At 48.1% G+C, this 57,465-nt stretch carries 56 protein-coding genes and 1 pseudogene (1 of these 57 running past the window's edge); 32 read left to right on the forward strand and 25 right to left on the reverse strand.

Annotation, left to right across the window (positions count from 1 at the left end; genetic code table 11):
* Window positions 1-271 precede the first annotated feature (271 nt).
* The gene (locus OS145_RS02545) at window positions 272-2,404 is read left to right on the forward strand and encodes a TonB-dependent receptor family protein (protein ID WP_006954468.1); all 2,133 of its coding nucleotides are present in this window, start codon (window positions 272-274) and stop codon (window positions 2,402-2,404) included.
* Between the two features lie 46 nt (window positions 2,405-2,450).
* Here the strand turns inward: OS145_RS02545 and OS145_RS02550 are convergent, their stop codons facing one another.
* On the reverse strand, window positions 2,451-3,350 hold the full coding sequence (locus OS145_RS02550) for an ATP-grasp domain-containing protein (RefSeq protein ID WP_006954470.1): 900 nt from the start codon (window positions 3,348-3,350) through the stop codon (window positions 2,451-2,453).
* A gap of 44 nt (window positions 3,351-3,394) precedes the next feature.
* Between OS145_RS02550 and OS145_RS02555 the strand changes: the two genes are divergently transcribed.
* The 6 genes from OS145_RS02555 to pgsW all read left to right on the forward strand — a co-directional run bounded on the left by OS145_RS02555 (window position 3,395) and on the right by pgsW (window position 9,531).
* Window positions 3,395-4,759: an SLC13 family permease gene (locus tag OS145_RS02555; RefSeq protein ID WP_040487600.1), complete on the forward strand. Its 1,365-nt coding sequence runs from the start codon at window positions 3,395-3,397 to the stop codon at window positions 4,757-4,759.
* Window positions 4,760-4,821: 62 nt separating this feature from the next.
* The gene (locus OS145_RS02560) at window positions 4,822-5,157 is read left to right on the forward strand and encodes a zinc ribbon domain-containing protein YjdM (RefSeq protein ID WP_006954474.1); all 336 of its coding nucleotides are present in this window, start codon (window positions 4,822-4,824) and stop codon (window positions 5,155-5,157) included.
* 23 nt (window positions 5,158-5,180) lie between these two features.
* The gene (locus OS145_RS02565; protein ID WP_006954477.1) at window positions 5,181-6,401 is read left to right on the forward strand and encodes an alkaline phosphatase family protein; all 1,221 of its coding nucleotides are present in this window, start codon (window positions 5,181-5,183) and stop codon (window positions 6,399-6,401) included.
* 140 nt (window positions 6,402-6,541) lie between these two features.
* Window positions 6,542-7,795 carry a poly-gamma-glutamate synthase PgsB gene (pgsB, locus tag OS145_RS02570; protein ID WP_006954479.1) on the forward strand — a complete coding sequence of 418 codons (1,254 nt, stop codon included), beginning with the start codon at window positions 6,542-6,544 and terminating at the stop codon, window positions 7,793-7,795.
* Entirely contained in the window at window positions 7,792-8,367 is a 576-nt protein-coding gene (gene pgsC, locus OS145_RS02575; protein ID WP_006954481.1) for a poly-gamma-glutamate biosynthesis protein PgsC, read from the forward strand. Before pgsB ends, pgsC begins: the two co-directional genes overlap by 4 nt.
* A gap of 12 nt (window positions 8,368-8,379) precedes the next feature.
* Window positions 8,380-9,531, forward strand: a complete 1,152-nt coding sequence (gene pgsW, locus OS145_RS02580) for a poly-gamma-glutamate system protein (protein WP_006954483.1) — start codon at window positions 8,380-8,382, stop codon at window positions 9,529-9,531.
* A 44-nt stretch (window positions 9,532-9,575) separates the two neighbouring features.
* Here the strand turns inward: pgsW and OS145_RS02585 are convergent, their stop codons facing one another.
* The 3 genes from OS145_RS02585 to OS145_RS02595 are packed head-to-tail and all read right to left on the reverse strand — an operon-like array spanning window position 9,576 to window position 12,107.
* A complete protein-coding gene (locus tag OS145_RS02585; protein ID WP_006954485.1) occupies window positions 9,576-10,703 on the reverse strand; it encodes a DSD1 family PLP-dependent enzyme in 1,128 nt (375 codons plus the stop codon).
* Window positions 10,704-11,594 carry an LOG family protein gene (locus OS145_RS02590; RefSeq protein ID WP_006954487.1) on the reverse strand — a complete coding sequence of 297 codons (891 nt, stop codon included), beginning with the start codon at window positions 11,592-11,594 and terminating at the stop codon, window positions 10,704-10,706. It abuts the gene before it with no gap.
* A gap of 9 nt (window positions 11,595-11,603) precedes the next feature.
* On the reverse strand, window positions 11,604-12,107 hold the full coding sequence (locus tag OS145_RS02595) for a DUF1543 domain-containing protein (protein ID WP_040487653.1): 504 nt from the start codon (window positions 12,105-12,107) through the stop codon (window positions 11,604-11,606).
* A gap of 289 nt (window positions 12,108-12,396) precedes the next feature.
* On the opposite strand from OS145_RS02595, the gene OS145_RS02600 reads away from it, so the two are divergent.
* Together OS145_RS02600 and OS145_RS02605 are read left to right on the forward strand one after the other, a co-directional pair.
* Window positions 12,397-13,251 (forward strand): type 1 glutamine amidotransferase domain-containing protein, encoded by an 855-nt coding sequence (locus tag OS145_RS02600; RefSeq protein ID WP_006954491.1) that lies wholly within the window; start codon window positions 12,397-12,399, stop codon window positions 13,249-13,251.
* A gap of 19 nt (window positions 13,252-13,270) precedes the next feature.
* Entirely contained in the window at window positions 13,271-14,359 is a 1,089-nt protein-coding gene (locus OS145_RS02605) for an NADH:flavin oxidoreductase/NADH oxidase (RefSeq protein ID WP_006954493.1), read from the forward strand.
* A gap of 15 nt (window positions 14,360-14,374) precedes the next feature.
* On the opposite strand, the gene OS145_RS02610 is transcribed toward OS145_RS02605, so the two are convergent.
* Both OS145_RS02610 and OS145_RS02615 read right to left on the reverse strand, forming a co-directional pair.
* Window positions 14,375-14,797, reverse strand: a complete 423-nt coding sequence (locus OS145_RS02610; protein ID WP_006954495.1) for a secondary thiamine-phosphate synthase enzyme YjbQ — start codon at window positions 14,795-14,797, stop codon at window positions 14,375-14,377.
* A 24-nt stretch (window positions 14,798-14,821) separates the two neighbouring features.
* Window positions 14,822-15,271: a GNAT family N-acetyltransferase gene (locus OS145_RS02615; protein WP_083773213.1), complete on the reverse strand. Its 450-nt coding sequence runs from the start codon at window positions 15,269-15,271 to the stop codon at window positions 14,822-14,824.
* A 231-nt stretch (window positions 15,272-15,502) separates the two neighbouring features.
* Between OS145_RS02615 and OS145_RS02620 the strand changes: the two genes are divergently transcribed.
* Complete coding sequence (locus tag OS145_RS02620; RefSeq protein WP_006954498.1) at window positions 15,503-16,597, forward strand: GGDEF domain-containing protein; 1,095 nt, start codon at window positions 15,503-15,505, stop codon at window positions 16,595-16,597.
* The gene (locus OS145_RS02625; RefSeq protein WP_006954500.1) at window positions 16,555-17,268 is read left to right on the forward strand and encodes an SIMPL domain-containing protein; all 714 of its coding nucleotides are present in this window, start codon (window positions 16,555-16,557) and stop codon (window positions 17,266-17,268) included. The genes OS145_RS02620 and OS145_RS02625 overlap by 43 nt, the downstream gene beginning before the upstream one ends.
* Here the strand turns inward: OS145_RS02625 and OS145_RS02630 are convergent.
* Window positions 17,265-17,879 (reverse strand): hypothetical protein, encoded by a 615-nt coding sequence (locus OS145_RS02630; RefSeq protein ID WP_131382117.1) that lies wholly within the window; start codon window positions 17,877-17,879, stop codon window positions 17,265-17,267. The genes OS145_RS02625 and OS145_RS02630 overlap by 4 nt on opposite strands.
* 174 nt (window positions 17,880-18,053) lie before the next feature.
* Here OS145_RS02630 and trhP point away from each other — a divergent pair, with 174 nt between their 5' ends.
* Genes trhP through upp form a run of 3 tightly spaced genes read left to right on the forward strand, consistent with a single transcriptional unit; the run spans window position 18,054 to window position 20,205 of the window.
* Window positions 18,054-19,343 (forward strand): prephenate-dependent tRNA uridine(34) hydroxylase TrhP, encoded by a 1,290-nt coding sequence (gene trhP, locus OS145_RS02635; RefSeq protein ID WP_006954504.1) that lies wholly within the window; start codon window positions 18,054-18,056, stop codon window positions 19,341-19,343.
* Window positions 19,330-19,518, forward strand: coding sequence for a 4Fe-4S dicluster domain-containing protein (locus tag OS145_RS02640; protein WP_006954506.1), 189 nt, complete (start codon window positions 19,330-19,332; stop codon window positions 19,516-19,518). Before trhP ends, OS145_RS02640 begins: the two co-directional genes overlap by 14 nt.
* A 57-nt stretch (window positions 19,519-19,575) precedes the next feature.
* On the forward strand, window positions 19,576-20,205 hold the full coding sequence (gene upp / locus OS145_RS02645; protein WP_006954507.1) for a uracil phosphoribosyltransferase: 630 nt from the start codon (window positions 19,576-19,578) through the stop codon (window positions 20,203-20,205).
* A gap of 47 nt (window positions 20,206-20,252) precedes the next feature.
* Here upp and OS145_RS02650 read toward each other — a convergent pair whose 3' ends face one another.
* Complete coding sequence (locus tag OS145_RS02650; protein WP_006954508.1) at window positions 20,253-20,726, reverse strand: helix-turn-helix transcriptional regulator; 474 nt, start codon at window positions 20,724-20,726, stop codon at window positions 20,253-20,255.
* Window positions 20,727-20,820: 94 nt separating this feature from the next.
* On the opposite strand from OS145_RS02650, the gene OS145_RS02655 reads away from it, so the two are divergent.
* The 6 genes from OS145_RS02655 to ppiC are packed head-to-tail and all read left to right on the forward strand — an operon-like array spanning window position 20,821 to window position 27,094.
* A complete protein-coding gene (locus OS145_RS02655; RefSeq protein WP_165477436.1) occupies window positions 20,821-21,993 on the forward strand; it encodes a TolC family protein in 1,173 nt (390 codons plus the stop codon).
* Window positions 21,990-23,006: an efflux RND transporter periplasmic adaptor subunit gene (locus tag OS145_RS02660; protein ID WP_006954510.1), complete on the forward strand. Its 1,017-nt coding sequence runs from the start codon at window positions 21,990-21,992 to the stop codon at window positions 23,004-23,006. The genes OS145_RS02655 and OS145_RS02660 overlap by 4 nt, the downstream gene beginning before the upstream one ends.
* Window positions 23,003-26,071, forward strand: a complete 3,069-nt coding sequence (locus OS145_RS02665) for an efflux RND transporter permease subunit (RefSeq protein WP_006954511.1) — start codon at window positions 23,003-23,005, stop codon at window positions 26,069-26,071. Before OS145_RS02660 ends, OS145_RS02665 begins: the two co-directional genes overlap by 4 nt.
* Window positions 26,061-26,363 carry a DUF3240 family protein gene (locus OS145_RS02670; protein ID WP_006954512.1) on the forward strand — a complete coding sequence of 101 codons (303 nt, stop codon included), beginning with the start codon at window positions 26,061-26,063 and terminating at the stop codon, window positions 26,361-26,363. Before OS145_RS02665 ends, OS145_RS02670 begins: the two co-directional genes overlap by 11 nt.
* Before the next feature lie 53 nt (window positions 26,364-26,416).
* Complete coding sequence (locus OS145_RS02675) at window positions 26,417-26,764, forward strand: VOC family protein (RefSeq protein WP_006954513.1); 348 nt, start codon at window positions 26,417-26,419, stop codon at window positions 26,762-26,764.
* Between the two features lie 51 nt (window positions 26,765-26,815).
* Entirely contained in the window at window positions 26,816-27,094 is a 279-nt protein-coding gene (gene ppiC / locus OS145_RS02680; RefSeq protein WP_006954514.1) for a peptidylprolyl isomerase PpiC, read from the forward strand.
* Window positions 27,095-27,112: 18 nt separating this feature from the next.
* On the opposite strand, the gene OS145_RS02685 is transcribed toward ppiC, so the two are convergent.
* Window positions 27,113-28,339 (reverse strand): NnrS family protein, encoded by a 1,227-nt coding sequence (locus OS145_RS02685; RefSeq protein WP_006954515.1) that lies wholly within the window; start codon window positions 28,337-28,339, stop codon window positions 27,113-27,115.
* Window positions 28,340-28,419: 80 nt separating this feature from the next.
* Window positions 28,420-28,869 carry a YaiI/YqxD family protein gene (locus OS145_RS02690; protein WP_006954516.1) on the reverse strand — a complete coding sequence of 150 codons (450 nt, stop codon included), beginning with the start codon at window positions 28,867-28,869 and terminating at the stop codon, window positions 28,420-28,422.
* A gap of 107 nt (window positions 28,870-28,976) precedes the next feature.
* Here OS145_RS02690 and OS145_RS02695 point away from each other — a divergent pair, with 107 nt between their 5' ends.
* A complete protein-coding gene (locus tag OS145_RS02695) occupies window positions 28,977-29,879 on the forward strand; it encodes a sensor domain-containing diguanylate cyclase (RefSeq protein ID WP_006954517.1) in 903 nt (300 codons plus the stop codon).
* Here OS145_RS02695 and OS145_RS02700 read toward each other — a convergent pair.
* Window positions 29,876-30,172, reverse strand: a complete 297-nt coding sequence (locus OS145_RS02700; RefSeq protein ID WP_006954518.1) for a hypothetical protein — start codon at window positions 30,170-30,172, stop codon at window positions 29,876-29,878. The genes OS145_RS02695 and OS145_RS02700 overlap by 4 nt on opposite strands.
* Window positions 30,173-30,279: 107 nt before the next feature.
* Here OS145_RS02700 and OS145_RS02705 point away from each other — a divergent pair, with 107 nt between their 5' ends.
* Window positions 30,280-33,423, forward strand: a complete 3,144-nt coding sequence (locus OS145_RS02705; protein ID WP_006954519.1) for a DUF3427 domain-containing protein — start codon at window positions 30,280-30,282, stop codon at window positions 33,421-33,423.
* 48 nt (window positions 33,424-33,471) lie between these two features.
* Here the strand turns inward: OS145_RS02705 and OS145_RS02710 are convergent, their stop codons facing one another.
* From OS145_RS02710 to OS145_RS02735, 6 genes are all read right to left on the reverse strand, one after another.
* On the reverse strand, window positions 33,472-34,158 hold the full coding sequence (locus OS145_RS02710) for a hypothetical protein (protein ID WP_006954520.1): 687 nt from the start codon (window positions 34,156-34,158) through the stop codon (window positions 33,472-33,474).
* Between the two features lie 347 nt (window positions 34,159-34,505).
* The gene (locus OS145_RS02715; RefSeq protein ID WP_006954521.1) at window positions 34,506-34,760 is read right to left on the reverse strand and encodes a hypothetical protein; all 255 of its coding nucleotides are present in this window, start codon (window positions 34,758-34,760) and stop codon (window positions 34,506-34,508) included.
* Complete coding sequence (locus OS145_RS02720; protein WP_006954522.1) at window positions 34,757-35,476, reverse strand: YjaZ family protein; 720 nt, start codon at window positions 35,474-35,476, stop codon at window positions 34,757-34,759. The genes OS145_RS02715 and OS145_RS02720 overlap by 4 nt, the downstream gene beginning before the upstream one ends.
* A 42-nt stretch (window positions 35,477-35,518) precedes the next feature.
* Window positions 35,519-35,797: a site-specific integrase gene (locus OS145_RS02725; RefSeq protein ID WP_006954523.1), complete on the reverse strand. Its 279-nt coding sequence runs from the start codon at window positions 35,795-35,797 to the stop codon at window positions 35,519-35,521.
* A 208-nt stretch (window positions 35,798-36,005) separates the two neighbouring features.
* Entirely contained in the window at window positions 36,006-37,115 is a 1,110-nt protein-coding gene (locus tag OS145_RS02730; RefSeq protein ID WP_006954524.1) for a hypothetical protein, read from the reverse strand.
* Window positions 37,116-37,144: 29 nt separating this feature from the next.
* Entirely contained in the window at window positions 37,145-37,387 is a 243-nt protein-coding gene (locus OS145_RS02735) for a helix-turn-helix domain-containing protein (RefSeq protein ID WP_006954525.1), read from the reverse strand.
* A gap of 72 nt (window positions 37,388-37,459) precedes the next feature.
* Here OS145_RS02735 and OS145_RS02740 point away from each other — a divergent pair, with 72 nt between their 5' ends.
* The 8 genes and pseudogenes from OS145_RS02740 to OS145_RS02770 all read left to right on the forward strand — a co-directional run bounded on the left by OS145_RS02740 (window position 37,460) and on the right by OS145_RS02770 (window position 48,510).
* Window positions 37,460-38,263, forward strand: a complete 804-nt coding sequence (locus tag OS145_RS02740) for a hypothetical protein (RefSeq protein WP_006954526.1) — start codon at window positions 37,460-37,462, stop codon at window positions 38,261-38,263.
* 86 nt (window positions 38,264-38,349) lie between these two features.
* Window positions 38,350-38,907, forward strand: coding sequence for a hypothetical protein (locus tag OS145_RS02745; RefSeq protein ID WP_006954527.1), 558 nt, complete (start codon window positions 38,350-38,352; stop codon window positions 38,905-38,907).
* Window positions 38,879-40,933, forward strand: coding sequence for an McrB family protein (locus OS145_RS13525; protein WP_242603642.1), 2,055 nt, complete (start codon window positions 38,879-38,881; stop codon window positions 40,931-40,933). Before OS145_RS02745 ends, OS145_RS13525 begins: the two co-directional genes overlap by 29 nt.
* Window positions 40,933-42,234, forward strand: coding sequence for an McrC family protein (locus OS145_RS02755; protein WP_006954529.1), 1,302 nt, complete (start codon window positions 40,933-40,935; stop codon window positions 42,232-42,234). The genes OS145_RS13525 and OS145_RS02755 overlap by 1 nt, the downstream gene beginning before the upstream one ends.
* 218 nt (window positions 42,235-42,452) lie before the next feature.
* Window positions 42,453-44,015 carry a type I restriction-modification system subunit M gene (locus tag OS145_RS02760; protein WP_006954530.1) on the forward strand — a complete coding sequence of 521 codons (1,563 nt, stop codon included), beginning with the start codon at window positions 42,453-42,455 and terminating at the stop codon, window positions 44,013-44,015.
* Window positions 44,015-44,563 (forward strand): annotated as a pseudogene (locus OS145_RS13695) (restriction endonuclease subunit S); the annotation flags it as partial. The gene OS145_RS02760 and the pseudogene OS145_RS13695, both read left to right, overlap by 1 nt.
* A 15-nt stretch (window positions 44,564-44,578) precedes the next feature.
* The gene (locus tag OS145_RS13530) at window positions 44,579-45,295 is read left to right on the forward strand and encodes a restriction endonuclease subunit S (protein WP_242603643.1); all 717 of its coding nucleotides are present in this window, start codon (window positions 44,579-44,581) and stop codon (window positions 45,293-45,295) included.
* A complete protein-coding gene (locus OS145_RS02770) occupies window positions 45,292-48,510 on the forward strand; it encodes a type I restriction endonuclease subunit R (protein ID WP_006954532.1) in 3,219 nt (1,072 codons plus the stop codon). The genes OS145_RS13530 and OS145_RS02770 overlap by 4 nt, the downstream gene beginning before the upstream one ends.
* A 121-nt stretch (window positions 48,511-48,631) precedes the next feature.
* On the opposite strand, the gene OS145_RS02775 is transcribed toward OS145_RS02770, so the two are convergent.
* The 7 genes from OS145_RS02775 to OS145_RS02805 all read right to left on the reverse strand — a co-directional run bounded on the left by OS145_RS02775 (window position 48,632) and on the right by OS145_RS02805 (window position 54,978).
* Window positions 48,632-49,873, reverse strand: coding sequence for a hypothetical protein (locus OS145_RS02775; RefSeq protein ID WP_131382119.1), 1,242 nt, complete (start codon window positions 49,871-49,873; stop codon window positions 48,632-48,634).
* Window positions 49,874-49,933: 60 nt separating this feature from the next.
* Window positions 49,934-50,170 (reverse strand): hypothetical protein, encoded by a 237-nt coding sequence (locus tag OS145_RS02780; protein WP_006954538.1) that lies wholly within the window; start codon window positions 50,168-50,170, stop codon window positions 49,934-49,936.
* Window positions 50,171-50,336: 166 nt separating this feature from the next.
* A complete protein-coding gene (locus OS145_RS02785) occupies window positions 50,337-51,059 on the reverse strand; it encodes a hypothetical protein (protein WP_006954541.1) in 723 nt (240 codons plus the stop codon).
* A gap of 780 nt (window positions 51,060-51,839) precedes the next feature.
* Complete coding sequence (locus tag OS145_RS02790) at window positions 51,840-52,070, reverse strand: helix-turn-helix transcriptional regulator (protein WP_006954543.1); 231 nt, start codon at window positions 52,068-52,070, stop codon at window positions 51,840-51,842.
* A 103-nt stretch (window positions 52,071-52,173) separates the two neighbouring features.
* Window positions 52,174-52,713, reverse strand: a complete 540-nt coding sequence (locus tag OS145_RS02795) for a hypothetical protein (RefSeq protein WP_006954546.1) — start codon at window positions 52,711-52,713, stop codon at window positions 52,174-52,176.
* Complete coding sequence (locus OS145_RS02800; RefSeq protein ID WP_006954548.1) at window positions 52,700-53,935, reverse strand: tyrosine-type recombinase/integrase; 1,236 nt, start codon at window positions 53,933-53,935, stop codon at window positions 52,700-52,702. Before OS145_RS02800 ends, OS145_RS02795 begins: the two co-directional genes overlap by 14 nt.
* A 179-nt stretch (window positions 53,936-54,114) precedes the next feature.
* Window positions 54,115-54,978: a YicC/YloC family endoribonuclease gene (locus tag OS145_RS02805; protein ID WP_006954550.1), complete on the reverse strand. Its 864-nt coding sequence runs from the start codon at window positions 54,976-54,978 to the stop codon at window positions 54,115-54,117.
* A gap of 197 nt (window positions 54,979-55,175) precedes the next feature.
* Here OS145_RS02805 and OS145_RS02810 point away from each other — a divergent pair, with 197 nt between their 5' ends.
* Together OS145_RS02810 and OS145_RS02815 are read left to right on the forward strand one after the other, a co-directional pair.
* Window positions 55,176-56,075 (forward strand): alpha/beta fold hydrolase, encoded by a 900-nt coding sequence (locus OS145_RS02810; RefSeq protein WP_006954553.1) that lies wholly within the window; start codon window positions 55,176-55,178, stop codon window positions 56,073-56,075.
* A complete protein-coding gene (locus OS145_RS02815) occupies window positions 56,068-57,147 on the forward strand; it encodes a sigma-70 family RNA polymerase sigma factor (RefSeq protein ID WP_006954554.1) in 1,080 nt (359 codons plus the stop codon). The genes OS145_RS02810 and OS145_RS02815 overlap by 8 nt, the downstream gene beginning before the upstream one ends.
* A gap of 18 nt (window positions 57,148-57,165) precedes the next feature.
* Here OS145_RS02815 and smrA read toward each other — a convergent pair whose 3' ends face one another.
* Window positions 57,166-57,465, reverse strand: partial view of a DNA endonuclease SmrA gene (gene smrA / locus OS145_RS02820; RefSeq protein ID WP_006954555.1) — the 3' portion only. Its footprint extends 288 nt past the window's final position; 300 of the gene's 588 nt are visible here — the last part of the coding sequence; its start codon lies off the right edge, out of view; the stop codon is at window positions 57,166-57,168.

Genomic DNA, 57,465 nt, shown 5'->3' on the forward strand with positions numbered 1-57,465 from the left:
CTCGTTGCGAAGAAGACGAGCACCCCGCGACAATGACACTAGTCAGAAAAATAACGACTGCAAACCGCAACATAATCAACCCAATAAAATTAATATAAAACGTTGATCGTCAGCATACCGCGCCAGGTTAAAAGCTCAAGCAATTAACTGCGTGTTTACATTAAATGCACCTTTGCTAAATAAAGAGTTAATAAATTCTTAATTTTTAATTGCGAATTATTCGTATTTTAATTACTATCTGCCGCATCAAAATAACGTGTGGAGATAAACCATGAATAAAGCCCCGATCGCATTAGCTATCGCAAGCTTGCTAAGTAGCCCGCTGGTAATCGCGGAAGAGAATACTGAGATCGAAACAATAAAAATTATTGGCTCAACCGAACAAGCGCGTCAGATCGCAGGCTCATCAGCCGTGATAGATGAAGAACAAATGCGCGTTGAAGTACCCACCGATATTAACCAGTTAATGAAAACCCTTCCGGGCGTTTACGTGTTAGAGGAAGACGGCTTCGGGCTACGTCCAAACATCGGTATTCGCGCGGCAAATGCGGGTCGGGTAAGCAAAGTCACGCTATTAGAAGATGGTGTGATGATGGCACCAGCCCCTTATTCAAACCCAGCAGCGTATTATTTTCCAACCACCATGCGCATGGCCTCTGTTGAAGTACTGAAAGGGGCACCGTTACTGCGTTACGGCCCTCAAACAACGGGCGGCGTGCTTAACCTGGTATCTACCCCCATTCCTGAGCAAGCTATTTCAGGTCAAGTATTAGCACAATGGGGTGAGTTCAGCAGTAACGATATTCATGCTTATGTCGGCGGAACGCAAGGCGCTTGGGGCTTCTTACTTGAGACAGTGCAACGCGAGAGTAACGGTTTTAAAGCCATTGATCGCAGTCATGGCGACAGCGGCTATGATATTCAAGACTACACCGCAAAGCTGAGCTTTGATCAAGGACCACACCACCTGCTTTTCAAGGCGCAGTACTCAGAAGAAATCTCTAACGAGACCTATCTTGGTCTAACCGATGCCGATTTCGCTGAGACACCAAACCGTCGTTACGGCATCTCATCGATTGACCAAATGGACAACAGCCATAAAGGCTTTAACTTGGCTTACGGCTTTGATGTAAACAGTGATGTTACGCTCAATGCTGTCGCATATCGTAACGAATTCAAACGTGACTGGTTTAAGCTCAACGGTGGTGGGTCGTATGTTAGTGCCGCGAACCAAGGCGACATGCTAGCACAAGGTATTCTTGACGGTACCGAAGATGCCTTCGACCTTGAATACAAACATAATAACCGCGCTTATGAAAGCTATGGCATTGAGCTCAATGCACAGTGGCAACTTGGCGCGCATGCACTTGAAGTCGGTGGGCGCGACCACACGGATGAAATGGATCGCTTTCAACCTGTGGAGATCTTCGACCAAATCAACGGCAGCTTAGTCTATCAATCCACGGTCAGCCCTTCCGGTAGCAATAACCGTATTGAAGGTGCCGATGCAACCAGCCTCTGGGTGACCGATAGTTGGCAAGTTAACCAAGCGCTAAAAGTTAATTTAGCCTTGCGTTACGAAGATGTATCATCATTCCGTAACCAGTACGATGAGGCTGCACGTACTACTGCGCCAGCATTCCGTTCCAACTCAAGCGATGAGTGGCTACCCGGCGCATCGTTTACCTACGACTTAAGCGACTCATGGCAGGTGCTTGCGGGCATCCACAAAGGCTTTTCACCACTCGGTGGCGGTGCAACAGAAAACCAAGAGCCAGAAACGAGTATCAACTACGAAGCCGGCCTACGCTATCAACAACAAAATACTTTTGTCGAAGCCATTGCATTCTATAGCGACTTTAGCGACACCACCCAGTTGTGCTCTATCGCTACACCATGTGATAACGGTGCTGAATCAGGTACTTATGTACTTGGCGAATCGGTTGTGCAAGGTTTAGAGTTCCAAGCGCAACACACCTTTGCTGCGGGCAAGTTTTTGATTCCGGTTGATATTGCTTACACCTACACTCAAGGTGAGATCAGTAAAGATAATGCAGTCTCGGGGCTGATGGACGGCGATCGGCTAAACGACATTCCAGAGCACACGGCAAACGTTCGTATTAGCCTTGATAACAATACCGGTTGGGTTAACTACCTCAACTTTAAATATATTGATTCTATGTGTGTCAGCGTAGGCTGTAACAACAGCACTGCGGCGTTTAACGAAACAGAGTCTCTATTCGTTACCGATGCAGTCAGCCGCTACGAACTTAACACGCAGACATCCGTCTATGTAAAAGTCGAAAATATCTTCGATCAGCAAGCGATCGTTGCACGTACACCTGATGGTGCTCGCCCGAACAAACCACAGACCGTTTGGATGGGTATCGACTATAAATTTTAGTGGTAAAGAACAAGCGACCGGGCTCATCAAGAGCTCGGTCATTTTTCTATCCGGCTAATGCGATTAAATAATCCGCCAACGCACCCATGCCAGTTTTAGCAACGTGCGCACGCTGCTCGGCGTCTTGGTTATAATTTGTATTGGTATTGACATCATAAACAAACAGCTCACCCTGACTGTTTTCAATAAACTCAATGCCTGCTACGTCAATGTCATTACTACGTAAGAACGTTTCCAATTGGTGAATAACCGAATGCTCATTAAAACGTGTGGTAATTTTGAATTTTTCAGCAATCTCACAAGCATCCGCTGGGCACAATTCGAAACCCTGTTCAGTATTAACCTGCACCGCGTAAACGAACTTCTGACCGACGAATTCAGCCCGCGTAATAACCGGTGATTTAGCTTTTATGTATTGTTGCACTAACCAGGTGCCATCGAGCGGCTCCTCATAGTCGGCACTCTCTATATGAGCAACCAACTCATCAAGCTGATTGAACTTTTGTACGCCGAGCCCTTTCCCCCCGCGGTTAGGCTTAACGATTAACGGCCAGTCATTAAATTGCTTCGCAGCTTCCACCAGTTGTGCTTTACCTACCGCTGCAAAAGTACGCGGTACCGACAAGCCTGAACGTTGCAATGCAGCATACTGTGAAAGTTTACACACCTCTAGCGCTAACACTTGCGAACCATTAACGACGGTACGATTCTGGCTTTCTAACCAAGTTAACACCAATTTTGTCAGCTCGGGGGCGAAGCGATGTCCCCGCGTATGTGACGACGCACTCATTCGATTGTAGTAAACCGCATCGTCAGGCTGATTGTGAAACGGCACAACACCTTCATCTAAAAACCAACTTTTAGGTGTAACGCCACGTTCTTTGAACGCTTCGTATAGAGGCTTCAACCATTCTTCATTTTCGTGCAAGATTACGATATCGCGCATGCTACACTTCCTTACAATAAAAAGAACACGCCTACAGGTCGCTCATGTCCCATAAAATTATCGGCCCTATTGCCGCCCTATTAAGTGTCATAGTAACACGAAGTTTAGACATGCCGCTTGATGCGGCGCTGACCCTAGCAATCGTCATATGGGTGGCTTGGTGGTGGGTTTCTGAATGTATTCCACTGGCGATAACAGCGTTGCTACCTTTTATTTTACTACCCGTTATTGGTGTTCTCGACCCTAAAGAGGCGGCGACAGCCTTAGGCGATAACATTATTCTGCTATTCATGGCGGCGTTCATGATGGCAAAAGCCATTGAAGCCAGCGGTGTACATAAGCGTCTCGCACTGTCATTAATTGCGCTCATTGGACCCGACAGTGGCCGTCGCATCGTCGTTGCATTTATGTGTGCAACCGCCTTCCTTTCGATGTGGATCTCTAACACCGCGAGTGTATTAGCTTTGCTCCCCGTGGCATTGGCACTTGCAGATGCCACCGACAACAAGCCATTCCAAAAAGCCCTATTATTAGGTCTTGCCTATTCAGGGTCGGTGGGCGGCATTGCCACGTTAGTCGGTACCCCACCTAATCTTATTTTTGCCTCAATATATGAAAATATCTCAGGACAAAGCTTCGACTTCACGCGTTGGCTAGGTATTGGCATACCCATGATGGTTATCAGCATCCCATTAATGGCTTGGTATCTCACTCGTAACATTCATTTGAGCATGCCATTACAATTACCCAAACAAGATAAAATGTCAGCTTATGAGAGACGCGTGCTGACTGTGTTTGGTGTCGTGGTATTACTGTGGGTGATGCGCACCACCCCGTTTGGCGGCTGGACAGGTCTGTTGGGGCTACCCGCACTGAACGATGCGACTGTCGCTTTAGCGGGTGCGTTAGCCATGTTCATTATTCCAACGGGAGAAAAGCAACAACCCACCTTACTCGATTGGTCGCTAGCGAAAGATATCCCATGGGGTATTTTATTATTATTCGCGGGCGGCATTTGTCTCGCTAAAGGCGTCATGGCAAGTGGTCTCGGTACGTTAATGGGCGAATCATTAACAGTACTAGGAGAATGGCCACTGTGGTTGTTGATACTGGTGCTCACGCTGGCGGTTTCATTGATGACCGAGTTTACCTCTAACACAGCCACAGCAACGCTATTAATGCCCATTTTAGCGGCAACCGCACAGGCCATTAATCAGCCTATCGAGATACTCATGATTCCAGCGGTTATTGCTTGCAGCTGCGCGTTTTGCATGCCCGTGGCAACGCCACCTAACTCAATTGTATTTGCGTCTAATCGCATCAGCATCCGCGATATGGCACGCACAGGCATTGTGTTGAACATTCTTTTAGCCTTTGTAACGACCGCAATTGTCATGGTTTTGGTCTAAATCAAATGTTCTATTAAGCAAACTCAGGTAAACTGAGCGCTTTTTTAAGATGGAGTCTCTCGATGGATCAATTGCCTGCTTGCCCACAATGCGCTTCTGAATACGCATACGAAGACGGTAACGTATTAGTCTGCCCGGAATGCGGACACGAATGGTCACCGCATGACGAGAGCAATGAAGACAGTAAAGTGATTCGTGATGCCAATGGCAATGAGCTTAATGATGGCGACACCGTCACCGTTATTAAAGACCTTAAAGTCAAAGGTTCATCATTAGTTGTTAAGGTTGGCACCAAGGTTAAAAACATTCGTTTGGTCGATGGCGATCATGATATCGATTGCAAGATTGACGGTGTAGGTGCAATGAAATTGAAATCTGAGTTTGTTAAAAAGGTTTAATAGACCGAATCAGGGAATCTGCCATGCAACGTTTTCTTACCTCACTACTGTTGGTTTGTAGTAGTTTATTGGCCGCAACGTCAGCCTTTGCAAAAACTGACCAACAGACTATTGTGCTTATTTCTATTGATGGCTTTCGCTATAACTATATCGAGCAACATCACGCCGAGCATCTTAGTCATTTAGCCGAGCAAGGTGTTCGCGCCAAGGGGCTCATGCCGGTTTATCCATCTAAGACGTTTCCAAACCATCTTTCCATAGTCACCGGTCAGTATCCATCACACCACGGTATCGTTGATAATAATTTTTATGATACTGAGCGCAAACAACGCTACAAAATGGCCGACGGTGCAAAGGATGGTACTTGGTTACATACCGTACCAATTTGGAATTTGGCTGAGTTCCAAGGCGTGAAATCAGCGACTTTTTTCTGGCCTGAATCGGGCGCTCGTATCAACGGACGCACACCCACTTATTACTATCCCTACAGCAATTTCACGCCTAACCAGCAGCGAGTTGATCAAATCATTCAATGGTTACAACTGCCCGAACAAAGCCGCCCTCGGATGATTACAGGCTACTTTTCAATCGTTGATTCGATGGGTCACAAGTTCGGTCCCGACTCGAAGCAAACGAAAGGCGCAGTTCAAGCAGTCGATAAGCTGATAGGACAACTGTGGCAGCGTATTCAGAACGAAACCGAAGGTTCAGTTAACTTAATTGTGGTTTCCGATCACGGCATGGCGCCGATCAAAGCAGATGCCATGATCGACCCAGATGACTTAGCTATTGATGAAGAAAAGTTTACCACCGTCAATTCGCAAACACGCTATCTCATTTATGCTAACGAAGACACCAGCGCTGATGATATTGCGGCACTTCGAGCACAACTAGAGGACAGTAGCGATCTTGGCTATCGCGTTGAAACCGATAACAAGCTTAAACAATTACATGTCAGTGATGGCCCACGTAAACCCGCCATTGTACTTTCAACTGATGCACCTGTGAGTTTCGCAACTCGACCTGTCGAAGAGCGCTCTGACGGTGGCACGCATGGTTATTACAACAATCGTGACATGGATGGCTTATTTGTCGCAGTGGGTCCAGCGTTTAAAAACGGGGTGACTATCGATCGGTTTGAAAATATTCACATATATCCATTAATGGCGGATATTTTAGACCTTAAATTAATGACCCAAATTGATGGCGAAATAGCTGTTTTAAAACCTATTTTAAATAATTAATTCGCCTTCGAGTGATCTGTTTTAAATAGCCGAGCGAATTGTAAAGATTACTAAAATACTTGGTATTTTTCTTTGCAGTTCGCTAAATATATACATGCACGTTCGTATGTATATTCATAACCTAAAAGGCTATTTAAATTATGGCAGAGACACTCTCGTCACAGTATTGGGCCGAGGGATATTGGATGAACGATATTCCCACCCTGCTCGGAATTGTCGCTGCGATCTGGCTTTTACTGGTTATTGCTGCGGCGTTTGAAGCGTTCCGGCACAAATTACTGGTCGATAAAATTCCAGTACGAGTGCATGTTAATGGAACCCGCGGCAAAACCAGTGTCACCCGGCTTATCGCAGCGGGCTTAAGATCAGGTGGCAAGCGTATTTGCGCTAAAACCACCGGCTCTGCAGCCGCTATCACTGACCCTCAAGGAAGAGAGTTTCCCATCTACCGCATTAGCGGTGCCAACATTATTGAGCAAATGCGTACGCTCAAACGCATGGCCTCACTTAAACCCGAAATTGTAGTGATGGAATGTATGGCACTGCAGCCGCATTACCAATCGCTCAGCGAACTGCGTATGGTGCGCTCCAACGTGGGCGTCATCACCAATGCGCGCGCCGACCACCTTGATGTCATGGGTCCGGGCGAAGAGGACGTTGCCTTAGCATTAGCGGGCAGCACACCCGTCAAAGGTAATCTCTTTACGGCAGAGCGCGATCTATTAGGTGTTTTCGAGCACTCGACTAAAGACCGCAACAGCCAGCTACACGGCGTCACTGAACAAGAGGTCGACGCCATCGGCGACGATATTCTCAAGCAATTTAAATATTCCGAACATGCTGAGAATGTGGCGTTGGCATTAAAAGTCTGCGAGCACCTCGGTGTTGAGCGAGAGCAGGCATTGCAAGGCATGATTGGACTCGAACCCGAAGCCGGCGCTATGCAAGTACTTCACGTAAATTATTTCCGCCGCGAAATTGTTTTCGTTAATGCATTTGCTGCAAACGATCCCGAGTCGACCGGTAAGATTTGGGAAAACATGTTAGAAAAACACGGCAAGGAGCGCAAACGCATTGTATTGATCAACTGCCGAGCCGACCGTCCGCACCGTTCTCAGCAAATGGCTGAGGCTGCTGTTGAGTGGACCCAAGCGGATCGCTATATCCTGATGGGTTCAGGCACCTTTATTTTTGTTCGCGCCGCAGTGAAATACGGACTCGACCCAGAAAAAATTCTCGTAATGGAGAACGCTGCCATTACTGATATTACCGAAACCTTGCTGGAAGAAGCTGGCAACAGTGCACTCGTTGTCGGCATGTGTAACATTCATGGTGGCGGCGAAGAAGTCGCTCGGTTCTTCCAAAACCGTTCCTTGAAGGAGGAAGACCTGTGATCGCATTAAATATTTTAGCCGTTGCCATCGGCATCGGATTATTCTTTACGTTATTGCTCACACAAACGCTCGGACTCGCCGCAGGGGGCCTCGTTGTTCCTGGTTATGTTGCCCTGCAACTGACCGAACCCATGAGTCTGGTAATTACGCTCGTAGCGGCCTTGCTAACGTTCTTGATCGTGCGCGTAATATCTAGTTTTGCCATTATCTACGGCCGTCGACAAACGATCATTATGATCCTCACCGGCTATCTCATCGCAGGCTTGATGGATTTGTTCCTCGGTAGCTTAGTGAACTGGGTCGACTTACAAATGGTCGCGGGTGGTGACGATGCGCAAGCACAAGTCGCGACACTGGAGTCATCCTTTATGATGGCCGTCATGTCGAGCAATATTATCGGCTATATTATTCCCGGTCTGATAGCGATCTGGTTTGAACGCCAAGGTGTTCTGCAGACGCTGTGCGGCCTGGCCGTCACCGCCGTATTAGTGCGCCTAGCACTGATTGTCATCATGCCTGAAGCGTTGCAGATGTATGAAGCAAGCAGCGCCTTCCACATGCCTGGCTGGTAAGGAGAATCCCAAATGAGTAGTTTTACTAAGATTTATTGGCGTTCTTCAGGTGTGCCAGCCTGGGGACTCATCGTATTAATGATCGCGGCATTAATTGCTTTACTCGCCGTCGAAAACGTTAAAGAAACCGATCCAATCGTGGACGAAAACTATGCCACCATGGTAACGGCTGCAAAAATTATGCGCCAAGGAATGGAAGTTATCCGTCCCTTGCGCGCTGAAAAGGAGCCGATTAACCCAGAGTTCGATCCTCAACGCTCGGGCTTTGTCGGTCTCGATAACAGCATCGTCACGACCAACCACGGTGGACGCGAGTCTAAACAGACCACAGTGAACCCCAACTGGGCAGCCGTGGCGGTTAAACTATTAGCTAAAGCAGGCGTTAAAAAAGGTGACTTAGTCGCGGTGACTGTATCTGGCTCTTTCCCTGCTCTAAACCTTGCCGTGTATTCTGCAATCGAAGCCATGGAAGCGGAGCCGGTTATTATCGCTTCGGCATCGTCATCGCAGTGGGGAGCTAACGTACCCGGTTTCTTGTGGTTGGACATGGCACGTGAACTCAACAAAGCCGGCGTGATCTCGTTCGAGCCGAAATATGCCTCGATTGGCGGCATCGAAGACCGCGGCATTGGTATCCCACAAGCCGGTATTCAATCGATTCGTCAAACGATTGAACGCGCTGGCTTGCCGATTATTGAACCGGCGAACTATCAAGAAGCGGTGGCCGACCGTATCGCGATTTTCCGTGAATACTCATCCGATCGTAACTACAAAGCGTTCGTCAACGTCGGCGGTGGTGCGACTATCGTAGGTCCCCCAGGTATCGATGATATGTTTAAATCAGGACTACAGTACGACGCACCGGCTCGCGCGTACGCGGTGGATACGGTGATGGGCTACTTCTTACAAGAAAACATTCCAGGCATTCATTTTATCGGCATTAAGAAAATGGCAGAACGCTACGGACTTCCACTCATGCCCCCTGAGCCTGTGCCCGTCGGTAATGGCGGTATCTATTCCTCAAGCACATACAGTCGGTTACTCGCTTTCGGGCTCGCTGTGGCATTGTTTGGGCTCACTTGGCTCATCGTACGCTCAGCGCGGATCACCAGCCTCTGGCGTCGCGATAGTAGTAGCGGTAAAGGCACTAAACCGATGGTATAAACACCTCGGTCTTATAGAAAAGGAGCCAACTGGCTCCTTTTTTGTTACCAGAAATTAAACCGTGACCATTGTTCGCTCAATTGCCCCTCTGCATCAGCAACATAATACTTATCGAACTGAGAGGCTGTGGCACAAGCATGATTCGGAAGGATGCGTAATTTATCGCCGATCTGAACATCGCTGGGTATTTCGCTCGAGCCTGCACGCTGTTTAATGACCCCATGCTCTTGGCTAGTGCTCTCTACAATCCAGTCGGTAAGCGGTCGTCCGGCACCATCTAGCACCATACCGTAGCCATAATCGACCGCTTGCGATGCTGTACCGCGGTCGCGCGATAACGCCATCCAGCCCGCATCAATGAGGATCCAACCTTTCTCCGGCTTCACCCCTATGACAGTGGTCACCACAGATAACGCGATATCATCTAGTGAGCACACATTGATATTCGCCATCACTAAATCAAAAAATGTATAAACACCGGCACGCACCTCCGTCACGCCCGTGAGATCTTGAGCAAAGTGTGCGGTAGGCGTAGAACCGATACTGACCATCGGACAGTCAATTCCTGCCAATTCAAGCCGCTCCTTCACATAAACCGCAGTGGCACGTTCGTTCTCAGCCGCCGCGACTTTGTCTGAACGTGTCATACAACCGTACGAGCCACCTGCATGCAACAGAATACCCTTAAAAAGTTCGGCTTGCGCTAGGATTTTGCTGACATCCATCAGCGTAGGACTCTCAGCAGTTAATCCTGCACGGCTGCCATCGCAGTCAATTTCAATAAGCACAGGAATAACGATGTCATGCATACGACAAAACTCGACCACCTGAAGCGCCTGTGTCTCACTCTCTAAGATGATTTTTAAATCAACGCCTTGTTCGATCAACCGCTTAACGTGAGGCAGTTTGTTCTGCACAATCCCCACCGCATAAATTTGGTCAAGAAAGCCGTGTTCTGCAAAAAAGTCAGCTTCTTTTAGCGTCGATACGGTAATCGGTCCCGTGCCACCATTAAAGATAGCCTTAACCGCAGGCAGCGATTTGAGCGTTTTTACGTGGGGCCGTAAGGGCGTCTTTAATGCGCTAAGATGGCAGTTCAAACGCTTGATATTGGCATCAAACCGCGGACGATCAACACGTAAATAAGGCGTTTCAAGCGCATCCCATGTCATTTATTTACTCCCCTCACTGAGTTCATAGCATCGGCAGATATGCGCCCACGCTTCTTCCGCCGTATTCACTAACGTAAACAACTTCACGTCATCGGGCGCTATTAAACCTTCTTCAATTAATAAGTCGAAATTAATTAACTTCGACCAAAAACCTTTGCCTATCAGTACAATAGGCACTGGATCGATTTTCTTTGTTTGAATTAAGGTGAGCGTCTCGAACAACTCATCTAAGGTGCCGTAGCCGCCCGGGAGCGCAACCAGAGCGCGTGCCCGCATCAAGAAATGCATTTTTCGAATGGCAAAATAGTGAAATTGGAAGCAAAACTCGGGCGTGATGTAAGGGTTCGGATATTGCTCCTTGGGTAACACAATATTAAGACCGATACTCTCACCACCAGCCTCAGTCGCACCGCGATTAGCCGCCTCCATCACACCTGGACCACCGCCTGAAATTACCACAACCCGATGCTCAGGGTAATTCTGGCTGTGCTCAGTAACTAAATGCGCAAATTTCTGCGACTCCGAGTAATAGCGGCTGTTCTTTAAATCCCGCTTTGCTTTAATCCAGTGTGCTTTAGTGGTCGCATCGTTGGGGGTTTTATCAAGCTCAGCTTGCGCAATATCGAGGTTATATTGCGCCTGTTCCGGTGATAAAAAACGCGCGCTACCAAACACGACTACCGTCGCATCAATCTGATGCTTATCGAGCACGCGCTCAGGCTTTAGGTACTCTAATTGCAATCGAACATGGCGAAGATCGTCTTCCAGTAGAAAGTCGTTATCAGCAAATGCCAGTTTATAGCTGTCATTATTCTGCAGTCGCGCGATGGCTTCTTCCGACTGCTTAGCCGAAGCATGGTGTCGTTGATGCAGGGGGTGTTTGTCCGCCATTCGAAAATCCTACGGTAGAGGGTGGTAGCCCATCCAATCGGGCTTTAACGGCTGTCGCACGCCATCGTATTCAAGTTTAATGGCATAGCCATCGAGTAAATCAATCTTGAGGCAGTCATCGACTTCAAGCAAGTCGTCTTTATGCAGTTGTTCGGCCCCCGCAAGCCCTGTGGCAGAAACGTGCTCTCGCGCCCGTTGTTTAGCATCCGCGGCTGACTTCGCCACCACTACAGTAAAATCATGGAATTCCGCCAAACGACCCGGGAAATAGCCACCAAAATTCACAAAGTATAAGGATACCCCCTGATTGTCGGCGGGCTCTTTGGTGAGTGAAATGCGATAGCCATCGACATGATGTAAGGCAACGTAGCTATCCATATGGAGACCCTTCTGCGAACCGAACCACTGCTGTCGTAATGCCGGAAAAGTGGCTTCAATCACTGGTGCGACGACAAACCGTACATCATGGAGCTCAATATGCGCACTCGGCGCGCTACCGCCGATATAAATCATAAAAAGTTGGTTAACTTCAGTGCTCTCTGCAGACACGTTGGAGTACCTCTTGTATTGTGTTTCTTAACCATCGACGCATCGGATCAGCATCCTCCGTTCATGCCAAATCTGCCACTTTTGGTCCACCAACCCTTTTAAATCGCCGGTTTCCAACTCTTGGCGTGGGAGATGTATAAATTCATTCGCTATTCATTTTTTCGATGGGTCAAATAGATTTTTTCTTGTTATCGAATGATAGTACACACGCTACTATACGCGCATCAAAATTTACGCCTTTATTGGAGGCTTTATGACAACCGGTTTTATCAAGTCACTCTTCCTCACTGCCACTTTAGGTGCAGTATTGCTGTTTTGCCAAGCAGCGGTGGCGAGCAAAGGCAAGGTGCTCGTTTTACTCTCCAGTGAAACACAATTGGAACTTGCTGATGGCAGCCAATATCCAACGGGATACTACCTGAACGAATTTGGTGTACCGGCTGATGCGCTTCAGCAAGCGGGCTACGAGCTCGTTTTGGTCACTCCAAAAGGTAACGCACCGCGGGTCGACCAACGTTCTGTCGATACACAATATTTCGGCGGCGATGAGCAAGAAATGCAGCGCATTCAAAAAGTCATCGCTAACCTTGATGGTATTAACGATACCCACAAACTCGCCGACGTACTCAAAAGTGATTTGAGCCAATTTGATGGTCTATTCATACCTGGCGGTCATGCACCTCTGATTGACTTGGTCGGTAATCCTGAAGTCGGTAAGCTACTGACTTATTTCCACAACCAACAAAAGCCTACCGCCGCAATTTGCCACGGCCCTATTGCGCTGCTGTCACCACAGCAAATGCCGACACAGTTTATTGACCAATTTGCGAAAGGTAGTCAATCACAAGCGCAAGATTGGATCTACGAGGGCTATAACATGACTATCTTCTCGACCCCAGAAGAACAAGTTTTCGAGCGCTCACTTAATGGCAAACAAATCCGTTATTACCCAGCCGCTGCGATGCAAGCCGCAGGCGCGAATCTCAAACAAGCCGAAGCGTGGCAGCCCAACGTCGTTATCGACCGCGAACTGATTACCGGTCAGAACCCTTTTTCCGACAAAGTTCTAGCAGAAGCATTAATTAAGCAACTAGAACAAGCGCAGTAATCAACAAGGAGTACTTAGCGTGTCAGCTTTATTTCAACCATTTGAGTTAAAAGATGTTCGTTTGCGTAACCGTATTGCCGTACCTCCGATGTGCCAGTACATGGCAGAAGAAGGCGTGGTCAACGATTGGCACCTCAGTCACTACACCAGCTTAGCGCGCGGTGGTGCGGGCTTAGTTATTGTTGAGGCGACCGCAGTTTCTCCTGAAGGACGTATCACCCCGAACTGCACCGGGTTGTGGAATGACGAGCAGGCACAAGCGATGCAGCCGATTGTCGACAACATAAAAGCCGCCGGTGCGGTAGCGGGTATTCAAATTGGTCATGCGGGACGGAAGGCAAGTGCCAACCGTCCATGGGACGGCGACGACCATATTGCTGAAGAGGACGTCCGAGGCTGGGAAACGCTCTCGCCCTCACCAATCGCTTTTGGTGCGAACCTGCCTCGCCAACCCAAAGAAATGACGTTAGAAGATATCAAGCGTGTGCAAAATGACTTTGTTGCTGCCGCAGAGCGTGCTCGCGACTTAGGGTTCGAGTGGTTAGAACTGCACTTTGCTCATGGGTACCTTGGTCAAAGCTTTTTCTCGCCACACGCTAACCAGCGTACTGACGAGTATGGCGGGTCATTTGAGAACCGCGCACGCTTCTTAGTCGAAACTGTCCGGGCGGTCAAAGCCGTATGGCCCGATAACTTCCCGCTAACTGCACGTTTTGGTGTTATCGAATTTGATGGCAATGACGAGGAGCAGTTGCAAGAGTCGATTGAGTTAACTGAGTTACTCAAAGCAGAAGGGTTGGATTTTTTAAACGTCAGTATCAGTTTCTCAACGCCGCACGCCAATATTCCATGGGGACCGGGCTTTATGGCGCCGATTGCTGAACGCATCAGAAACGCCGCGGATATTCCCGTTGCATCGGCGTGGGGAATCGATTTACCACAGCTGGCAGAACACACCGTCGCACAAGGTCAGTTAGACTTGGTGATGGTTGGCCGTGCACATTTATCGAACCCACACTGGCCTTACGATACTGCTAAAGCATTGCGTGTTGAGAAGCCGTCTTGGGTATTACCCGCCCCTTATGCGCATTGGTTAGAACGGTATTAAGCTCACTTTCAAAGCTTAAACACCTTGTACAGTGAGCACCAGTTTTCGACTGCTGGCGCGGTCACGGTGCTCACACAAGTAGATACCCTGCCATGTGCCCATATTAAGACGCCCGTGTGTTAATGGTACAGTCACACTCGCGCCCAGAATACTCGACTTCAAGTGAGCTGGCATATCGTCAGGTCCCTCGTAGGTATGCTCATAGTAGGGCGCATTCTCAGGCACCATCTCGTTGAAATGGCGTTCAAAGTCACCCCGCACGGTCGCATCGGCATTTTCATTGATCGTCAATGAAGCCGAGGTATGTTGAATGAACACATGCACGAGGCCAGTCGATAATTGGCACTTTTCCGCTAATAACCGCTCTACGCGATCAGTGATTAAGTGAAAGCCTCGATTAAAGGCAGGCAGCGTTAACTCAAATTGTTGTACGTGCATAGAACTCTCAAAAATAAGCGTGTACTAGCGCATTAAACGCATAGGCACCATCTGTGGATCGCTATTGGTCTGCTCTACAAACCCTAAACTGCGATATAGATTCAATGCGCGATGATTTTCTGGCAATACGTTTAATGTAACATGCTCAACGTCAGGATGTTGCCAAGCGTAATCAAGTAACTCCTGCACGAATAGGCGCCCTAACCCTTTACCTCGCTCCTGTGGGTTTACAATCAAACATGCAATGTGTCTTGCACCCTCGTGCTTTTCATAACATTGTGCAAAACCAACTAACTTATTGTCGTACCAAAATCCCAGAGACGGTCGTTCGTCACATTTTAAGCGCGCCCAAACATCATCTATGGGACTATTTGCATCAACATTTGGACCCAACCAAAAGAGACGATCGTTCGAGGTTGTTGGCCACGAAAATATGTCATGAAATTGAGTAAGTGTAACGGGCTGAAGCATCATAAATTCCTTTTCGTTGTTTAGAAAAACTATAAGGGAAAAATAAACAATGCCAATAAGCGCATCCTCAGACTGAACACATCATGAACTGAAATCGCCCATTTACGCGTTGAAAAGACCTCAATTTGCGCCGAGCAACCTTAAATATTATTAACACTAGGTTGAAATAAAATGTTACATTCAGCATGCTGTAACATTACACTACGCTTTTTTACATAGGGATCTGGCTACGACATGGAATTGTCAGCGTTCAGTGCGCTCTCACCTAAGCGCCCGCAGTTTTGGCAAGTTGCGAAACGGTGTTGCATTATCGCTGCATCAATCGATGTCGCGTTTTTCTTCATTTTTTTGATACTTAATTCGCCCATCCTTGCCTGGGTCAATTTACTCAGTATTGCAATGTATCTTACTGCATATTGGGCATTCGGTCAGCGCAAAAATATGCTAGCCATATCGCTTATTTGGTTAGAAGTGCTCTACCACTCGGCACTCGGTACGCTCATGATCGGATGGGACAGTGGCTTCCACTATTTTTTATTAATGTTTGTTCCCGCCATATTTGTCAGCATGAGCCTCAAGCCCGCAGTGTTAACGCTATTAGGGTTGTGGGTATATTATCTTAGCCTTGATTTATTCAGTTGGTACTATCCTGCTATGCAGCCAATCAATGCTACCGCTGTCGTCGGGGTTCATATTTTTAATCTGACGGTAGTGTTTATAATGTTTGGTTACTTAGCACTGTATTACCTAAATAAGGTCAATTTAACTCATGACCAACTCAGGTTCTACGCAACCACCGATCCATTAACCAAATTAAGAAATCGCCGACATATGTCGGAGTTATTAAAACGAGCCTTACAGAATAAACACGCCGAACAACGCAACGTTTCTGTTTTGTTGCTCGACCTTGACCATTTTAAATCAGTCAATGATACACATGGGCACGAAGTCGGCGATAAGGTACTTCGCATTACTGCTGATATTTTACGCGACACCGTACGCGATCATGACAAAGTTTCTCGTTGGGGGGGTGAGGAGTTTTTGGTGTTTTTACCACGAACAAACTTAAATCACGCCGCGCAAGTTGCTGAGCGCATTCGCAAAGCAATTGCAAAATATCCCTGGCACACAGTTATAAATGAGAACATTCAATTGACTACTAGCATCGGAGTGAGTGAACTCAAACCCGATGACTCGGTCAATACATTAGTAAAGCGTGCGGATGACGCGCTATATCGCGGCAAGGAAGCTGGTAGAAATTGGGTCGAACTCGAATCGGAGGCTTCATGTCGCAAACCAAAAACAGCATCATCATCGCCATCGGACTGATCGTCAGTTGTGGGGTACTTGGTACATTTTTTTCAAAAGGCTTAACCGACTTTCGATCAATGGATCGCAGTGTCACTGTGAAAGGGCTCTCTGAACGCGAGTATGTTGCCGACACCGTCATTTGGCCGATTCAATTTACCGCTGCCAGCAATCAGCTTTCGGATATTTATCAAACTATTGAACAAGGCAAGCAGCAAGTCACCGAATTTCTAAAGGGTAAAGGGGTTAAAGCCGATGAGATTTCCGTCGCAGCTCCCTCGATCACCGATAAGTCGGCACAACGTTATGGCTCAGGTCAACCGGCTGAGTTTCGCTATACCGCCACCCAAACCATTACCGTGTATTCAACGCGCGTCGAAACAATACGCGACATGATGAGTTCGCTATCGGAATTAGGTAAACAAGGTATGGTGCTATCTACCGACGATTACCAAGCGCAACCCGAATACCTATTCACCCGATTAAACGATGTGAAACCCGAAATGATAGAAGAAGCCACTAAGAACGCACGCGAAGTGGCAGAGAAGTTCGCCGAAGATAGCAATAGCGAGCTCGGCAAGATAAAAGATGCCCGCCAAGGCCTATTCAGTATTCAAGAACGAGATCGTCATAATCCACACCTTAAAAAAGTACGTGTCGTCTCAACGGTTGAATATTACCTATCCGACTAGTCAGCCGTTTCATCATTTTTAGGTCGAGGGCATTGTCCCTCGACATTCACTTCAACATAATTCATATCGAAGCATCGCAGATAAGATTCAACAATAGTTAAGTTAGGTGGCCACGGCACTTCAATCGGATTACCTTCAGCATCGCGTGGATCAAACCCCTCGGGGCGCGGAACGGCTTTTAGACGCGCTATTGCATCAACCAGTTTCGGTTTGTCCTTTTTAATAAATGCAATGGTCGCATCCATATAGGGGTTCCACCCGCTACGGTCCTGCTCGTCCGGCTTATAACTCTGTCTAAATAAAGCAATCGCCGCCTCATTGTGACCCAACTCCGCATGCAGCTGAGCTTGATGTAAACGGAGCGTGTGCTTCATACCGTCCGATAAGTCAGTTCGTTGTTGTTGATACGCCTCAATCAGTTTAACCGCTTCTGGCTTACAACCAGGTGTATCGGCAACGGCGCGCCAGCCCCCTTCAAAGTCTTGGTCAAAACTCATAAAATCTAACTCAAGCAGCGCTGCCTTGTCTTCAATGCATGTGGCTTGCGCCGCTTTCGCACCAATAGGTACCAACATAACACTAACCAATAAGAACTGAACGAAACGACTCATTACAAATAACCAAAGTTTATTTATTTTGTTTATCATTAGCACTCTTTCGACCCCATCTCAAGCGCCTCACATCGGCAGTTTATTGATTCACATCAACGCGTGATAAGGCATTTAGCAGTAACCTGCGAGCATTTAGCTCCGCACGTAACTGGATCAGCACCTTAAACTATGTCGATGTATAAAAGCCCCGAACTACTCGCGCCAGCCGGTAACCCCACCGCCATGAAAATCGCCTTTGCCTACGGTGCAGATGCGGTTTATGCGGGCGAGCCACGCTACAGCTTACGGGTAAGAAACAACAGCTTTACGTTGGCAAATTTAGGTGAGTCTATCGACTACGCCCACAAACTAGGTAAACGCTTCTACGTCGTGGTCAACATCGCTCCGCATAACGCAAAACTGACGCAGTTTGTTGAACACATGGCTCAGGTGGTTGCTCTACAACCTGATGCATTAATCGTCTCAGATCCGGGTATCGTGATGTTGCTGCGTCAGCACTTCCCTGAACAAGCACTGCACTTATCTGTGCAAGCGAATACAGTGAACTGGGCGGCACTCAAGTTCTGGCAACAACAGGGCATCGAGCGGGTGATCCTATCACGCGAACTGTCTTTGCAAGAGATCAAAGAAATGCGCGAACACGTGCCTAATATGGAGCTTGAGGTGTTCGTCCACGGCGCTCTATGTATGGCTTATTCGGGTCGCTGTTTACTCTCCGGTTACACCAATAAACGTGATCCCAACCAAGGCGCATGCACCAACGCATGCCGTTGGAAGTACCACACGCAACCTGCACAGCAAGACGAAGTCGGCCAATATATACCGGACCCCATCTTAGTCGCCGATCCTCAACGTCCCGATGAGCCCATGCTACTGGATGAAGATATTCATGGCAGTTATCTGATGAACTCCAAAGATCTTCGTGCCGTTGATTTAGTCGAACCGCTGACGCAAATGGGTGTTCACTCACTGAAGATTGAAGGCCGGACCAAGTCCGACTATTACGTCGCACGTACAACCCAAGTCTACCGACGTGCCATTGATGATGCCGTAGCGGGCAAGCCATTCAACCCGCACCTGCTCAATGCGCTTGATGGCATGGCGAACCGTGGTTTTACTCATGGCTTCTTACAACGTCACAGCGCACAGTCACTGCAGAACTACGAACGCGCTCATAGTGAAGGAAAAGAGCAACTTGTCGGTCAGTTACTCGCAAGCGACAACCAAGATGCCTACCTTATTGATGTAAAAAATGCATTCTCGGTGGGCGATGAACTTTTACTCATCACGCCCAAAGGTAACTATCCACTTAAAGTCACTGAGCTTGTGGATAACAAGGGAACGCCTCTTTTACGTGCACCGGGCTCGGGTTATCAAGTCTATGTTCCTGCTGAAGTCGCTATCGACTCAGGAGATAGAGCCATGTGTTTTCTGATAAAAAGGAGCGAGCATGATCACCATTAACGAAGACTGCATCAACTGCGATATGTGTGTACCTGAGTGCCCGGTCGAAGCGATCGAGATGGGTGACGAGCATTACGAAATTAAGCAGTCGTTATGTGTCGAATGCGAAGGTTTCTATCCTGAGCCCAGCTGTTATGCAGTGTGTCCGGTCGATGCAGTGGACATCGGCAAGTAAAAAACAGCGAAATTTGCTATGCTTTGCCGCCAAGAACATGAATAAAGGGGCATCGCCATGGGATTACAGGTCATTAAGCATCCGCTTGTACAGCATAAGCTTGGATTAATGCGTAAACACGGGATCTCGACCAAGAGCTTCCGCGAACTTGCTAATGAAATCAGTACGTTACTCACCTACGAGGCGACCAGTGACTTTATGCTGGAGCCACATACCATTGAGGGCTGGAACGAAACACCTATTGAGGTCGAGCAACTTAAAGGTAAAAAAGTCACGGTAGTCCCTATTCTACGCGCGGGTATGGGGATGCTGGATGGCGTTACCACACTCATCCCCAGCGCAAAAGTTAGTGTTGTCGGCTTATACCGTAATGAGGAAACGTTAGAGCCCGTCAGCTATTTCGATAAATTCGTTAACGACATCGGCCAGCGCATCGCCCTCGTTATCGACCCGATGCTCGCTACCGGCGGCAGTATGATTGCCACCCTCGACATGCTCAAGCAACAAGGCTGTAAGGACATTCGCGTACTCGTGTTGGTGGCGGCACCGGAAGGCGTTGAAGCCGTATTAGCCAAACATCCCGATGTACGAATTTTTACTGCATCACTCGATGAAAAGCTCAATGAACAGGGCTATATCATCCCGGGGCTGGGCGATGCCGGGGATAAAATTTTTGGTACCCGTTAACCGAGCTAAACAAAGAGACTGCTAAAGCACTGACACTTTAGCAGTCATCAATTAAGTAATGCATCGATCAGCCACGCTGATAAATTATTGCGACCACTCAAACCAGACTTCGCATAGATGGCGGATGCCTGTTGTCGCACGGTTTTTTCCTTCGTACTCCTGACTTCCGCAATTTCGTTAAATGTCAGCCCTTTGATCATCAATACAGCGACCTCTTGCTCACTCGGCGAAAGCTTCCATTCATTAAACCAAGTTTTTACCGTTGAGTAGGAGGCCTCCTCTCTCGCATCTGCACTTTCTTGATGCTTTATCAACGCAGTGCGTAAATGCGCCAGTTCATTGTTTCTGCGAATAACACGACGCCAGAGCACGATGAAAGCGATAATAGAAATGACGACGGTAATCCCCTCAACGATCAAATGCCAAACTGCCACTTCCATTTTATAGTCAGCTACAACATCCGACACATTGGCCCCTGCAATCAACAAAAAAACGACCATCAACAATCGGTCAATTGTCATAAATCCCCCTGCTATAGCTGTTATAGGACATGTGTCCGATGTCTTTTCATCATAAAAACCCTAGATTATGTGTTGATATTAACCGATGGAGTTGATGATGTCTTTTACCCGCATCAAAGCACCGAAAATTTTTGTTTCGCTGAGTGCGTTATTTTTTCTGAACAATGCTTTTGCGAATGACCTCGTAGATTACGCTCGGTCGAATATTCTCGAACATGATCCTACGACCTTACAAACCTTCAACACACGGAGTTGGTTAGCAGAACCCATCACCGCCTCTATTATGCGCTGGCAGACCCAAGATAATGCGATAGGTAGTGATGAAACTGAACTATTATTTGAATTTGCGTTTCTCACACCCAAGCAACATGAACTTCTTCAGTCATCAAAACAATTGAGTCATCAATACCATGTTGTTCAACAGCAACAAATCGACTTGTGGATATCTGGCACAATTCGTCAACTGTTTTGGGAAACTCAACAAGCTGAGGTCGAGCAACGCTTTATAAAGCACACTATCGATGCACTCAATAAAATGCTGGCGACTGTCGAGCTTCAAGTTCAGCAAAAGCAATCGCCTAAGTATGCGCAACTCATTATTGAGCAGCGCCTTAATAGCTATAACGTTGAGCTCAATAAAAAGCAGGTCGAGTTACAGCATTTCTATCGGCTATGGCAGCAATACACGGGTCAAGCTCAGTTGCCCGACACCCTAGAAGAACCTAATTCGGACTCGTCGAATCTGACGCACCCGAGCGTTCAAGCGATTGAATTACAATGGCAACTTGCGCTATTAAACGCCGAAAATAATGCCGCGAGTCAAAGTAACTGGCGCGTAACGGCCGGTGTTAAAGATATTCGTTCAGTCGCAGGAACAGAAACACAGCTCGGGGTCGGACTCGCGATACCCTTAACATTTTCTCGGACACTTTCGTCGCTCGACCTTGATGCGTTGCAGCGCGAGCAATCTGATATCAATACCCGCTTAAAAACGACCGTGATCGACATTCAAACCCGAATCGCCCAGCGCCGAAGTCAGTATCAACAATTACAACAACAAGTTGAGCTGGCGAAACAAAATGCTTCTATCAGTTCGCAAGCACTCGATGAGCTCGACGCGCTATATCGACAACACCAAATTGATACAAAAATGTACATCGAGCGGCTGATAGAACAACTCAACTATCAGAAGTTCTTCCAACTCACGCAAGTACAGCTTCAGATGGCCAAAGCACAACTCAATCAAGCTCAGGGAGTCTCTTTATGAACCGTCGTACCCTTGGTTATTCATTTCTTTTAATACTAGTGGCGTTGAGTTCAACGCAAGTATCTGCACAAACAGCAGTCTCTATCGAAGCACTTAAGAACTATGAGCTTGGGCTACAGCAGCCGGAAGTTGCTGATATGGTACCAGGAGCACCGCTATTGGCGACTTACCAACCGATGACCCAGAAGCATTTAGTGATTGCGAATCCGTTCGAGAACGCACATGTCCAATTTGCAGTGACGGATGGTACTCGCGTTAATTTAGGTCAACGCATTGCAACCATCACGGGCCCGTCTGTCGAACACTTTTTTCACCGTCTCGAGACGGTAAAAGCACAATACGACGTTGCTCAACAACAGCATAAAAGTAAGTACAGTTTATACCAACGCAATGCCTTGTCAGCTGATGATTGGCAAAACTTTTTAGACCAATACCTCCGTCTGTCGGATCAAATGCATGAAATTAAAATTCTTTTATCGCGCTTCCATCAACTCGCCGATGATAGCGCAGAACTAAAGGCACCCATCGACGGCGTATGGCAATCAGACGCCGATGACATGCGAATTGGTTACGTCATTGATAGGTCTGAAATACGCCTTGCCGTTCAAGCGCCCAATGAACTTGCATCGTCGGTGCACCACATCAGCGTTCAAGGCGAACGATTCACTATTGACTATCGAGAGCAATCGACACGAAATGGCTTTACCACACTGTGGTCATCGCCGCTAACAGAGAGCACATTTACACTCTACCAACGAATGAGTGTAGTTCCGCTCCGTAACATCGCAAACGCATTCAAAGTACCTGGCTCAGCGGTGTCATCATTAAACGGCGAACCTGTCGTTTTTAGTGTTGATAAACAAACCATTCATCCGATTCCAGTTAGCGTAAGCGCCGTTGAAGGTGAAGATTACTATGTAGCCGCTTCCACATCGCTCGATAATCCCATCGTGACTCATTCTGTCGCTGCGCTTAAAGGTATAATCGATAGTCGCGAGGAGGCGCAGCAATGATTGCTAAATTGCTCAGTTTCTCATTAAAAAACCGACTATTCGTTTTTATCACCTTTTTGCTCATCATAGCGGCGGGAATACAATCATTTCGGCAACTCCCGGTGGATGCCTTTCCAGAGATATCACCGACACAAGTTAAAATTATCTTGCGAGCTCCCGGAATGGCCGCAGAACGGGTAGAAAATCAAGTCACGCACCCAATCGAAACCGAATTGCTGGGGATTCCTAACCAGACCATCTTACGTTCGACAACTAAATACGGTATCACTTCAATTACATTAGATTTTGAGGAAGGCACTGACATTTATTGGGCGCGCCAACAAGTGGCAGAGAAGCTTGCCGCCGTGCGCGATGCGCTGCCCGCAGGTATACAAGGTGGACTTGCGCCCATGAGTACACCATTAAGTGAAATGTTTATGTTCACTGTTGAAAACCCCGACCTCACGCTCAGTGAAAAGCGACACTTACTCGACTGGGTCATTCGCCCTGCGTTGCGTACAGTAGAGGGCGTAGCGGATGTGACTAATTTAGGCGGCAAGGTAAGGACTTTTCAGTTCAGTCCCGATCCCATCAAACTGAGCGAAGCTAAGGTGTCATTAGATACCATCAAGACACGTTTGGAGGAAGCCAATCAAGTCGGTAACTTAGGACGCGTCACACTGGGCACCGAAACCTTTAGTGCTCGCGTCTCTGGCCGTATCGTTGAATTAAACGATTTAGCCGCACTGAGCGTGGAAAATACCAATGGCGATGTCTACCGACTCGAACAGCTTGGCGAAGTCTCATTGAGTTATTTACCGCGATTTGGCGCCATCACCAAAGACGGTCAAGAGGCGGTAGAAGGCTTAGTGGTTGGCTTAAAAGGCGCTAATGCAGCGGCTGTAGTCGCGTCTGTTAAAGATAAGCTCACACAACTACAAAGCAGCTTGCCGCAACACACTGACATCAATGTTTTCTATAACCGTAAAGGCCTGATCGATACAGCGATTGCCGGAATTTCTGATGCGTTGATGGAATCTATTGTATTGGTCATCGCGGTATTGGTGTTCTTTTTACGAAATATACGCGCGTCTATCTTAGTCTCGCTGTCCATTCCTATCGCAGCGCTCATTACATTCATCTGCTTGCGTCAGATTGGCTTATCAGCCAACTTGATGAGCTTGGGCGGGTTAGTTATTGCCATCGGTATGATTGTCGATTCATCCGTCGTCATTACCGAGAAAGTTGAAACCGAACTCAACTCAGAGAAAAACTTGCCGATCCTGCATAAAATTTATCGAGCAAGCTTATCGGTTGCGCCCTCAGTAGTCAGTGGAACCATTATTATCGTACTCGTGTTTCTACCCCTATTGACGCTGACAGGCCTTGAAGGCAAATTGTTTTCGCCAGTCGCGCTCACAATTGTCATCGCTATTGCAGCATCACTTGTTACCGCATTGACCTTGATACCCGCACTCGCCTCATTGATGATGCGTCCTAATAAACGCCGCAATAAGATGTTAGAACGATTGCAGGCAAGCTACCGTGTAATACTCAATAGCGCATTAACTCACAAACCTTTGTTGATCACGGGTTTTTTAGTCCTGTTTGGTCTGAGCGCCTTAAGTTTCATCATGGTCGGTAAGACATTTATGCCGACCATGGATGAAGGCGATATTATCGTACAATTTGAAAAGGCGCCCACTTTGTCACTCAGCGAGTCGATAGCCATTGATACGCAAGTCGAAAACGCACTACTAGAACAAGTCCCTGAAATTAAGCAAATTGTCGCACGTACAGGGTCTGATGAACTGGGTCTTGATCCCATGGGATTAAATGAGACCGATGTGTTTATGGAGCTGAAACCACGAGATGAGTGGCGTTTTGACAATAAACAAGCCTTAATTGATGCCATCCGTGAAGTTGTATCAGGTTACCCTGGCATGAATGTGAACGTGACGCAGCCGATTCAAATGCGTATTTCGGAAATGCTAACGGGCAGCACCGGTGCAGTTTCAATTAAAGTGTTCGGCGATGAGATGGACACATTGGCAGGTTTGACCGATGAAATTGTTGCGTCGGCACGCGATGTTGAGGGTGCCGTCGATGTGCAGGCAAGCGTAATAACCGGTGCGCAGTTTCTAAGTATCGTTCCTGATATGCAAAAGCTGAATTACTATGGCATTTCAAAGCGTGCCTTTAGCGAATTTATCCACTCACAATTAAGTGGCTACTCGGTCAGCGAAGCGGTGAATGGAAGAATTCGCACACCTATTGTGTTCGGCTCACAGAGTGAACGTTCCGGATACCAAGCTGTGACACGACTCAACTCGCTCACAATTATTGCCGAACAAGGTAAAGCCGTGCCACTTAACGAGGTCGCTACTATCAGTTTCGAGCAAGGTCCAGCCATTATCGAGCGCGAAAATAGTCACCGTTATGCACTTATTACAACGAACGTTGAAAATCGTGACGTCGTTGGGTTTGTAAATGAACTACAAAGCCTTATTGAGCAGCAGGTTGAGCTACCTGCCGGTTACTTTGTCGAATATGGCGGTGAGTTCGAGAACCAAGCGCGTGCCAGCGCCAATCTACTGATGGTAATACCTGTTGCACTGTTGCTGATTGTCATACTTTTGTTTACTTCGATGGGCTCACTTGGGTTAACCGCGATCGTGCTCACGAATATACCGTTCGCATTAAGTGGCGGTGCTATTTCACTATGGATTAGCGGTCAATATATGTCTGTGCCTGCATCCGTAGGTTTCATCGCATTGATGGGAGTGGCGATTCTTAACGGGATCGTTATGGTCAGCCACTTTGAGCAAACCAAAATACACTTCTCGCACCTGTCCTCGCTCGTGATCGCTGGCGCAACCGACCGTTTAAGGCCGGTATTAATTACAGCCATCACGGCGATATTTGGGCTTATTCCCCTTTTGATCTCTACCGGTCCAGGTTCCGAGATTCAACGTCCGCTCGCCGCCGTGGTCATCGGTGGACTAGTGACCGCGACGCTGGCGACCTTGTTGTTATTACCGGCGCTCTATCAAATCACAAATAGGAAGCACTACCATGAACAGTAAACTGCTAAAGTTGTATTTTAGTCGTGAGCAAAAAGCAGATGTGGTCGACTGCCTATTACAAATAGACGCTCTTTCGGGCTTTAGCCTATATGAGATTGATGGCTTCAGTCGTCGCCACGAACGCTACGATATTGCCGAACAAATCCGCGGCGCCCGACGGATGTTAGCGGCCGAGGTCGTGTGTAACGAACACGACCTCACCGAAATAAGAGCCGCCTTGCAAAGACTCAACTTTAAAGAGCCCATTCGGTTCACCCTGCACCCTATTGAGGCAATGGGGCACTTAATTTGAGCACTCACAATTATGGGCTACACTTAGATGCCATGGTTGCTTAGGAGCCAAGAATGAGTACCACTAAAATTAATTATATTGAAATGCCTGCAAGCGATATCGCCGCAACTAAGCAGTTTTTCAATGACGCCTTCGGTTGGGAGTATATCGACTATGGTCCCGATTACGCGGCTATCAAAAATGCCGGCATTGATGGTGGCTTTTACAGTGCGCCTCTAAAAGCACAAACGGCACAAGGCAGCGTATTAGTGGTACTGTACAGCCCCGACTTACAAAAGAGTCTACATGCCGTCGAACAAGCAGGCGGTGAAATCATTAAGCCCATTTTCAGCTTTCCAGGCGGTCATCGATTTCACTTCACCTGCCCCAGCGGCAATGAATATGCGGTTTGGTCGGAGTAGTCCGTACAAGCTGTGATAAACTGATGAAAGTATCAGTAAAGGAGAAATCTCATGGCACGTGCGCATGCATTACACATTTTGGTTAAAACCAAGCCCGAAGCCGAAGAGCTAAAAAAGCAGCTCGCTAACGGCGCAAAATTTGCCGACTTAGCGCGTAAACATTCACTCTGTCCGTCAGGCAAACAGGGTGGCGACTTAGGCGAGTTCCGTCGCGGTGAAATGGTACCTGCCTTTGACAAGGTGGTATTCGGTCAACCGACACTAGAAGTACATGGTCCCGTTAAAACCGCATTTGGTTACCATCTTATTAAAACACTCTCGCGCGGCTAAACCGCACTATATGAGTAATTACCCAGGGCGGCCATCCGCTCTGGGGCTTCGCAAGATGTTCTGATACACACCAACAAAACAACCATAGCTCAACATCCATCCCAGTGCCGCAACCAATAACCAACTGAACGTAGCCTCGGGCATCACCACAATACCCACAACACGGGCTAACGCAGCCAGTACTATTAGCAAGAGCGCAACAGACATCACGGGTTTAGATTTTAAAGGGCGTCCGCTATGGCCGAGTGAGATACGTGCCATCATCGCCAAAATCAAGCTACCCATTGCACCGACGGTTAACGCATGCAGTGCTGTACTTTTGGCAAGCTGAATATGAGTTGCTAATAAACCTGCACTTTGCGCGTAATAGATAGCAAGCAAGCCCAACCCAACAGGAATAAACGCATAAGCGCCATGCAGGGACCATACTAACGGCACGCGCCAAGTTATCCATGGGCGCCAGCGCAACCAGCGGATAGTGTGGAACACACAGGCGAACGCAAACAATAAGGCAAGCACAGCGCCCGATACCACTCTATCTAGGCTGAACAAAAACATCGCCGCGATCAGCCACGAGCAACCCAAAGCAGCACGTTCTAACCAAGCCCAAGCGCTTACCCGAGCAGTACCGGTACCATTTGCAGTAAACATGGGTATGACACGCCCACCGATCACACTCATCAACAGGGTAATTAGAAAGACCGCAGCATAAGCGCCCTGTACCTGCCACGCATACTGCTCAAACCAAAGTCCTGCGTGCATCATCGCATTTGTCGCGGTGAGTAACAGTAAAATAGGCACAAAGAATAAGTTACGGGTTTGATTCACATTAAGCAACAGACGCGCAAACAACAGCGCCGCTATTGGCATTACGCTTAAATCAATAAGGACGACGGCAAGTGCAGGCAAATAGGCACCAAACAGCAACGCCAACCTTGCTAAGCTCCAAAGCATGACGAGAACAAACAATGTCTTACCATGAGTAGCGCGCTGCCCGGTCCAGTTTTGTACTGCGGTTAGTAAAAAACCGAGAATAATTGCAGTAACAAACCCAAATAGCATTTCGTGAGCGTGCCAAAACAGTATATTGCCGTAGACAGGTAGTGAGACCCAGCCGCCAAGCATCGCTATCCACAGACCAACCGCAACAATGCTAAAGCTAGCGCCGAATAAAAAGAAAGGTCGAAATGCCTGGCGCAGTAGCGGCGTCAGGCGCATTTCCTGTTCCATTTGTGTCACTTGCATGGATTACTCCTTGTTTGGCTATTTTAGCCCTATAGAGTAATCATACATTTAAAATGTATTTTAAAGCCAGTCGAAATAGATTAGCGAGTGAGCTGTGTCAAAATCCGGTCGAGTTGGTTCGCAAACGCCATTTTATCGCGGGCATGCAAAGGGGGAGGACCTCCGGTATGTTCACCGCTGCTGCGCATGGTATCCATAAAATCGCGCATATTAAGACGCCCACCAATATTTTCTTTGGTGTACAGTTCGCCTCTTGGGCTCAGCGCTTGCCCCCCTTTTTTGATCACATCCGCCGCCAACGGGATATCTGCGGTGATCACTAAATCACCTGCCTCGCAGCGTTCAGCAATTTCGTTATCCGCCACATCAAACCCCGACTCCACGCGCACTGAGCGAATGAACTTAGAGGGCGGCACGCGCAACGCTTGGTTAGCGACCAAAATAAGCGGCACCTGCTTGCGCTCAGCGGCGCGATACAAAATCTCTTTTATGACCGCCGGACACGCATCGGCGTCCACCCAAATATTCATATCCGTTCATCACTCACTAATAAAAGATGGAAAGCATAGACAGACGGGCTAATCTAAGCAAACATAAGGTTTTAGAACAATCATACTAACAAAATCTAAGGCGGCTTATGAATAAACCTGCATTTGCAGCCCTTGCAGAATATATGGATCTGCTCCTTGATGCCATTTGCGTTGTGGATCCAGACCACCGCTTTAGTTACCTCAGCCCAGGCGCCAAACGCGTATTTGGTTATGAGCCTGAAGAAATGATTGGCCGTTCAATGTTTGACTTTATGCACCCGGATCATCATGCCGAGACGCTGTTGCGTGCCGAGCAGGTCAATAATGGAGGGGACGTGCTACATTTTGAAAATCGCTACATACACAAAGACGGCTCTGTAATTTATTTGCACTGGACAGCACGCTGGTCCGAAAAAGACCAAATGCGTATTGGTGTGGCACGCGATGTCACTGCACAGCGAGCGTTGGAACACGAACGCGAAGCACTGATCGAGCGGCTAGAGCACATGGCGCTCACCGACTCCCTGACTCAACTCCCTAACCGGGCGTTATTTTATGACCGCGTGCGTACCGCACAAGCGCGTGCAGAGCGTGATGCCGGCGGGCTAGGTATACTCTACCTCGATCTCGATAAGTTCAAAGCGGTTAACGACCATTACGGTCATGCTACGGGCGATGAACTATTAAAAGCAGTCGCCACTCGGATTCAATCCGCGATCCGTAATACCGATACCGCAGCACGCTTGGGTGGAGACGAGTTTGTGGTGTTGGTGGATGCTTCGCATACCCGACAACTCGATAGTGCGATTGATAAGGTGGTTAATAAGATCCAGGCTGCATTAAAGCCACCCCACATCATGAAGCATGGATCGTTAGCCATTACTACCAGCATTGGCGTGGCCATGTGGCCGGAACACGGTCATAGCATTGAGCAACTACTACATCACGCCGATCAAGCCATGTATAACGCCAAACGGCGAGGAGGAAACTCGGCAAGCATCATCTGCTAATGCATCGTGTGTTCGTAGCGCGCCTCAATCTGACGTGCAGGCAAATCACCACCCACAATCGGCTTCAACGCGCGCTGCACTTCGGGCACTAACGCGGCCAAAGCCGCTAGCATAGATGACTCACTGACATACTCATCAAACACCAAGGTCACCACTAATCTCTGTGGAAAACGCTGATAGTTCACCTCGTGCGTGAGCCACACGAAGCCCTCATGCTCAACCTTGGCATCCTCGCAGACCTCGGTCAGCGCTCGAATAATGTCACGTTCGGTGTGTTTGTGTTTTGGGGGCATGGTTGGTCGCTATGCAAAAATGATGAGTTCATTCTAACCATCTTGCCCAAGCCCGACAAACCTGGCATCTTGAGATGCTTAAGTATTGGGCTCAAAGGACCATGGTAATGAAAAAGGGATTTTACGAGCTACTCAAAAGCGAAGAGCTACAGGAAGCTATTGATCAGTCGGGCTATACAGAGGTAAGCGAGGAGCTTGACCTCACCACCAGCAGTCGCCATTTAGCAGAAGTTCTAACTGAACAAATCGCCCAAGCGCTCTCTGAGCTCACTACCCAAACTCAAGAAAATGAGTCTGCTAACGATGCCAGGTTAAGACGGCAAATCGAAGTTCTTAATGAAGTGTTACTCACTGCTCGACAGCTCAGCCAAACTGAGACGAACACACCGACTTACTTAAATCCACCTTCAGTCTTGCGTGCTCTGCATTCTCCTGATCAGCCATTAAGTTTACCGCAAATAGGTATGTCGCAACCTTGGTTGTTTACATCAGGAAAAGACTCGCCAGGATTACTCAATGAGTTACAAGCGGAGCTTTCGCACTGCAATCACGTTGATATTTTGATGAGTTTTATCACCATGTCAGGTATACGAAAAATCATTAATATCCTCAAGGAAATTACCGCAGTAGACGCCGAACAACGTTCGCAGACCAGCATAAGAATTATAACCACGACGTACATCGGCGCGACTGAACAGTCCGCAGTCGATATGTTAGCTCAACTACCCAATTGCCAGGTTAAAGTGTCTTTGGATGGACGCCGTACTCGTTTACACGCAAAAGCATGGATATTTGAGCGAGACACAGGGTTTGGTTCCGCTTACGTCGGTAGTGCAAACCTCTCTAAAGCGGCACTGATGGGGGGCTTAGAGTGGACGGTTAAGTTCACCGAACAGGGTCAGAAGCAATTATATCAACGCGCCCGTGCGCACTTCGAAACACTTTGGCAGGATGAAGAGTTTCAACTTTACGATCCTAATAATGAAACACACAAAGCTGAACTCAAAAAAGCACTGACGCGCGAGAGCGGCAAGCCAGAATACAATGCCGATATCATTACCACTTTCTTTGACATTCGGCCTAAACCATTCCAACAGATTATCCTCGATCAACTACAAAATGAGCGAGACCACGGACGTTACAAAAACTTGTTAGTCTCAGCGACCGGTACGGGTAAAACCGTTATGGCCGCTTTAGATTATCGGCGGATCTGCTCACAAGAAGGCGGACAGCCTCGATTATTGTTTGTTGCTCATCGAGAACAGATTTTACAGCAGTCTCTACAAGTATTTCGTCACGTTTTACGAGACTCTAATTTTGGTGAGTTACTCTCGGGAAACCACCAACCTGACTCTGACTCGCATCTGTTTGCCACGATACAAACACTGAATTCGCGCGATTACACAACACGACACGATGAAAACTATTGGAATATGGTCATTATCGATGAGTGTCATCATATTGAAGCGGCCTCATTCCAGCGCATCACAGAAGCACTAACGCCTAAATACCTACTCGGTTTAACTGCAACGCCAGAGCGTGCGGACGGATTGAATATCATGCGTCATTTCGATCCCCGACCTGATGGTTCACCTGCTGTACAGTTGCGTTTATGGCATGCGCTAGAACAGCAACTGTTAGCGCCATTTGAATATTATGCATGCGACGACGGAGTTAACTATCGAGGTATAAATTGGCGCTCAGCTAATGAACGCTCACAGCTTGATAACCTATTATCTGAAAGTGATATAAGAGCACTTGCAGTCCTTCGAGCTTGGCAAGAACACGTGAACAACATCAGCGACTGTCGAGCGCTGGCATTCTGTGTTTCAGTGCAGCATGCCCAGTTCATGACTCACTACTTCTGTGATAAGGGCGTTAAAGCCAAGCTACTCACCGGCGAAACCCCACAAAGTCAACGCGAACAAATCAAAAGAGAGCTAGAGCAGCGAGACATTAATATCATCGTAACCGTTGACCTCTTTAATGAGGGAGTCGATTTACCCTATGTCGATACGCTCCTTTTACTGCGACCAACACAAAGTGTGTCGCTATTCCAACAGCAAATTGGGCGAGGATTACGATTATTCGAGGGTAAAGAGAGTTGTCTCATCCTCGACTTTGTAGGTCAATACGATACTCATTTCCGGTTCGATATTTTATACAGTGCGATTACAGGATTAAGTAAAAAAGAAGTTCTCGACGGTGTGGAAAATGGATTTTCGCGCTTACCGCCCGGTTGTTATTTGCAAATGAATCGGCAAGCGCGTCAGCAAATCCTGACCAATTTACGGCAAACAATCAATCTAAGCTGGAATCGCCTAAGGCAAGAACTTGTCCAATATCAACTGCGCCACCCACAAGACGAAATAAAATTAACGGATTTCGTTAATGATCAAGCGATTGAGTTAACTGACATTTACCGTAAAGGTAGCGGGCAAACCGCATCGGGCTGGACACGCCTCAAGCGTGATGCAGAAATTATCTCACCCGCATTTACTGCACAAGAAACGTCAATCAATCGACGCTTTAAAGATGTACTGCATCTCGATGACCCTGACTATATTGATGTTATTAGAAAGCTTGGACAACACGTCAGTATTTCACCAACCTCACCCCAATATAAAAGAGCGTTGATGTTTACATATCAGGTAAAAGGCGGTCGCTCTACACAGTCTGTTGCCGAGCTACAAACAGAACTCAATGAATGTCCTGAACTTGCAAAAGAGCTCATCGAGCTCAGTGATGCCTTGGACGCACGGACTAATCAAAGCTTTTATGAAATACCGGGCATTAAGTGGACCGGCTTGAAGCTACACAGTAGCTACAAAATTAGAGAGATATTAACCGCATTTGAATACTATACTGAGACCCGCTACAGCCCTTTCCAAGCTGGCGTGTGGCGCGACTTCGAACGGAAAATTGAAGCTTTGTTCGTAACCTTAGATAAATCAAATGCATTGCATGAAGGCGTCGAGTACAACGACTACGCAATAAGCCCCGAGCTATTTCATTGGCAATCTCAAAATACGACAGGGCCAGCAACAGCAGCGGGACTCCGCTATATACAAGGAGCTGAAGAAGGCTGGCAGTTTCAACTGTTCGTGCGTTTGAACAAGGACTCTCCTTATAGACCTTGTGGGCCTGTGGAATTTGTTAAACACGAAGGCGCTGCCCCAATGAGCATCACATGGCGCCTTGCACACCCTTTACCTGCTCATCTATTTCAAGAATTTTCGGTAGTTAGGTGATGGTGTGGTTGGTGAGTTTGGGCGGAGTCGCGCCAAAGGCGCGACAAATCAAACCAACCGCAAGTCCGGTCCTTGTTTATGCGGATTGGGAAAGTCACCTTCTTTGGTTCCCGGGATAGGACCGTCGCAGAGTCCTTTCGCATACCGGTACAGGTTGTCGTATAAGAATCGTTCAAGAGGTACAAACTCCGCACTTTTACGGCGTTGTTTGTTCACTCGTTTTGCTTCTTGATTAAGCATTTCACAAAAGTGCCAGGCGTGTTCGCTATCGAATAGGCGTGGTTTAACATCGCGTTTATAAGCTTCTAGCCAAAGCTTTGCATCGGCTAGATGGCCGTTAATGCTCATATCTAAGTTGCGATGGTATTCTGCTACCGGTTTCGTGTTAAATTGCCGCACGACTTCAGCAATTTGTGGATCTGTTCGCACAAAATCACCCATACGAAACCACGCCAAAATATGCTCTAACCATAACGCATCAAAATCCCGCGCAATTTCAGTCCAGACCGGTTTTAATACGTAGGGCATGACAATGCTATAGCGGCTATAAGATTCCATCGCAAACACCAACCAACAAAGCTCATCGCGCACGACATGAAATTGCCAGCCACATTGCACGCTGTTTGTTACCACTGGCTGTACACCAGGGTTTTCTCCGTTCACATCAGTAAGCCGGGGCAATTCCAGTTTACATAGCTTGGTGAGTTGATTTGAGATACTGAATTTGAGCTTCATCTGCTTTACTGATAGCTTGAAGAAAAGAAAAACCGCCAAGGTTTCGCGTTACCCTCTCGAGCACTAAGCGTGGCGGCTATGTTGCGTTCTATTTTACGCTCAAGTTGCGAATATGCAATGTACTGTCAAAGGCTCGACAAATGCATATACATAGATTTTAGTCATTGAAACTTGCATTAACCGGCCTATATGCAAGATTTGACCTATGAAACTTGTATATAGATTTGCTTATCCAAGATTGGCAGGATTTGCACTTCGTTTCACATTCACTCTTGCCAAGCAAGTCATCTACTATGGTATACTTCACACTGAAAGTGTTAGCCCCTCGTATATCTGTATCCGATCTGTCAATAGAAAATCAACTGGTCATACCACATAAGCATCCCAAATGTTTTATCATTACTTATAGTAAGAGCAGGATCGTTCGGATTGCGAAGTTTTACACTTCTAAAAACCCTGCCTCCCGCTGGATAACTGTACTGATGAGTCAACTGACGATTCAGGTGCCAGCGCTCTGCAAGACAGAGATAACTGGGTAATCCAGAAATAGGGATCTCGGAAAAACTATTGGAAACCTCGCCTTTTTGGCGAGGTTTTTTCATTTTTGGCGTTTCTTTTTTGCTTTTTTATAGCTTTTCTTGGCTCGCTTTTTTGCCTTCCCTTCAAACGGCTTTCGGTTAGCGAATACATTATTTGCAATAACGAAAAACGGTTTTCCTTTGTCCTTGGAGTTTAACAAGTGCACGCGAAAGTCATCTCCATCTATCAAAAATGCGGTTTCTATAACCATTGACAGCTGACGAGCACTTAGCTTATGTAATTTGAAAATGACTACGAAGCACTCTTTTTGTTGCGGCCCGTGCTCGAACTCAAATAACGCTGTTAAACAACTTCTGTCATCGTCTCGGTTAGCTAAAACGCATAGCTTGGCTGGACCGGCTTCAAGTGCATCGACAAAATCAGGTATGTTGAGACTCGACTGATATTTCTCTTCGCAAAAAGCGCGTACATCTGATGACACAACTGGATTACCATCATCGCCTTTTTTGATCTTATTTGGTGCATCCTCATGATGCTCATATCTAATTATTAATCGTCCGGTCTGTCTTAGGATGTTACGGTCTTCCTCCGGTTTTAGGGCACGACTGTATACATGGTTGGTTGGTCGGACAAAAACTTCAACAGTATCCGTTCTTCCATCCTCGAAGTGAAAATTCGGAATAGTGACGACGAGATCCCACAGGTGTTCAAGCGAATAAGACGCCTCTCTACCATCTTCGACAATCTTTATATCACTGACTCCATCATGGATCGTCACAATAGCTTCCCTACCTTCATGTATTCCAATGATCTTATGCGGCTATAGTTTACCATCAAACCCTACCCAAACCAGCGGCTCAATTACATCAGCAATCCTCTGATGCGCCTGCCGCCGTTCTTCGTAGTAATCATAACGGTCATAAATACCTTCCACGCCTTTCAGACTATGGTTTATGGCCCGCTCACCAACAGCACCACTGAAACCTAATGCTGACACTTGGCTGCGGAAAGTGCGTCGTAAATCGTGCACGGTAAAATGCGCGATATCACCCATCAAATTAGGGCCGGGTCGTTTGCGGCCTTGTTCGTTGCCACACATTTTGTTGATTACACGATTAATGCCGTCGTCGTGGACGAATCATTAAACCGCTAGGAGATGGTTGGGATAGGCGGAGTCGCGCCAAAGGCGCGACCTACTCGATGTTTTGGATCTGAATATTTATAAACTACTTATGTATATGATAGTTATGACGAATGATTGAAATAGGCGTTGCATTGTCACCATTTTAGTCACCAATCAAACAGCTTCAGATGAAGTCTTCGCCATGATATTCAACTTGGTCTTCGTTCAAGACTGCATGTCTGTAATGCAAGAGGCTGTTAGGTACCGGGTGGGTTGGCTCGGGACATAAGTATCGCATCGACTGAACGCTTTCTAAAGCATGCAAATTCAATCTGTCTACTATCCAAACGCCTGAAACACCTCTTTTACTTAGCTGCTGCTCTCTCAACTGCCAAAAACCATCATTTGCCCGGTAAACACTACTATCCCAAGCCCTCATCGTCGAAGTTCCGTAGAGAGCATCTACATTATCGTCCTCTATTCTGCCTGGGAGATCTATCGTTTGCACAGCAATAATAAACGGTTTATCGAGTTCACCATATCGCTTTGATTTTTTGCCTAGCTTTCTTATTAATGATGTCTTTCTGTCTAAAACGCCACCTTGTATCGAACCCATGCCGATTAAGCGATTCTCTCTAATATCTTCTTGATTCTGACGTATTGGGAGGGCCTCAACCTTTATGGTCAGGCCGCGATCCTCCCACTCTGTTCTGGGCAGGCTTTCTGGAGCAGTTCTTAAAGTTTTCTCACACACTTCAAAATCGAGATTATCAAGCCAACGATGAATATGATTAGCGGCCTGAACAGCACTAGGCGGAACAGCAGGCTCTCCCTCATATGAGATACCAATCATAAAATTGGGGTGTGGTCGTTGATCCAGTTCTAAAAGAAAATCTTCGATTTGTCGATTCGTTGGTAACCCACTGGCATTCATAACTACTGACGCTTCAATATAAAACTGTTCACCATTCTGGTCAGTAACTAAAAAGTCTGGTCGACGACCATTGTCGTTAGGCAAGACTGGATGTATCTCGAGATGAAAGCCGCGCTCAAGCATCTGAGATGCTAGATATAGTTCAAAAATGACGGAGTAAAAATGTTCGCTTTCACCACTTTGAAATTTAGCCTTTAACTCTTCACGCTCACACTCATCGGGAAAGTTCCTGAACCACCGCTCTATAAGCGACCGCGATGCGGCTATTTCCTCACTAGCACTTCGATTGTAAAGCGCGTATAGAGACTCTCGCGGAAGCAACGGACGACTATCAGTGCGTTCATAATCATCAAATAACATGTTACCGACTCCTTTCGATCCGACTTGAATTATCCGAGCGGCCCTCGCACTACTTTTATGCCATCCTCTGGTTTCAAGCCAAGGCACTCACAATACTGAATAAACTCAACTAAGTCTAACCGTCGCTCTCCCTGCTCGACCTTGCCCACAAAGGAGTGAGGAACTCCCAGCTTTACTGCCAGATCACGCATAGTGAGGCCTTGGTCGCATCTGGCTTTTTTGAGCCAGGCAACTAAGCGCTGATGTTGTGGGCTATGAAGTGTCTTGTGCATTGTCCCATTCTTAGGTACAAGTAGCGTTGTACCCAATTCGGGAACAAGGCTGAGCTAAGGAGGGAAACATCAATGAGCTATGGGTATGAGCCTGCGGTTTGGAAAGAACAAGCAAGAGAGCATTGGGCTGAGTTTCAACCAACACGGTTTCGTGAATTACATGAAGCGGGCAAGCTGGAAGATGCGCTTGATTATGCAGTGGAACAAACTTGGCGGGAAATGAAGAGCCTCATAGACTCGGGAGTCCCTGCGCACGAAGCATGGGTAATGGTGCGGGAAAACTATTTATTCTTACCGGAAGAGCCTGGTTTATGTGACGATGAGTACGAAAATACACCATTCGATGACATTATGAATGAGGTTCACCAGATATTGAATGAGGACTATCAGCGCCAACGTGAAGAGTGGCAAAAGGAATTTAAACAAAAAGCCGCTCAAACCGAAGAAGCAATTCAAATGATACCCGGTACTAACCAAGTCTCTTCACCAATAGACTGGCTGAATTTAGCTCGTTGGATACTGATGCTTCCGGTGGCGGTGACAGCTGCATATCTTGCTAGCCAACTAGCGCTGATATTGACAAGCATTGGAATGGCTAGCGATGGCTATTCTACTGCATCCTTTTGGGGACAGTTTTATCGCGTAACGACTGAGAATATAGCGTTAGGCGCAGTACTTATACTCGCTGGATCTGCAATCGCACCAACACACAAACACATGGTCGCAATTTCATTAGCAGTAGCTTCCTTGCTACTTACAGGATTTCTAGTATACCCAATGCTAGCCTTACGTGATTATTGGGCGTTGTGGGGTACTTTCTGTTTATTAGCTGCATTATTGTTAAGCACCGTTTCAGTTTATCGACGTCATCACTAACTTGCAGATGAATACGTAACAGGGGTATTTTATTGATTAATTGTTAGCGATAAGACAAGGTGATCACCCTAATAACCGAAAGGACTATGATGAGCAGCGGAGCGCACAATAAATTAATCGGCCAAATTGGTGAAAATCTCGTGGCCGCCAAACTTGGCACGTTGGGTTACTACGCATCACCTTATGCTGGGAGTGTGCCCGGCTTCGATCTTACCGCAGTCGATAGCAAAACCTTATCGTCATTTCCCGTGCAAGTTAAATGCAGCACTGGCAACACACTGGTTCACTCTCAAATAGACCGTTGGGTTGAAACGCATATCGATTCAACAGGCAAATACTCTTTCGGTGAATTAATTCGGCTCGACCACCCGAATATGCTTTGGATCATGGTTAATCTACCCCATGGTCAGATTGAGAATGCCCGCTACTTTATTTGCCGTGAATCTGATATTCAGAAGCTGGCTGTCGAACGCTTTATTGCCTTTATTAAGCGTCATAATTACCGGCGCCCCAACGGCGGCAACTCAAAACAAGCCATACTAACTCTCAAAGAACTTGGTAGATATGAAGATAATTGGTCGCTCATTGCGCCAGCTAGCAAGACTGTAACAACTCATGATGGAAGGGAATCAAATGACTTATAGCTCAAATGGATTCAAAACCTTTCTCCGCAATGAGCGGAAATCCAATGGCGAGGCATATTCAAATAATACGGTTAGCCAGTATGTCTCAGCTGTAAATAGAGCCGCACACCATGCAGGTTTTGATTTGTGGTCCTCTCAAAGCGAAGAAGTCGATAACTTTGTGCAAAAGTTTGAACCGGGTCATGAATTTGAAGAGTTCGGCGCGCAAGGTAACAACACGGTCATATCTGCTTTGCGATTATTAAAAAGATACTTTGCCAGTAGCAACAGTTATTTACTCACGTGGAATCCCGAAAAATATCACGTTGGCGGTAATTCAGGCGTTGAACTGGGGAACGAACAACAGTGGAGTTGCAATAGCACCAAACCACAAGTGGGAGATCGTGTTTACCTCATGCAAGTAGGTGTTGAACCAAGGGGAATTATTGCAGCTGGTATCGTTACTCAGGAGTCTTTTGAAGACAAAGATTGGGGTGATGAAACCAAAACAAGAAAATATATAAAGTTCAAACCAGTAGCCGTACGGAACACCCCTGAAGCTGGTCAACAGATCTTGAACCAGCTGAATCAACTATCCCAAGAAACCGGCATTAATTATAGCTGGAGCCCCCAAAGTTCTGGCATCAGCATTCCAAATAAAATATCCGATAAATTGGCGAGTTATTGGTTTATTGAAGATAGCTTGGTTGAGGAGATATCAATGACCAACAACAGCACCACACAAGTATCTCAGCCTCTCAATCAAATCCTATTCGGCCCACCTGGCACCGGGAAAACGTTCACAACCATTGAGCGCGCGGTGCGAGCTGCAGAGCCAAATTTCAGTTGGGCCAACCGAGATGAGCTAAAAGCAAAGTACCAAGAACTCATTCGCGAAGGGCGCATTCGGTTCGTCACCTTTCACCAAAGCTTTAGTTACGAAGACTTTGTGGAGGGGCTTACCGCACATACTGATGATGAAAAGTTAGTCTATGAAAAGCGACTCGGGATTTTCCGTCAAATCGTCAGAGATGCGAAGGAGCACCAGAACACAGAAGTGAAGAACCCTACTAATTCATTTAGTGATTGTTGGGATGCTTTTTTAACGGAATTTGAAGATCATCCAGAGGGTGTTCAAATCTCGATGAAGCGGTCCAAATTCATCATCACAGAAGTAGACGGAAATACTATTAGGTTTGATAAAAACCAAGGTGATTCTGTTAATACCTTATCTGTCAGCACCCTGGAGGCGATATTTAATGGTGAACGCAGGTTTAATGGGGGGTTAAAACCTTACTATCAATCGCTCATATCGCATCTTGAGTCTCTGGGTGAGCAACTGGACAAGAAAGCTGTTAAGCGCCAGAACTACGTGCTCATCATCGATGAAATCAATCGCGGTAACATCTCACGGATTTTTGGTGAGTTGATCACACTAATCGAACCCTCTAAGCGCTCTGGTACTACCGAAGCGCTAGAGGTCACGCTTCCACTGACTGGCGATCGGTTCTCTGTGCCCGATAACCTTTACATCATCGGTACAATGAACACTGCCGACCGCTCACTTGCTGGGCTCGATTTGGCTTTGCGTCGTCGCTTCGATTTCATTGAGATGCCTCCCCTTCCTGAAGAGCTAAAAGGGGTTAGCGTTGACGGCATTAATGTTGAAAAGATGCTCGACGTTATCAACCGCCGAATTACGGCACTACTCGATAAAGACCACTGTATTGGCCATGCCTATTTTATTCACTTGAAAGATAGATCAGACGTTGCCTTAACCGACCTCGCTGAGATTTTTAAGCAGAAGATCATTCCGCTGCTTCAGGAATACTTCTTTGAAGATTGGCAGCGCATCCGTTGGGTATTGAATGACCAAAGCAAAGCCTCAGCAAATGCATTTATCGTAAAAGATGATGCGATTAATTTTGATGAGCTGTTCCCCGGCGATGTGCAGCTAAACTCGCGTGACCGGTGGCGATTGAATGAGTCTGCTTTTGAACAGGCGACATCTTACAAACGGATATATGAAGTAGGTAGTGCTGAGTAATGACGTCAACGGTTGTCGTTCGCGAATACGCCTATTTGACCACTGCATCGGTAGCGGCGAACACTCTTGATCGCGCACATATTAGCGAGTCGGCGTTTCGCTGGCTCGTTGAACTTGGGCAGCAGTTTCGACGCAATGGCCTCCCGTTATTTGAACTTGATAGTCAGAAGCTTCTTCGTTTGGATAATTACGTCGGCGTACTTGAGTCACCCTGCGGAACAGTGATTGAGGTGCTACCGAAGCACACCACAGAACAAACTTCGGCGGCCGAGGCTCGCGCTTTGCTTAAACGGCTAATCAAAACCTCGACGCAGCTCTCAGTGCGTGAGGCCGACTTTGCCGATGTTGAGCGATTTGAAATACCGATTCGCGAATGGCTTATCACTTGTTTTTTGGGCGAGCTGGAAGTTCTGCTCAAGCGAGGTCTGCAGTTCGATTACCAAGTTCGAGAGGAAGAAGCACGCTTCTTACGCGGCCAGCTGGATATCGCAAAACAACTGCGCCAGCCCCCCGGAAAAGCGCATGTATTTAATATCCGCCATGACTTGTTTTTACCGGATAGACCAGAGAACCGCCTTATTAAATCTGCACTTGTTACTGTGTGCTCAGCCACTCAAGACAACGACAACTGGCGGTTAGCACACGAGATAATCTCACAGCTCCTTCAGTTGCCCGAATCATCGGATATTAGGGCTGACTTCAAGTCTTGGTCAACAGACCGCTTACTGACGCATTACCGCCCGATTAAGCCTTGGTGTGAGTTTATCCTCAACCAACATGTTCCACTTTCTGTCTCTGGTGGCTGGCGCGGAATAAGCATGCTCTTCCCAATGGAAAAGCTGTTTGAGAACTATGTTGCTGAACAGCTTCGACGAGCGATTGGCAGCAAGGGTACAGTTAGGACGCAACTTGCTACTGAGTACCTTTGCCAACATAAGGGTAAAGGAGTTTTCAAATTACGACCGGATATTGAGGTTGTTATTGGTGACCAGCGATGGATCATGGATACCAAGTGGAAGCTGCTTGATGTAGATAACGGTGGTCAGACCTATGGGTTGAGTGAGAAAGATTTTTATCAGATGTTGGCCTATGGATCTAAATTATTACATTCTCAAGGAGACTTGGTGTTGATATACCCTGCATGGAAAAATTTTCCAAGCAACGAGAACATTTCACCATTTGAGTTTGATAATCAGACGACACTTTTGGTAACCAGCTTCAACTTAAACGATAATACTCGAACTAATGATTGTCGGTGGAACCTGACGTTGGCGGAATCATTTGCACAGGTGCACAATTGAGTAGACCATCTGCCATACGAGGCATCAATTTACTGACGGTTAGAACCATACTCAGTCAGTAAGCCTAGAATTTGAAACTCGGATCATCTTGACCGGATATGAGCGTGCAAATAATTTCATTAGAATATAGTTACAATTAATAGAATGACTTTTTGATATTATCGTAGATTGAAAAGCTGAAAGCTTATCAATAATCAGCTTTTATTTAGGGGTATATAGTGGTTAAAGGAAATGCAGCAAAGCGCTTATGGGCAGCAGCTGACCAGTTATGGGCGAATACCGGTCTTAAACCGGCTGAGTTCTCGGCACCTGTGCTGGGGCTCATCTTCCTGAAGTACGCCGACAAGAAGTACTCAGCCGCCGAGGAGAAGCTCGGGCCGGTGGGCTCCGGTGGCCGACGCAAGGTGAGCAAGGATGACTATCTTGCCGAGGGAGTGATCTTCCTCCCTGAGACCGCCCGCTTCTCGCACCTGCTGTCGCTCACCGAGGGCGACAATATCGGCAAGGCTATCAACGATGCCATGAAGGCCATCGAGGACGAAAACCCCGACCTCAAAGGTGCCCTGCCGCGCACCTACACGCGCCTGGAGAACTGGGTGCTGCAGGAACTGCTCAAGCAGCTCGCTCCGGTTGATCTGTCAGGAGACGCCTTCGGCAAGGTCTACGAGTACTTCCTGGGCAACTTCGCCCTGAAGGAAGGTCAGAAAGGCGGTGTCTTCTACACGCCCGAGTCCATCGTCAAGCTGATCGTTGAGATCATCGAGCCCTATCACGGTCGCATCTTCGATCCGGCTTGTGGGTCAGGTGGCATGTTCGTCCACTCGGCGGACTTCGTGGAGCGCCACCACAAGACGGCCATGGACGAAATCTCGATTTTCGGCACCGAGAAGGATCAGACCACCGTCAACCTCAACAAGATGAACCTCGCGGTGCATGGCCTCTCCGGCGATGTGCGGGTGTCCAACACCTACTATGAGGATCCTCACGGGGCGGTCTACAAGAACGGTGACGGCTTCTTCGACTTTGTGATGGCTAATCCCCCGTTCAACGTCTCGGGAGTGGATAAGGAGCGCTTGGAAGGCGACCCACGGTTCCCGTTCGGTGTGCCAAAGACCGATAACGCCAACTACCTCTGGATCCAGCTCTTCTACGCCTCGCTCAAGCCGACCGGGCGAGCTGGCTTTGTCATGGCCAACTCAGCGGGTGATGCCCGAGGCAGCGAGCAGGTGGTCCGTCAGAAGCTGATTGAGTCGGGTGCCGTAGATGTGATCGTCTCGGTGGGACCGAACTTCTTTTACACCGTCACGCTGCCCTGCACCTTGTGGTTTTTCGACCGGGCCAAGAGTGAGACCGAGCGCCGCGACAAAGTGTTGTTCATAGATGCTCGCCACATCTACAACCAGATCGACCGGGCGCACCGCGACTGGTTGCCGGAGCAGGTCGAGTTCCTAGCCAATATCGTCCGCCTTTACCGTGGCGAAGACGTCGAGCTGGATCAGGGCAGTGAGCCGCTGCTGGCCGAGAAGGGGCTAGCCGAGGGCTATGCCGATGTGCCTGGGCTCTGCAAGTTGGCGACTCGGGAAGAGATCGAAGCGCAGGGGTGGTCATTGAATCCTGGGCGCTATGTCGGGGCAGCTGCAAGAGACGCAGAGAATGTGGACTTTGCTGAGCGGCTGGAAGAGCTGGCTGAAGAACTAGAAGTGCTAAACGCTGAAGCAAGAGAGCTTGAAGACAAGATCTCAATGAACATCAGCGGAGTTCTGGGCGGAGGAGCTGCTTGATGACTTGGAACGAGTCGACGCTAGGTGACATCTGCGATGCTGGCCAAGGGATCATCAAAACGGGGCCTTTTGGATCTCAACTTCATCAGAGCGACTATTCCGATGCCGGAACCCCTGTGGTCATGCCAAAAGACATAGTCGGAGGACGGGTTTCTGAGTCTTCAATAGCTCGGGTTGCGGAGGAGCATGTGGAGCGCCTCTCTCACCACCAGCTTTACCCCGGCGATATTGTTTATGGCCGTAGGGGGGATATCGGGAGATGTGCTTTAGTAACACCCAGAGAAAGTGGCTGGCTATGTGGAACAGGCTGCTTGAGAATTCATCTTGGTAATGGCGAAGTCTCCCCCAAGTTCTTATTTTACTTCCTTAACAACCCGAGCACGGTAGATTGGATATACAACCAAGCCGTGGGCGCGACAATGCCGAATCTGAATACAAGCATACTCAGGTCGATTCCTGTCCGCTATCCTACTCGTGAAACGCAGGAGAGAATTGCCGCGTTCCTCTCCGCCTACGACGACCTCATCGAGAACAACACGCGCCGCATCGAGATCCTTGAGGAGATGGCTCGTCGGCTGTACGAGGAGTGGTTCGTCCACTTCCGCTTCCCGGGGCATGAGGGGGTGAGCTTCAAGGAGAGTGAGCTTGGGGATATACCTGAGGGGTGGGAGGTTCGACGCCTTGAGGATGCCGTCGCTCTGAACCCACGCACAAAGGTTCCCAAGGAAGGAGAAAAGTTGTTTGTACCGATGGGCGCGTTATCAGAATCGAGCATGATTGTAGGTAGCTTGGAGAGGAAAACAGGTAACAGTGGTGCAAAATTCCAGAATGGTGACACCTTGTTTGCTCGGATTACGCCTTGTCTTGAGAACGGAAAGACTGGATTTGTTGATTTCCTTCCTGAAGACCAGCCGACAGCATGTGGTTCTACTGAGTTCATCGTATTGCGTTCAGTCAGCTTGTGCCCAGAAATGGTTTACTTACTCGCGAGAAGTGACCGATTCCGTGATGTCGCGATTAAAAGCATGTCAGGGGCTACTGGAAGGCAGCGGGTGCGGGTCGAGAGCTTGGTAGAGTTTCCGGTGGTTCAACCTGACAACGCGACCTTGGAAGCCTTCCAGCGTTTTGTATCGCCGTGTTTCAAACAAGCACGCACATTGGCGCTAAAGAACGCGAACCTACGCGCCCAACGTGACTTGCTGCTCCCCAAGCTGGTCTCCGGTGAGATCGACGTATCAGACATTCCCATGCCCGACGATAGGGAGTACGAAGCCGCATGACGCCCCCGCCATCCCCCGCTTATGCCTACTCCGAGGATGCCCTGGTCGAGCAGCCCGCTATCGAGCTGTTCGCAGACTTGGGCTGGGACACCGCCAATCTCTATGGGGAGTGGTCGGGTACGGTATCGAGCGAGGGACGGCAGACACAACAGGATGTGGTGCTGGTGCCTCGGCTGCAGGTGGCTTTGGAGAAGCTCAACCCCGAGCTACCCGCCGATGCCGTGGAGAAGGCCATCGAGGAGCTGACCCGCGACCGCTCCAAGCTGCTCCCGGTGAACGCCAACCTGGAGGTTTACCGGCTGCTCAAGGATGGCGTAAAGGTCGAGGTGTCGGGCGATGATGGTGGCACCGCTATCGAGACGGTGCGGGTGATCAACTGGAGCAAGCCCGAGGAGAACGACTTCCTGCTGACCTCGCAGTTCTGGGTAAGGGGTGAGCTGCATACCCGACGTACCGATCTTGTCGGCTTCGTGAATGGGCTACCGTTGCTATTCGTGGAGCTGAAGGCCAGCCACAAGACCCTCAAGGCTGCCTATGACGGCAACCTGAGAGATTACCGCTCGGTGATCCCTCAGTTGTTCACCTATAACGCCGTGGTGATGCTCTCCAACGGCTCCGAGACCCTGGTGGGCAGCACCTTCTCCCCCTGGGAGCATCTCTTCGAGTGGAAGCGGATCAACGACGAGGGTGAGAAAGGCGTGGTGTCGCTGGAAACTGCCATCCGAGGGATCGCTGAGCGGACACGGCTTCTGGATATCGTGGAGAACTTCACGGTGTTCGAGGAGGCCCAGGGTGGCACCATCAAGAAAATCGCCAAGAACCACCAGTACCTCGGGGTGAATAAGGCCATCGCCGAGCTGCAGCGCATCAAGAATCGCCCTCCCGGTGAGGCGGGTCGGCTTGGGGTCTTCTGGCATACCCAGGGTTCGGGCAAGTCCCTCTCCATGGTGTTCTTCACTCAGAAGATCCACCGCACCATCCCCGGCAACTGGACGTTTGTGGTCGTCACCGACCGCAACGAGCTGGACGAGCAGATCTACAAGACCTTTGCTGCCACCAGGGCAATCAACGAGGTAGAGGCCCACGCCGAGAGCGGTGCTCACCTCAAGCAGCTCCTCAGCGAGGATCACCGCTACGTCTTCACGCTGATCCAGAAGTTCGGAACTAAGCAAGGTGAGACATATCCCAAGCTCTCCGACCGCCAAGACATCATCGTTATCACCGACGAAGCTCACCGCTCCCAATACGACACTTTGGCCATGAACATGCGGACGGCGCTGCCCCATGCTGCCTTCCTGGGCTTCACTGGGACACCACTTATGGCTGGTGAGGAGAAGACCAAGGAGGTGTTCGGGGACTACATCTCGGTCTACGACTTCGGACAGTCCATCGCCGATGGGGCCACGGTGCCGCTGTACTACGAGAACCGGATCCCCGAACTGCAGTTGATCAATGAGAACCTCAACGACGATCTGACTCGGTTGCTGGAAGATGCCGAGCTGGACGAGGATCAGGAGAAGAAGGTCGAGCGCGTGTTCGCCCGTGAATACCACCTGATCACCCGTGATGACCGCCTGGAAGCCATCGCCGAGGATCTGGTGCAGCACTTCGTCGGCAGGGGCCACCAAGGCAAGGCGATGATGGTCTGTATCGACAAGGCCACCGCCGTGAAGATGTACAACAAGGTTCAGGCCCACTGGAAAGACTACCTGGCCCGACTTCAGGCTGACCTGGCGTCTGCCCCCGAGGAGCAGCTGGAGGCGCTAAAGCACAAGATCAAGGTGCTGGAGACGACCGATATGGCAGTGGTGGTTTCCCAGGGCCAGAACGAGGTAAAGGAGCTGGCGGACAAGGGGCTCGACATCCTGCCTCACCGCAAGCGCATGGTAGAGGAAGACCTAGACGAGCAGTTCAAAGATCCTGATGGACCGCTGCGGTTGGTGTTTGTCTGCGCCATGTGGATCACCGGCTTCGATGTGCCGTCCTGCTCGACCATCTACCTAGACAAGCCGATGAAGAATCACACCCTGATGCAGACCATTGCCAGGGCAAACCGCAAGTACCCCGGCAAGGAAGCGGGCCTGATCGTGGACTACGCGGGTGTCTTCAGGAAGCTGCAGGAGGCGCTGGCCATCTACGGTGGAGCTTCATCCAAGGTCGCTGAACCGAGACCTGGATATGGGGATGAGCCACCCCAAGACGGTGATACACCGATCCACCAGAAGGCCGAACTGGTGGAGTACCTCAAGCATCTGCTGGCCAAGGGGATCACTTTCCTGACCGAGAAGCAGGTAGACACAGAGGCTATCAAAACGGCTGGAGGCTTCGATAAGGTTGCCCTGCTGGATGATGCCGTTGAGAAGCTACTTGAGAGTGAAGAGACCAAGAAGGCCTTCTTGAACCTAGCCAGGGCCACCTCCCGAGTCTACCGAACCATCCTCCCCGACCCCTCAGCCAATGATCTGGCCCCCGATGCGGTACTGCTCTCCGTACTGGCCCAGAAGATCAAAGCCCTTGAGCCCGAGGTGGATATCTCTCAGGTGATGAAGGACGTGGACGACCTGCTGGATCAGTCGGTCGCTCCAGTGCCCTACGTCATCGAGGATGAGGATGACAAGCCCCTATTCGACCTCAGCCAGATCGACTTCGAGAAGCTCAAGGAGCGGTTCAATAAGGGCAAGAAGCGCACCGAGGCAGAGAAGCTACGGGCGCTGCTGAACCAGAAACTGGAGAGCATGGTGGCCAAGAACCCCAGCCGCACCGACTTCATGGAGAAGCTGCAGAAGCTGATCGAGAAGTACAACTCGGGAAGCCTGAACATCGAGGCGTTCTTCCAGCAGCTGATGAAGTTCACCGAAGAGCTGCAGGAGGAAGACCAGCGGGCAATCCGTGAGGGGCTGACCGAAGAGGAGCTGGCGCTGTTCGACATCATCACCAAGCCAGCCCCGGAGATGACCGACAAAGAGGTAGCCCAGGTGAAGGCAATGTGTCGGGAGCTACTGGAGACCCTCAAGGAGGAGAAACTGGTACTGGACTGGCGGAAGAAGGCCCAGGCTAAGGGCGATGTCCGCCGTACCCTGGAAATCGTCTTCGACCGGGGACTACCGGAGAGCTTCGATGAGGCGGTCTACAACGAGAAGTGCGAGGCAGCGTTCCATCACCTGATGACCAGCTACTACGGTGGTGGGCAGAGCGTCTATTCAGCCAGGTGTTAATTACCTCCAATACGTTGCTTTAGGAGGGATAAAATTCTGTCTGCTCATGAAGCTACTCAATTTAATTTTGTTTACTGAATAATAATCGGCAATGTTGCTTGGCAAAAGCTCATCTCAATTTTTAACTAGTCCACCAAGCCCATACCAATGCAATCATGCCAACGAGCGCCAGCGAAATTTTTAACAAAATACGAGAACCCCGTATATCATAGAGCTTTACCAAAAACTGAGCATTAGACACTCTCGAATAGTACTCTTTCGTGGCTAGATAAAGAATGAAGGCAAAAATAACAATCAGAAGAGGCCAAAACCATGATAAGTTGCCAGCCAATTCCACTTTAGGAGACCTTTGAAAATTAAAATTTGTAAATCCCCAAATGGAAATGAGTGCAAACCCCAACCATACTTTTGATTTTGCTTTTATAGTTTCAACTTTTTGTTCAGCTCTCGTAATTGTATATTCTTGAGATTCAAAGGAAGTTTCTACATTTTCTAAATATTTTTGCTCTCTATCGCGCTCCGACTCATCTATCAGGTTTTCTCTATACAACGCAATTACTAATGACTTAGCGTAGCCGATTATACCTTTAGCATTGTTAGACTCGTGCAGCCTGTTATCAATTCTTTGGGTTCTGCTAAGTGAGGTTAGTTCACGCTTAAGTTGACCAAGTAATCGAAGACCACACCCTGATGTTTCAAGCGTGATAGTGGTCAAAGAATCTTGTTCATCAACGTGGTGCCGATGACTATGGATTGAATACTTTAAATAATAAAATGCCTGTCGGGCTAACAGGTACAAACTCTCATCATCGAGTTCATCACCACCTTCGTTTTGCTCAATTCTAATCAAGCCAGTAGGCGTTACATTGAACTTAAACGAAGCTTTAAAACAGTCACTGTGAAGACCTGTAATAGAGCGAGGGTCATTGATTTGGCTATCAAGCTTATCAAACTCTGAACTAATATTACTTTTAGTTAGCTCATGAGAAATTTGATGGACCGAAACGTCATGAACTTCGTTTTTATCCGCTGGTTCAGCTTCCTTCGGATATAGCAGAATATTACCGCTTAAACTTCTACAGTCCATATGATCGGAGACCGAAACTTTAGCTGTAACAAAGACTCGAAAAGCTCCTAATGATTCTTCATGCTCATCAGTGTCTCGCCAATTAACTCTTGATTGAAGAACGATTAGTCTGTCGTGCTTGCTCGACACTCCCGATGCAGAATGATTTAGCTCAATAATTCGCTCATCACTGATTTTCTTGTCTGTAAATCCACCTTTAATACCGACCTTCATTAGCCCGAAATCAAGGTTACCGTTTACGCAAGGAATCCATCCTATATATTTATGTTTATGCATAAAAAATCCCGTCTAGTTGACGGGATCTTATTGTAATAATTAGGTGCCAGCAAGCAAACTTTATGCTAAGCGTTTAAACCACGAATCGCTGGGCTTTTCATCATGCACTACACGCCGCTTGTTAGTTTTATCAATGACGATTCCATGACATAAACCAGAACCAGACGGGGTGACGCCATTTTCGCGCAGTTCAACCTCTCGGCGCTTCATAGCCCGAGATTTCTTATATAGCGCTACTTGGAAGCCCACATACACTGCGAGACAGCCAACTACAAAAACTATTAATGCGTCAAACATGATCCTTCTCCCTTGCCTAACCCGTCAAAACGGGTGCCCGAATTTATCACAAATTAGGTCATTAGTCGAGCGAGTATGCTCTTAAGATGGTTTGTAAACTTTTCGTTGTCAAGCATTTTACGGTGAATGGTGAGAAGACTCCCGACGTCTTGATATGAATTAGTTGCTACGGATCCGGGTCACTCCACTCAACGCGATCAGGGTCTATTCTTCGGATGGGTTTAGCGGTCAGCATACCGTTTTTTCTCTCAACACGATAAGACCATCCCAATTGCATCATATGCCCTGACGCGTCAATAAATCGAAAAATGCGATACTGTTTGCGAACGCCGCTAAAATCCACCATCAAGGTAGATGCCCAACCAAGGGGGCGAGTCGGCTTATCGATTGACTCCACGATGCCGTATTTTCCCGCCATCTCGATGGCTCCGTAATAATGGTCGGCTGCAAAATCAGAACGCATTAATACTTGGCTACCCACCTCAATAGCTATCGTTTCTGGTTCTTCATCAAAAGCTCGTTCTGACCCGCAAAATTTCTTGTAGTCGATTTGAGATACGACCTTACCACCGATCTTTCTTGTCTTATCTCGCCCTTGTATTCTTATGTGTGACATTTTACACGGTCCAAAATTCTGCAATCTTAAAGCGAATCTCGACTCACTATCTCCAACGATCACCAAGTAATGCGTTCCCGGTATTAATGCAACTCCGTTAGGGTCACGAACTTTGTGAACAGCCATGTAACGAATCACACTATTGCGCTTTACTCGAACTCTAATCTCGTGCTGGAAGCTAAACCCTTCAACTTTCCACTTTGTCAAGTCTGAGAGCGTAACAATGTCGCCAGCTTGTACTCTGAATTGCTTGTCGTGTGAGCTACGTTTCATTTCAAATCCTTTTGCTCAACTAAAGGTTGTTCTTGAGATTTATAGATTAGGTCGAATCACCGCGATTAAGTTCAGTATAATTTCGTCAATGAGGTGCTAAACCGCCGCACATTGCTCAACTTGACTTCTTTTCCTCTAAGTTTCGCTAGATAACTTAAATGCCACACCACTTGGAATAATTGATCAATGTCAGGCCTATTTAGATTGTAGTATCTGATCGCTGTGTATCGCCCATAATTTCGCCAATATCGTTCAATCCATTCCGTCAAACGGTAGGACGAGTTAACTCTGCTGCCATCTAATGCAATTGCTATATGGTAATGTGGGGTCTTAGCAGAGTGAATTTCACGAGCCCAACATATTGCTACTCTTCTCGAGTAGTGCTCTCTACAGATTTTAGTTTTGATCCGACACAAAAATAGACTTAGTTGCTTATTATTCGGTTGCGATGTGTTACAGGATAGGTCGAACCGGAAAAGAAACACCTTTCTATGATGGGTCAGCATCCATAACGGTACATCAATAACTTTGCGAAGGATTTGAGGATCTAACGCACTCCCACGGGTATTAACTTGCCAGTCGACCCCTCTGTGATGAAACCAAGTTTCCTTATTAGGGAAAGCCATAAGATACCCATAAATTAGATATTATTAATTACCCAGTAAATTCCCCATGGACTGTGCTCCTCCATGAGCCATGTTGATTGGGCTAGGTATAAATAGTTGCACGCTCAAAAAGTTGGGTTGACGCTCTTAACAGTCCGAGAAAGACACCTGTGGATCAAGTCAGTCCATTTTCGGACACTTCATCAATCCACTTTTCAAGATCGCTCAAGCGCCATGCAACGGATCGCGTACCGAGGTGAACACGCTTAGGAAACTTGCCTTGCTTCTCAAGTTCCCAGCGTCGCTGACGTGCTAACCCGGTAATCGCTCTGCATTCCCGTTCACGAACTAAACGATCTTTAGGCTTTCTCTGCACAGGTATGAAGGTTGTGGTTTGTATTTTCATGTCGTTGCCTCTAACAGGTTGTGAATGTCAGAGGCAAATTAACTGATAGGAATCGGCGACATGCGCGCAACATTTGCGCTGTCCGTGGGGTTGCGCGCATGTTTCACGATAAATTTTGAATTGCTTTATAGAAGAAGTTTTTTGTCGGCTTAAATTTACGTTCGATCGGTGGCTCTGGACTTCCATGAAGGTTGCCCATCGTTGCGTCAATCGGCTTACCATCGGTTTCGGTTTCACTTTCAAATTTCCGATCTTCCCAATAAAGTTTTAAAAGCCATTCGTCGGCACTATTTGGAGCATCTTTCTTCGGCCGCATAACCTTCTCGTTATCGCGCCGCCATTGCTTTTCTTGCAGATATTTTTGTAACGCCCACTCTCGTAATTCGAATTTGTAATCATCTAATGAACGATGGCGAGCCAAGGCGGCATTTTTAGGCTGCTTTCTCCACTTCACATTAGCCTTGAAAACCGGTTCTACCGAATCATAAACAGCCCCAGCTTTCTGCCGCAGCATTTCAATCTCACTCCTAAGCAATTCCGCCTCGCGCTCAAATCCAGCATCTTTAATCCTCTGCAAGCTTTGCTCTATTTGCGCCAGCCTGAGTGCATTAGGACCTTTGATAAATTCATCACGTTGACTCATCACTACCTCCCTGTATTAATGGTTCAAGGAAATCAGCTACTTTGGCATTTGCTTCTCTACGCTCTTCCAGGTAATCGTATTGATTGTAGACCTTTAGGACGCCTCGCAGTTCATGGTTCAAGCATCTCTCGGCAATGGCATCTGGGACTTTCAACTTAGCAAGCAATGTTCGATAGGTTCTGCGTAGGTCATGCACCGTAAAGTGGTCGACTCCGGCTGAACCAAGAACATTGGGGTAGGGTTGTTTCTTGCTATCAACTTTCTGTCCGAATAGTTTGGCTAACGCATGATTCAACGTATCGTCAGAAATATACCCTCGTCTTTTGCTTCTTCTGCGCGAAGGAAACACATATTCAGAACCTGCACAGCGCACTTTTAGCTCTTCGATCACGGGTAGCATTTGATTTGGGATCGGCACCGTAATTGGTTTACTGGTTTTGTTCTCGGGAAAGAACCAGGTCTGGTCCTCTAAATCAATTTGTTCCCACCGCGACGATATGATTTCAGATTTTCGACAGCCTAGGTGCAAGAGCAAAAGGCATGCAAGATAGTTGTCACGAGTGAAAATGTCTTGCTGCTTTCGGAAAACAGAGAATGCAGTTTTTATTTCATCCGCCGACAACGACCGCTCTCGAGGCGAATAGTCTTGGCCAACATCGACTCCGGTAAAATAGATCGCTGGATTACTGCTGACCAAATTTAGTTTGATGCCGTGATTAAACATACGCTTCATTATGCTTAGCGCTCGCGATGAGGTCGTCTTATTACCTGTCTGCTGCAGCTCATCAAGAACATTGCGAACATCAATCGGTGTAATGTCTTTTAGTGAATATTTGCCCAAGCGACTTTTGAGGTAGTTACGATATACGCGCTCGTCATTACCTGGATGCTTAACGCGGTTCTTTACTGCGCGGTCAAACCAATCATTAAAAAGATCGTGAACTGTGTGAATAGCACCACCAGTTTCTCGACGACGTTCAAGCTGAGGGTCAATGCCATTCTTAACTTTTGAGCGAATTGCAGCAGCTTGGATCTTAGCGTCAGCCAACGAGCAGTTAGGATACCCTTCCGACAAGGTTATCGTCTTGCGCTTACCGGCGTAGGTATATCGCACAAACCATGACGCAGTACCCTGTTCAATTCTGAAATAAAGCCCATCACCGACACTTTTCCGAACGTCCTCTCCAGCTCTAACAAGTGCTTTGATCTGACTGCTGTTCATGACTATCTCCAAATGGTGACAAAACCTAAAGATGGAGACCCTATAAATTATTTGTCACCACCCTTGTCACCACAATATAGCGGACAATCACGAACATTGCATTACCATTAAATACAAAAAAGGCCGCAATGCCGCGACCTTATCCAAACTTAGTATACTTAACAAAACTTAACATGACCCTATTCAATATTCTGGATCTGCTCACGCATCTGTTCGATCAACACCTTTAGCTCGACTGCGGCGGCGGTGATTTCGGCGTTGATGGATTTCGAGGCGAGGGTGTTCGCTTCGCGGTTGAACTCTTGCATCATAAAGTCGAGGCGTCGGCCGCAGGCGCCGCCCTTTTTCAGGATCTTGCGGGCTTCGGCGACGTGAGCGTCGAGGCGATCGAGTTCTTCGGCGACGTCGACTTTTTGCGCCAGCATGACCATTTCGGCTTCGAGGCGTTGTGGTTCGAGTTCGACTCTGGCTTCTTCAAAGCGGGTTAGTAAGCGCTCACGTTGCCATTTAACGACTTCTGGCATGCGTTCGCGTACAAAGGCGACGTGTTCGATGATGCCGTCTAAGCGTTGCTGAAGCATGGTGTTAATGGCTTCGCCTTCACTGGCTCGGTTTTCGATAAATTCGTTGAGCGCGGGTTTTACGGCGTCGAACAGTTCTTTTTGAAGCTCGTCGATATTTTGGTCGTCACTGCTGACGACGCCAGGCCATTTCAACACGTCGAGTGCGTTAATTTGTGCGTTGTGAACTTGGCGGTTAACCCATTTGGCTTGGTTGATCACGCTCTCGGCGAGTGCTTCGTTAATCACTAACTCGCTTTGCTTGCTCTCATCCATGTGCAGGTGCAAGCGACATTCGACTTTGCCGCGCTGGAGTTGCTTGCGGAAGAGCTCACGCAGGTTGTTCTCGAGGGCGCGCACGCTCTCGGGCAGTCGAAAGTAGGTCTCTAAATAGCGTTGGTTAACCGAGCGGATTTCCCACACGGCGCTGCCCCATTCTGCTTTGTGCTCGTAACGAGCGTAACCGGTCATACTTTGAATCATGGCGTATCCTACTTTTTTGTCGGGAGGTCTTTCCTTCAACCTGCCGAAAACAATGTGTGCGTTAAGCGTATAAGCCAAATATTACCTGTGCAAAGAGGCAATATGAAGTAATAGTACAAAAAAGATGTCACACTTTTCTGTGCGAGTCTGACCTTATTGAGCAACCTTTATTAAAAGTGACTCAATAGGAACGTATTATGTCTTTGAAAAACCAATTTTTTACCTTGTTATTAGGCGTGTCGTTGGGCGCTTTCAGCCTGCCCTCGCATTCGCAAGACACCGTGCTACATGCGCAGATTTCGGGTCAGGGTCAGCCGGTGGTGCTTATCCCGGGTTTAATGTCCGATGAGCGTGTTTGGCAGCAAACGGAAGCGGCGTTAGCTCAGCATTATGAGGTGCACACGCTGGCATTTGCTGGCTTTGGGGCGCATCCAAGCAATCCTCAATTACGTGAGGCATTTACTGAAAACGCAGGTGCTGCGCTAGAAAGTTATTTGCAGGAAAACAGTGCTGGCGATGCGGTGGTTATTGGGCATAGTTTGGGCGCGTTCTTAGGCTATCAACTGGCAAGCCAGCAACCTCAGGCGTTGGAATGTCTTATCGCGGTTGATGGTGTGCCGTTTTTCTCGGCGCTGCTCAGTGGTAACTCGGCGTTGACTGCTCAAGCGGTTAAACCTCAAGCACAGCAAATGCTGACGGTATATCAACAGCTCACCCCCGAACAAATGGCGATGCAGGTGCAAATGGGGGTATCACGGCAAACCTCATCTGAGGAGAATCAAGCGCGCGTGGTCGCGATGGCAAAAACATCGGATCCTGCCACGGTGGGCCGCGCGATGTATGAGTTGATGACCACGGATTTACGCGCTGAGGTCGCGGACCTCAACGTGCCGACGTTACAAATGGCGGCGACTGGTGGCTTCTCAACTGCCGAGCAAAAGCAGACAGCGCTTAATGCCTATCAACAGCAGATCGCTGGTGATAATGCCATCAACTTGCTAGAGTTTGCTGAGTCACGCCATTTTATTATGTGGGATCAACCCGAGGCCTTTTTGTCGGCCGTTAATCACTTCATCGAGGAGCGCTGCCATGACTAATCAAACTGCACCGTATGCGGCGCTTAACGCTTCGATTGAGCAAGCGCGCCAAGGGAATTCGCAGGCGTTCGCCGAGGTGGTCACACATACACAAAACTTAGTGGCGAGTATTGCCTTGGCCATTGTTAAAGATATCCGAGCCTCAGAAGAGGTGGCGCAAGAGGCTTATCTCATTGTCTGGCAAAAAATGAATACACTGCGTAAGACGCGTAGCTTTTTGCCCTGGCTACGACAAATCACGCGGCATTGTGCTTATCAGTGGTTAAGCAAAGAGCATGTGCGTCGTACCGACTATAGGGATAATCTCGATGAGGAGCTGGGTGCGGTACTGAGCGATGAATCACCCGAGGCGTCGCTCAGTGAGCAACAGCAGCAGGCGATTATTTATCATGCGTTGGATAAGTTGCCAGAGCAAAGCCGCGATGTCGTACTGCTGTATTACCGCGAACAGCAGTCGGCTGAGCATGTAGCGGACTTGCTAGGGATCACACCCGAGGCGGTGCGCCAGCGTTTGTCTCGCGCTCGCAAGCAGTTAGCTCAACAATTACTAAGCCGTGTGGGTAAAGCGGCGTTGCTTTCGGCGCCATCCATCAGTATTTCGACGTTACTGACAACAGGCGCGATGGTGGGTAGTGCACCTGCCGCTGCGGCGGGCTTTTCGTTGACCTCTGGTGTTGCCACAAGCGTGAAGTGGTTAGCATTATTAGGTGCCATGGCGGTCACTATTCTCGGTGGTTTGGCGGGTTTGTTTATCGGCTCTCACCGCGCGCAGAAGATGGCAGCTAACGACGCTATTCGCCAACAGTTGGTGCGAATGCGTAATCAGGCTGCAGTATTCATGATCGTTGTCGGTAGCTTGTTTATTCTAAGTTACGAGGTTGATCCCGGCTGGTTACTGCCGACACTCAGTTATCTAGTGCTATTGCTGGGCATTCTAACCTATCAACGCCGAGTGCAGCGTTTGGTATGCTCCGGTGGTCGGTCACTGAGCTGCTATTTGGGGCTAGCGCTTGGGCTTGGTGGCGGTCTAACTGGCTTCTTTGCGGGATTAATACTGAGTGGTCGTCTCTAACGACCACTCGTTTTACGGTTATTTTTTCGCGTGTTTTTCGCGGTTCTTTTGTTTTTGTTCCGCGTTCTTCTTCATCATGATATACACCGCGCCGCGTCCACCATGGTGGCGCTGTGCGCTATGAAACGCGAGTACTGGCGGCATTTCACGCAGCCATTTATTCACATAGCTTTTTATCAGCGCGGGATGCGGTTTACTGTGTTTACCTTGTCCGTGAATAATCAGTGCCGTGCGTATACCGGCGTTATGGCAATCCTGAATAAAGTTAAATACTGCGGTACGCGCCTCGCGCAGCGTATGCTGGTGCAAATTGAGACT

Origin of the sequence: Idiomarina baltica OS145 (genome assembly GCF_000152885.1) — a bacterium.
In the GTDB taxonomy this organism is placed as follows: Bacteria; Pseudomonadota; Gammaproteobacteria; order Enterobacterales; family Alteromonadaceae; genus Idiomarina; species Idiomarina baltica.

What these genes read in the sequence shown, in the direction of transcription:
- OS145_RS02810 (WP_006954553.1), top strand. Translation starts at nt 55,176, where the DNA reads ATGTCTTTGAAAAACCAATTTTTTACCTTGTTATTAGGCGTGTCGTTG.
- OS145_RS02655 (WP_165477436.1), top strand. Translation starts at nt 20,821, where the DNA reads ATGATGTCTTTTACCCGCATCAAAGCACCGAAAATTTTTGTTTCGCTG.
- OS145_RS02710 (WP_006954520.1), bottom strand. Translation starts at nt 34,158, where the DNA reads ATGAAGCTCAAATTCAGTATCTCAAATCAACTCACCAAGCTATGTAAA.
- OS145_RS02595 (WP_040487653.1), bottom strand. Translation starts at nt 12,107, where the DNA reads ATGATTTATATCGGCGGTAGCGCGCCGAGTGCGCATATTGAGCTCCAT.
- OS145_RS02700 (WP_006954518.1), bottom strand. Translation starts at nt 30,172, where the DNA reads ATGCCCCCAAAACACAAACACACCGAACGTGACATTATTCGAGCGCTG.
- OS145_RS02715 (WP_006954521.1), bottom strand. Translation starts at nt 34,760, where the DNA reads ATGAAAAAACCTCGCCAAAAAGGCGAGGTTTCCAATAGTTTTTCCGAG.
- OS145_RS02780 (WP_006954538.1), bottom strand. Translation starts at nt 50,170, where the DNA reads ATGTTTGACGCATTAATAGTTTTTGTAGTTGGCTGTCTCGCAGTGTAT.
- ppiC (WP_006954514.1), top strand. Translation starts at nt 26,816, where the DNA reads ATGGCACGTGCGCATGCATTACACATTTTGGTTAAAACCAAGCCCGAA.
- OS145_RS13525 (WP_242603642.1), top strand. Translation starts at nt 38,879, where the DNA reads ATGATGGAAGGGAATCAAATGACTTATAGCTCAAATGGATTCAAAACC.
- OS145_RS02735 (WP_006954525.1), bottom strand. Translation starts at nt 37,387, where the DNA reads ATGCACAAGACACTTCATAGCCCACAACATCAGCGCTTAGTTGCCTGG.
- OS145_RS02800 (WP_006954548.1), bottom strand. Translation starts at nt 53,935, where the DNA reads ATGAACAGCAGTCAGATCAAAGCACTTGTTAGAGCTGGAGAGGACGTT.
- pgsW (WP_006954483.1), top strand. Translation starts at nt 8,380, where the DNA reads ATGAGTAGTTTTACTAAGATTTATTGGCGTTCTTCAGGTGTGCCAGCC.
- OS145_RS02745 (WP_006954527.1), top strand. Translation starts at nt 38,350, where the DNA reads ATGATGAGCAGCGGAGCGCACAATAAATTAATCGGCCAAATTGGTGAA.
- OS145_RS02690 (WP_006954516.1), bottom strand. Translation starts at nt 28,869, where the DNA reads ATGAATATTTGGGTGGACGCCGATGCGTGTCCGGCGGTCATAAAAGAG.
- OS145_RS02555 (WP_040487600.1), top strand. Translation starts at nt 3,395, where the DNA reads ATGTCCCATAAAATTATCGGCCCTATTGCCGCCCTATTAAGTGTCATA.
- OS145_RS02670 (WP_006954512.1), top strand. Translation starts at nt 26,061, where the DNA reads ATGAACAGTAAACTGCTAAAGTTGTATTTTAGTCGTGAGCAAAAAGCA.
- OS145_RS02815 (WP_006954554.1), top strand. Translation starts at nt 56,068, where the DNA reads ATGACTAATCAAACTGCACCGTATGCGGCGCTTAACGCTTCGATTGAG.
- OS145_RS02565 (WP_006954477.1), top strand. Translation starts at nt 5,181, where the DNA reads ATGCAACGTTTTCTTACCTCACTACTGTTGGTTTGTAGTAGTTTATTG.
- OS145_RS02665 (WP_006954511.1), top strand. Translation starts at nt 23,003, where the DNA reads ATGATTGCTAAATTGCTCAGTTTCTCATTAAAAAACCGACTATTCGTT.
- OS145_RS02630 (WP_131382117.1), bottom strand. Translation starts at nt 17,879, where the DNA reads ATGAGTCGTTTCGTTCAGTTCTTATTGGTTAGTGTTATGTTGGTACCT.
- OS145_RS02730 (WP_006954524.1), bottom strand. Translation starts at nt 37,115, where the DNA reads ATGTTATTTGATGATTATGAACGCACTGATAGTCGTCCGTTGCTTCCG.
- OS145_RS02660 (WP_006954510.1), top strand. Translation starts at nt 21,990, where the DNA reads ATGAACCGTCGTACCCTTGGTTATTCATTTCTTTTAATACTAGTGGCG.
- OS145_RS02705 (WP_006954519.1), top strand. Translation starts at nt 30,280, where the DNA reads ATGAAAAAGGGATTTTACGAGCTACTCAAAAGCGAAGAGCTACAGGAA.
- OS145_RS02740 (WP_006954526.1), top strand. Translation starts at nt 37,460, where the DNA reads ATGAGCTATGGGTATGAGCCTGCGGTTTGGAAAGAACAAGCAAGAGAG.
- pgsB (WP_006954479.1), top strand. Translation starts at nt 6,542, where the DNA reads ATGGCAGAGACACTCTCGTCACAGTATTGGGCCGAGGGATATTGGATG.
- OS145_RS02675 (WP_006954513.1), top strand. Translation starts at nt 26,417, where the DNA reads ATGAGTACCACTAAAATTAATTATATTGAAATGCCTGCAAGCGATATC.
- OS145_RS02590 (WP_006954487.1), bottom strand. Translation starts at nt 11,594, where the DNA reads ATGGCGGACAAACACCCCCTGCATCAACGACACCATGCTTCGGCTAAG.
- OS145_RS02545 (WP_006954468.1), top strand. Translation starts at nt 272, where the DNA reads ATGAATAAAGCCCCGATCGCATTAGCTATCGCAAGCTTGCTAAGTAGC.
- OS145_RS02755 (WP_006954529.1), top strand. Translation starts at nt 40,933, where the DNA reads ATGACGTCAACGGTTGTCGTTCGCGAATACGCCTATTTGACCACTGCA.
- OS145_RS02625 (WP_006954500.1), top strand. Translation starts at nt 16,555, where the DNA reads ATGTCGCAAACCAAAAACAGCATCATCATCGCCATCGGACTGATCGTC.
- OS145_RS02610 (WP_006954495.1), bottom strand. Translation starts at nt 14,797, where the DNA reads ATGCACGTACAACAATTTGAGTTAACGCTGCCTGCCTTTAATCGAGGC.
- upp (WP_006954507.1), top strand. Translation starts at nt 19,576, where the DNA reads ATGGGATTACAGGTCATTAAGCATCCGCTTGTACAGCATAAGCTTGGA.
- OS145_RS02685 (WP_006954515.1), bottom strand. Translation starts at nt 28,339, where the DNA reads ATGCAAGTGACACAAATGGAACAGGAAATGCGCCTGACGCCGCTACTG.
- OS145_RS02775 (WP_131382119.1), bottom strand. Translation starts at nt 49,873, where the DNA reads ATGCATAAACATAAATATATAGGATGGATTCCTTGCGTAAACGGTAAC.
- OS145_RS02550 (WP_006954470.1), bottom strand. Translation starts at nt 3,350, where the DNA reads ATGCGCGATATCGTAATCTTGCACGAAAATGAAGAATGGTTGAAGCCT.
- OS145_RS02785 (WP_006954541.1), bottom strand. Translation starts at nt 51,059, where the DNA reads ATGAAACGTAGCTCACACGACAAGCAATTCAGAGTACAAGCTGGCGAC.
- OS145_RS02790 (WP_006954543.1), bottom strand. Translation starts at nt 52,070, where the DNA reads ATGAAAATACAAACCACAACCTTCATACCTGTGCAGAGAAAGCCTAAA.
- OS145_RS02560 (WP_006954474.1), top strand. Translation starts at nt 4,822, where the DNA reads ATGGATCAATTGCCTGCTTGCCCACAATGCGCTTCTGAATACGCATAC.
- OS145_RS02600 (WP_006954491.1), top strand. Translation starts at nt 12,397, where the DNA reads ATGACAACCGGTTTTATCAAGTCACTCTTCCTCACTGCCACTTTAGGT.
- OS145_RS02585 (WP_006954485.1), bottom strand. Translation starts at nt 10,703, where the DNA reads ATGACATGGGATGCGCTTGAAACGCCTTATTTACGTGTTGATCGTCCG.
- OS145_RS02615 (WP_083773213.1), bottom strand. Translation starts at nt 15,271, where the DNA reads ATGATGCTTCAGCCCGTTACACTTACTCAATTTCATGACATATTTTCG.
- OS145_RS02695 (WP_006954517.1), top strand. Translation starts at nt 28,977, where the DNA reads ATGAATAAACCTGCATTTGCAGCCCTTGCAGAATATATGGATCTGCTC.
- OS145_RS02770 (WP_006954532.1), top strand. Translation starts at nt 45,292, where the DNA reads ATGACGCCCCCGCCATCCCCCGCTTATGCCTACTCCGAGGATGCCCTG.
- OS145_RS02805 (WP_006954550.1), bottom strand. Translation starts at nt 54,978, where the DNA reads ATGATTCAAAGTATGACCGGTTACGCTCGTTACGAGCACAAAGCAGAA.
- OS145_RS02795 (WP_006954546.1), bottom strand. Translation starts at nt 52,713, where the DNA reads ATGAGTCAACGTGATGAATTTATCAAAGGTCCTAATGCACTCAGGCTG.
- OS145_RS02620 (WP_006954498.1), top strand. Translation starts at nt 15,503, where the DNA reads ATGGAATTGTCAGCGTTCAGTGCGCTCTCACCTAAGCGCCCGCAGTTT.
- trhP (WP_006954504.1), top strand. Translation starts at nt 18,054, where the DNA reads ATGTATAAAAGCCCCGAACTACTCGCGCCAGCCGGTAACCCCACCGCC.
- OS145_RS02640 (WP_006954506.1), top strand. Translation starts at nt 19,330, where the DNA reads ATGATCACCATTAACGAAGACTGCATCAACTGCGATATGTGTGTACCT.
- OS145_RS02650 (WP_006954508.1), bottom strand. Translation starts at nt 20,726, where the DNA reads ATGACAATTGACCGATTGTTGATGGTCGTTTTTTTGTTGATTGCAGGG.
- OS145_RS02725 (WP_006954523.1), bottom strand. Translation starts at nt 35,797, where the DNA reads ATGTGTGGCAACGAACAAGGCCGCAAACGACCCGGCCCTAATTTGATG.
- OS145_RS13530 (WP_242603643.1), top strand. Translation starts at nt 44,579, where the DNA reads ATGGCTCGTCGGCTGTACGAGGAGTGGTTCGTCCACTTCCGCTTCCCG.